Origin of the sequence: Neomegalonema perideroedes DSM 15528, assembly GCF_000374145.1 — a bacterium.
Classification (GTDB): domain Bacteria; phylum Pseudomonadota; class Alphaproteobacteria; order Rhodobacterales; family Rhodobacteraceae; genus Neomegalonema; species Neomegalonema perideroedes.
This window is the reverse complement of record NZ_KB893654.1, coordinates 167,320-222,327: the sequence shown is the minus strand read 5'-3', so window position 1 is coordinate 222,327 and position 55,008 is coordinate 167,320. Positions and strand designations below refer to the sequence as shown.

Sequence of the window (55,008 nt, the reverse complement as noted above, 5' to 3'; positions counted from 1 at the left end):
GGTGTCGGGCGACTTCATCGTGGGCTTCCCCGGCGAGACCGAGGCCGATTTTCAGGACACCCTCGCCCTCGTCGCGCGGGTGGGCTACGCGCAGGCCTATAGCTTCGCCTATTCGCCGCGTCCGGGCACCCCCGCCGCCGATCTGCCGCAGGTCTCCGAGGCGGAGAAATCCGACCGCCTTCAGCGGCTTCAGGCTCTGCTCGTGAAGCAGCAGCAGGATTTCGCGCAATCCCGCCTCGGCATGGAGGTCGAGGTGCTGCTGGAGCGCGTCGGACGCAAGCCCGGCCAGATGGTCGGGCGCAGCCCTTGGCTGCAAGGCGTGCATCTCGACGCCCCGGCGGCGCTCATGGGCCGGATCGTGCGGGCGAAGATCACCGAGGTCCGCGCCAACAGCCTCGCCGCCGAGATGATCGACGCCGAGGCTTCGGCGGCGTGAGCTTCGGCGGCCTCAAAGCTCTGGGGCTGGCGGCGGCGCTCCTCTGGGCGAGCCTCGCCGCCGCGCAGGAGGCGATGCAGGAGGCGATTCCGGCCGCGTCTTTCGCGCCGCTGCATCTGCGGGCCGTCCCGATTCCCTTCGACCTCCGAAAGCCTCGCGCGGAATCTCCGCCGCGCCTGAAGCCCATGGCGGCCTATGCGCTGCATTCGGATCATCCGCGATTCGGCGGGCTCTCCAGTCTGGCTTTCGGGCCGGGGGGCGCGCTTTACGCCGTGACCGACGTCGGCGGCTGGGTGAAGCTCACGCTGGAGCAGGATGCCTCAGGCCGCCTGACCGGCGTGACCGGCGTGATCGGCGATCTCTCCGACGGCCTCGGCGCCTTTCCCAAAGAGGACGCCGACGCCGAATCCCTCGCCTTCTCGCCGGACGGGCGCAGCGCCTATGTCGGCTTCGAGCGGCGTCACCGCATCTGGCGCTATGATCTGACACCAAAGGGCGAATGGCCCGCCCGCGCCGCCCGCGCCTATGCGCCGCCCGAGCTTCAGGCTCTGACGCGCAATCGCGGGATCGAATCGCTCGGCGTGCTGCCGGACGGCGCGCTTCTGGCTCTGGCGGAGAACTCCCGTCCCGGCGACGCCGCGATTCCCGCCTGGATTCTCCGGGATGAGGAGGCGCTTGAACTCTCCTGGCGCCCGCGTCTGCGCGAGGGCTTCCTGCCGACGGATCTCGACGTGGGGCCGGACGGCTGGATCTATCTGCTGGAGCGCCGCGTGAGTTTGACCCATGGCTGGGCGGCGCGGGTGCGGCGTCTGCCGGTCGCGGCGGTGGAGCCCAAAGTCCAGATGGGGGCCATGGTCATCGCGGATTTCAGCAATCGCCGCCAGAGCCTCGATAATATGGAGGGGCTGGCGGTCCGCTACGAGGGCGAAGGCGCGGCCCGGCGCTTGCGGCTTTATATGATCTCCGACGATAATTTCCTCGTTTTCCAGCGGAGCTTGCTGCTGCAATTCGAACTTGAGGAGGGGGCGCCATGAGCAGACCGGGACATGGTCCGGATCTTGTGATTCTCACCGGAGCGGGGCTTTCGGCGGAATCGGGGCTGGGGACTTTCCGCGAAAAGGACGGGCTCTGGACCCGCTACGACCTGAACGACGTGGCCACGCCGGAAGGCTTCGAACGCGACCCGAAGCTGGTCCGCGATTTCTACAACGCCCGCCGGGCCAATCTGCGCGAGGCCGAGCCCAACGACGCTCATCGAGCTTTGGCGCGTCTGCAAAGGACTTGTCCGGATCAGGTCATGATCGTGACGCAGAACGTGGACGACCTTCTGGAGCGCGCGGGCGCCGAGGCGCTCCATATGCACGGCGAACTCTTCAAAACGCGCTGCGCCTTCTGCGAAGCGGTCTGGACGGACCAAGGCGATCTCGGCGCGGAGCAGGCTTGCCCCTCCTGCGGGCGATCCGGAGGCGCGCGGCCCGACGTGGTCTGGTTCGGCGAGATGCCCATGTTCCTGCCGCAGATCGAGGCCGCTTTGGAGCATTGCCGCTTCTTCGCCTCCATCGGCACGAGCGGGGCGGTTTATCCGGCGGGGGGCTTCGCGGCTCAGGCGCGGCGGGCGGGAGCGCGGATCGTGGAGCTGAATCTTGAGGAGACGGAGATCTCCCATATCTTCCATGAGGCCCTCCGCGGCCCGGCCTCCGAGATCCTGCCGCCTTGGGTGGAGGAGATGGAGGGCCGGCTCGCCCGCAGTCCTTGGGGGTGTTGAGGGGATTGGCGCTTTCTCAATCTCGTCCGACATAAAATGAAATCGGGGAGCGGCCCGGCCTCTCCCCCTCCGCAGTTTGGGCGCCCGAAGGCGGACGCCCTGAACATCCGAAAGGCTGGCGTCCTTATGGCCAAGAATAAACGAATCTCGCGTCTGAAGCCGGTCGAGGCGGATCTGCGCGACGCGACCCTCGCGCCCAGCACGCCCCAAACCGAAGCCTCCGCCTATCGCCTCGCCTTCGCGGATCAGGAGTTCATGAAGCATGAGGCGCTTCGCCCCGTGCGGCTTCAGCTGGAGCTGCTCAAGCCTGAGATGATCCTGAGCGAAGCGGGCGTCGCCTCGACGGTGGTGCTCTTCGGCGGCGCGCGCATCCCCGAGCCCGGCAAAGAGGCTTGGGCGGGCAAGACGCCGGAGATCAAGGCGCGTCTGGCGGCGAACTCCCGTTATTACGAAGAGGCGCGGGAATTCGCGCGCATCGCCTCGCTGGAATCGCTCAAGAGCGACGGCAAGGAGTTCGTCGTCTGCACCGGCGGCGGACCCGGCGTGATGGAGGCGGGCAACCGCGGCGCCGCCGACGTCGGCGCGGCCTCCATCGGCCTGAACATCGTGCTGCCTCACGAGCAGGCGCCCAATCCCTACGTCAGCCCGCAATTCTGCTTCAACTTCCACTATTTCGCGATCCGCAAGATGCATTTCCTCATGCGGGCCAAGGCGGTGGCGGCCTTCCCCGGCGGCTTCGGCACCATGGACGAGCTCTTCGAGGCCCTCACCCTGATCCAGACCGGACGCGCCGCGCCCATGCCGGTTCTGCTCTTCGGGGAAAGCTTCTGGCGGCGCATGGTGAATTTCGAGGCTCTGGCCGAGGAAGGCGTCATCTCGCCGGAGGATCTCAAGCTCTTCTCCTTCGTGGACGACGCCGCGACCGGCTGGCGGATCGTCAAGGACTGGTACAAGCTGTGAGCGGAGCGCCCGCCGCGCGCCGGAGCCGCCGCGCCCTGATCTGGGCCGCAGGCGCGGCTTTGCTGCTCGGGGCGGCCGTCTTCGCCTTCTGGACGACGCGGGCCTGCGGCTGCGCGCCGGAGCCGCGTCATCCGCCCTCTTCCGCGCCGGAGGCGGCGGCCCCGAGGCCCTGAAGCCTTCCAAAGGGCCGGAATTCGGGCTAACTCCCTTGGCTCCGATCAGAGACAAGGGAGAGCGTCATGTCTGCGGACGAAGCGCTGGACGAGGCCGTGATTCTGACTCAGGCGCTTTTGCGGATCCCCTCCGTGACGCCCGACGCGGGAGAGGCCGTCGCGCATCTTCAGGGCTGGCTGGAGGCGAAAGGCTTCCGCTGCGCCCGCCCCGACCGCAACGGCGTGCCGAATCTCTTCGCCAGATACGGCGAGGGCCGCCCGGCCTTCGCCTTCAACGGACATCTCGACGTGGTGCCTCCCGGCGGCGGCTGGACCCGCGACCCCTGGGGCGCCGAGCTTGAAGGCGGGCGGCTCTATGGGCGCGGCGCCGCGGATATGAAATCGGGCGTGGCGGCCTTCGCCGTGGCGGCGGCGCGCTTTCTCGCCGCGACGCCGGATTTCGGCGGCTCCATCCTGCTGACGATCACCGGAGACGAGGAAGGCCCCAGCGTCGACGGCACCCCCGCGATCCTCGACTGGATGGCCGCGCAAGGCGAACGCCCGGATCATTGCCTCGTCGGCGAGCCGACCTGTCCGGCGCGCATGGGCGAGATGATGAAGATCGGACGGCGCGGCTCGGTCACCTTCGCGCTGACGGCGCGGGGCGCTCAGGGCCATGCGGCCTATCCGCATCGGGCGAGGAATCCGATTCCGCCGCTGATGAAGCTGCTCGACCGCCTCGCCTCCGAGCCTCTGGACGCGGGAACCGCCCATTTCGAGCCCTCGACCCTCTCCATCGTCACCGTGGACGTGGGCAATCCCGCCGACAACGTGATTCCCGCCGAGGCGCGGGCCAAACTCAACATCCGCTTCAACGACGCCCATACGGCCGATTCGCTGCACAAGCGAATCGAGGCGGCGGCGGCGGAGATCTTCCCCCCGACCGGCGTGGATCTGGAGCTGACGCGCCGGGTCTCGGGCGTGAGCTTCGTGACGGAGCCCGGCCCCTTCACGGCGCTGATCCGCGATTCGGTGGAGGCCGCGACGGGCCTGCGTCCGGAGCTGTCGACCTCCGGCGGCACCTCGGACGCGCGCTATATGCAGGCGGTCTGCCCGACGGCGGAGTTCGGCCTCGTCGGCGCGACGCTCCATAAGGCCGACGAATGGGTGGAGGCCGCCCATGTCGTTCAGCTCGCCGAGATCTATCAGGCGATTCTCGAGCGCTATTTCCAGAGCTTCCGCGCCGCCTCCTGATTCGCGCATGAAAACGCCCGGCCCCTCTGGGGACCGGGCGTTTCGCTCAACCGCCGAAAGACGATGCGACGCGCCGGGGCGACGCGCCGGTTAACGCCCCGGGTTAACGCGCCGGGAGCCGCCAGCCCGCCGGAGGCGTGATCGCGCATTCCATGCCCTGCGTCATGAAGGCGTGGCAGAGCTCATGCGCCGAGGCCATGCGCAGGCTCAGGATCTGGGCGCGATAGAGGAAGCCGCCTTCCGGACGCGCGTCGGCGACGATGCGCGGCGCGGCCTGAGTCTCGGGGCGCAGCACGCCCATCACCGCCGCCAGATGGATGCGGTTCTGAGCTTCGTCTCCGGTGGGGAAGCCGCCGAGCTGCACCGCCCATTCCTCGTTTTGAGCGGCGATCCGGGCGGCGGGGGCTCCGGCGGGCGGCTGGAAGGCCGCCATGCGGACCGCCGTCGGGCGCTGCGCGATCGTGGGCTTGGGACGCGGCGGAGGCGCCATGACGAGGCCGGTCGGGCGCGGCTGAGGCGCGGGCGCCGCCGCCACCGCCGGAGCCGCCGCGCGGCTCTTGAGCAGGGCGAAGCCCTGATCCATGAGGGTCATCACGCGCTGATCGCGGGAGCGGGCGCTGGTTCCGCCGAAGACCGCCACCAGCACGCGGCGTCCGTCGCGCTCGGCGGTGGAGACCAGATTATAGCCCGAAGCGACGGTGTAGCCGGTCTTGAGGCCGTCCGTCCCCGGATAGCCGGTCAGCAGCTTGTTGGTGGCGGGCATGCGCCGCCCGCCCCAGACCACGGCCTCGCGGCTGAAGATCGGGTAATATTGCGGGAAATCCAGATAGATGCGCCGCCCGAGGATCGCCATGTCGCGCGCCGAGGAGAGCTGTCCCGCCGCCGTCAGGCCATGCGGATTGCGAAAGGCGCTGTTGGTCATGCCGAGGGCTTTGGCCTTGGCGGTCATGCGCTGGGCGAAGGTCTCCTCGTCGCCCGCGACGGCCTCCGCCAGCACGACGACGGCGTCGTTGGCCGAGCGCACCGCGGCGGCGTGGATCGCCTGACGCAGCGTGATGGTCTCGCCGCGCTTGAGCCCGAGCTTGGTCGCCGGCTGAGCCGCCGCCCGCGCCGAAACCACGAAGCTCTGATCGATGCGGAGCTGCTTGTTTTCGATGGCCTCGAACACCAGATAAAGCGTCATCATCTTGGTGAGCGAAGCGGGATAAAGCCGCTTGTCGGGATTCTCGGATGCGAGGATCTCGCCCGTGCGGACGTCCATCGTCACCGAGGCGTATTTGGGATTGGCCGCCGCCTGCGGGGCCGTCGCTGTCAGGACCAGCGCGGCGAGCCCTGCGGCCAGCGCGCCTTTCGTCAGCGCGCGCAAGACGCGCAGGGCGCGAGTCGGGGGGAGGGATCGCCTCATTCCATCTGCTCCATCGGTTCGGTCGCCGGCGGTGAATCTAGAAGAATCCGGAAGAATCTAGAAGCCCCTGCATAACACTCCCTTAACGACGTCCGTCAATGCGTCAGAGGATCATATCCGTTTGTCGGTCCGGAGAATTTGCAAAACGGCTCGGGTCTTTTTATCTTCTGAAAAGGTTCTATATCAGATTGGCGTAATGACCGTGATCCCGCATCTGTCAGCGTCTCTTCGCCTTGGGCCCGAACGCGATCCCGACGAACCGGATCGCGGCGCGGAGCTCAAGACCCGGCCCCGGGCCGTGGCGAAGCGGCCTCCCATGTATCGCATCGTCATGCTCAACGACGACTTCACCCCCATGGAGTTCGTCGTGCATGTGCTGAGGATGTTCTTCAGCATTCCGACAGCGCGAGCCTACGACATCATGATGACCGTCCACACCAAGGGGGCGGCGGTCGTCGGGGTCTACACCTATGAGATCGCCGAAACCAAGATCGCGCAGGTGATGGATTACGCGCGCGTCCATCAGCACCCTCTGCGGTGCCGCATGGAGAAAGAATAGGCGCTCCGCCAAAAGGGCAGGCTCCCGAAAACGGGACTTGCCAGAAGGCTCGGCGGGGCGTCATCATCCTAAGACGGCGACGGGCTTCGCCCCCCGGTCGCCGATTTCGCGGGAAGGAGGCGGCCATGCCCTTCACCAAGTCTCTTGAAGACGCCCTGCATCGCGCGCTCGCTCTCGCGAACGAGCGCCGACATGAATACGCCACGCTGGAGCATCTGCTCCTGTCGCTCATCGACGAACCCGACGCGGCCAAAGTGATGCGCGCCTGCGACGTGGATCTCGAAAGCCTGCGCGGCGCCCTCACCCATCACATCGACGAGCGCCTGACCGGCATCGTGATCGAGGGGGATCCCATCGAAGCCACGCCCACCTCGGGCTTTCAGCGCGTCTTCGCGGCCGCCTCTCATCAGGCCAACGCGACGCGGCGCGGCGAGGTCACGGGCGCCAACATCCTGCTCGCGCTGTTCAACGAACGCGACAGCTACGCCGTCTCCTATCTTCAGGAGCAGGGCGTGACGCTGCTCGACGTGAAGAGCTTCCTCGCGCATGGCGTGGCGAAAAACGCCTCGCTCTCCGAGAACCGCGGCCCCGCCGAAGGGACCGAGGAGGCTTCGACCCGCGCCGCCGCCGAAACCCGGCCTCAGCGCGGCGAAAGCGCCCTCGACAAATATTGCGTGAACCTCAACGAGAAATCCGCCGCCGGCGACGTGGATCCGCTCATCGGCCGCGACGCCGAGGTGGAGCGCTGCATTCAGGTGCTCTGCCGCCGCCGCAAGAACAATCCGCTTCTGGTGGGCGATCCCGGCGTGGGCAAGACCGCCATCGCCGAAGGTCTGGCGCGCAAGATCGTCGAGGACGAGGTTCCGGAGATTCTGTCCGAAGCCACCATCTTCTCGCTCGACATGGGCGCTCTGCTGGCCGGAACCCGCTACCGCGGCGATTTCGAGGAGCGGCTGAAGGCCGTCGTCAAAGAGCTTGAGGAGCATGACGACGCCATCCTCTTCATCGACGAGATCCATACGGTGATCGGCGCGGGCGCGACCTCGGGCGGGGCCATGGACGCCTCGAACCTGCTCAAGCCCGCCTTGCAGGGGGGCAAGCTCCGCTGCATGGGCTCGACCACCTATAAGGAATACCGCCAGCATTTCGAGAAGGACCGCGCGCTCTCGCGGCGCTTCCAGAAGATCGACGTGAGCGAGCCGAGCGTCGAGGACGCGGTGAAGATCCTGAAGGGCGTCAAAACCTATTTCGAGGAGCATCACAACGTCCGCTACACGCAGGAGGCCATCCGCACGGCGGTCGAGCTTTCGGCCCGCTACATCCATGACCGCAAGCTGCCCGACAAGGCCATCGACGTGATCGACGAAGTGGGCGCGGCGCAAGCCCTGCTGCCCGATTCGCGGCGCAAGAAGATCATCTCCCCCAAGGAGATCGAGCAGATCGTGGCCAAGATCGCCCGCATCCCGCCGCGCAGCGTCGCCAAAAACGACGCCGAGGCCCTGCGCGATCTGGAGGGCAAGCTCAAGGCTCAGGTCTTCGGACAGGACGCCGCTCTGGAGGCTCTGGCGAGCGCGGTGAAGCTGGCGCGCGCGGGTCTGCGCGAGCCGGAGAAGCCCATCGGCTGCTATCTCTTCACCGGCCCGACCGGCGTCGGCAAGACCGAGGCGGCCAAAAGGCTCGCCGAGATCATGGGCGTCGAGATGCTCCGCTTCGACATGTCGGAATATATGGAGAAGCATTCGGTCAGCCGCCTGATCGGCGCGCCTCCGGGCTATGTGGGCTTCGATCAGGGCGGTCTTCTGACGGATGGCGTCGATCAGCATCCCCATGCGGTGCTGCTGCTCGACGAGATCGAGAAGGCCCATCCGGACGTGTTCAACATCCTGCTTCAGGTGATGGACCACGGAAAGATGACCGACCATAACGGCAAGACGGTCGATTTCCGCAACGTCATCCTGATCATGACCTCCAACGCGGGCGCCTCCGACATGGCCCGCGCGGCCATCGGCTTCGGCCGCGAGGAGCGCGAAGGCGAGGACGAGGAGGCCGTGAACCGGCTCTTCACGCCCGAGTTCCGCAACCGCCTCGACGCGGTGGTGCGCTTCGGCGCCCTCCCCCGGCCGGTGGTGCTCGACATCGTGGGCAAATTCATCCGCCAGCTGGAATCCCAGCTCAAAGAGAAGAACGTCCGCATCGAGCTGACCGACGAGGCGGCCGAATGGCTGGCGGTCAAGGGCTACGACTCGCGCATGGGCGCGCGTCCTCTGGCGCGGGTGATTCAGGAGCACGTCAAAAAGCCGCTCGCGGAGGAGTTGCTCTTCGGCAAGCTGGCGAAAGGCGGCGTGGCGCGGGTTTCGGTGCGCGACGGCGAATTGCGGATCGAAAGCGTCGGCGACGAGGGCAAGCCTCTGGCTCTGACCGGACCGCGGCGCAACGCGCCCTTGCTGCCCGCCGACTGATCGCGGCTCCGCCGCCGAAAAACGACGAAAGGCGCCCCCCAAAGGGCGCCTTTTTTCATGAGCGATTTTAGGGGGGCGAGCCCAGCTTAACCGCCCGCGCCTTGGACAAGGGCGGATTTTCGCGCTTTGATGCGGCGCCTTCCGCTCAAGGAGCCCGCCCGCATGCTTCGCCGTCTCGCCTTCGCCGCCCTTCTCTGCGCGCCGCTTCCGGCTCAGGCGCTGGAGCTGAGTCTCCCCGTGGATTGCGCCTTAGGCCGCGATTGCTTCATTCAGCATCTGGTGGACCGCATCCCCGGGCCCGGCGTGCAGGATTTCGCCTGCGGCGCCGCGAGCTACGAGGGTCATGAAGGCGTGGACATCCGCGTCCCGGCCCTGACCGACCTCAAGCGCGGCGTGACGATCCGCGCCGCCGCCGAGGGGCGCGTGGTGCGGGCGATGGATTCTCAGCTCGACCATATGCTGGAGGACGGACAAGCGCTTTTCGCCGCCAATTGCGGCAACGGCGTCACGCTGGAGCATGGCGAGGGCTGGATCACGCAATATTGCCATATGGTGCTCGGCTCGGTTCAGGTCCGCGTGGGCGACGTCGTTCAGCGCGGCCAGCCGCTCGGGAATATGGGCGTCTCGGGCGCGACGAGCTTTCCCCATCTGCATTTCGCCGTGAAGAAAGGCGAGCTCGTCGCCGATCCCTTCAAAGGCGCCTGCGGAGGCTCGGGCCTCTGGCGTGGCGATTCGGGTCTGGCGGGCTGGACGCCGCGTCCCGAGATCCTGAACTGGGGTCTGGCGGGCGCTCCGCCCACGCTGCAGGCGGTCAAGACCGATCCCGCCGCCCTGCCTCCGCCGGCCGGCGGGCGGGATTTCATCTTCATCTGGGCGCAGGTTCTCGGCGCGCGCCCCGGCGACGAATTGCGGGCCAGTCTGCGCGACCCCTCCGGCAAGATCGCCGCCGACGAGCCTTATCGCGTGGATTCGGGTTCCGGAGTCTTCTTCCTGCGGCTCGGGGTGGAGCCCAAGGACGGCGGTTACGAGATCTGGCCGCCGGGCGGCTATGAAGGGAGCCTGCGCCTCCTCCGCGAGGGGCGCGAGCTCCTGCGCGATTCCCGCCGGATCGATCTGCGCTGAAAGCGGCTTCGGCGCGCGCAAAAGCCTTATGACGCTGATCGGCGGCGCTCTTTCATGGACGCGGCCTCCTCTATAAAGGAGGATGGAGGGGCGGGCGCTTCGCCTGCGGATCTCGCGCGAGCACTTGGGAGGATCTGATGAAACATCTGCTCTGGGCGCTTTGGGGCCTTTCGCTTCTGGCCGCGCCCGCGCGCGCGCAGGAGGCCGCGCCGGAGGACTTCCCCTCCGCCGACGCCGCTTATGTGGGGCAAGTCAACGCGCTGCTCGACCGGGCGCAGGAAAGGCTGGAGCAATCGGGCTTCCTGCTGCAGCACCGACAGGTCTCGGCGGTGGATTCCGACAGCAATTGGGATTCAGAAGCCTATCTGGAGGCGGGCGGACGCTACGCCGTGGTCGCGGTCTGCGACGTGGATTGCTCCGACGTCGATCTTCAAGTCACGGATTCCGCGGGCTCCGAAGCCGCCTCCGACTATAGCGTCAGCGATACGGCCTTCGCCCGTTTCGAAGCCTCGGAGACCGGATCCTTCGGCATTCAGGTGCGGATGTACGGATGCCAGGCCCCGGCCTGCTACGCCGCCGTGGCGCTGTTCAGGAAATCCGAGGCGCCGCCCGCGCCCGTCACCATCGAATAAGCGCCGGTTCGAGCGAGAGCGCCCTCCGGCGCTCTCCGCCCGCCTAGAGCGGCTCGCCGCGCAGCAGACGCGGCAAGTCGCCCATCTCGCCCGCCGCCTGAGCCATGAAGCGCCGCTTCAGAGGCGCGAGCTTCTCCACCGCCGAGATCCCAAAGCCCCGCACGGCCCGCAGAATCGCGGAATCATTCGAGAAGAGCCGGTTCATGGCGTCCATGCCGAGCCCCATGGCGGCGTTGTCGAAGCGGCGGCGGCGCTGATAGCGCTCCAGCACGTCGAGCGCGCCGATGTCCTCGCCCCGGCGCAGAGCCTCGGTCAGAACCTCCGCGAGCGCCGCCACGTCGCGGAAGCCGAGATTCAGCCCCTGCCCCGCGATGGGATGCACCGCATGGGCGGAATCCCCCAGCAAAGCCAGACGCGGCTTCACATAATCATAGGCCAGCGAGAAGCTTAAGGGATAGCTCCAGCGCGGCCCCTCCAGCTCCAGCCCGCCGAGCATGCCGCCCATGCGCCGCCGGACCTCGCGCAAAAAGGCCTCTTCGCCCGCCGCCATCACGGCTCGGGCGGGCTCCGGCTTCTCCGTCCAGACCAGCGAGGAGCGATTCCCCGTCAGAGGCAGAACCGCGAAAGGCCCCGAGGGCAGGAAATATTCATGAGCCACGCCCTCATGCGGCTTTTCGTGGCGGATGGTCGCCACCAGCCCCGTCTGGTCGTAGCGCCAGCGGGCGTGGCGGAAGCCCGCCGCCTCCGCCGTGGAGGAGCCCCGCCCCTCGCAGATCACCGCCAGAGCTCCGCGCCAGCTCCGGCCGTCGGCCGAGAGGGCTTCGGCTTCGGCGGGCGAGGCCGTCAGATCCTGAATCCGCGTCTCGTCGACCAGCGTGATCAGAGGCTCCTCTTCGAGGCGGCGGCGGATCTCGCGGCGCAGATGGCGGTTCTCGGTCAGCCAGCCGAAAGGCCCGCGCCCGGTCTCGCGATGGTCGAAATGGAGGAAATGCGCGAAGGAGCCCTCCGAGACGCGGCCTTCGGTCACGAGGATGTCGTCGATCGGCTGGACCTCTCCGGCCATGGCCTCCCAGACGCCGAGAACCTCCAGAAGGCGCTTGGAGCCCGCCGCCACGGCGGAGGCGCGTCCGTCGAACTCCTCCTCGAAATGCCTTGCGCGGGGCGCGGCGTCGATCACCACCGAGGGGATCCCCCCCGAGGCCAGAACCAGAGCCAGAGAGCCCCCCGTCAAGCCGCCGCCGAGGATCAGGACGCCTTCCGTCCGCATCTGCTCTTGAGCTTTTCGCTGAATCTCGGACATGGGATCTCCTTGCTCCGCGCCTCGCGCCCAATCTAGCCCTCCGCGCGGCGAAGGGCCAGAGTTCTCGCCCTTTGCGCCCTCCGGACTCGGCGTCGCAGGGCGGATAAGGGTTTAAAAATCCTGCGCTGTCGGGTTATCTTGAAGCGGCGCGCCATCTCTCGGCCGCGCCCGCCCGAGGCCTCCGCATGACCCTCTCCGCCGCCGTCGCGCCTGCTGAGGCGCTCAATCGCTTCGCGACCCTGCCGCCCTACCCCTTCGCCCGGTTGCGGAGCCTGCTCGGCGGCGTGGAGCCCGGAGGGCCGGAGCTGGTCATGACCATCGGCGAGCCGCGCCATGCGCCGCCCGCCTTCGTCCCGGAGATCATCGCCCGCGAATCGGCGGGATTCGGGCGCTATCCGCCGACCGAGGGCCCCTTGAGCTATCGTCAGGCCGCCGCCGATTGGCTGATCCGCCGCTTCGATCTGCCGCCCGGCTTCGTCGATCCGCAAAAGCAGGTTCTGGCGCTGAGCGGCACCCGCGAGGGGCTGTTCATGGCGGCTCTGGCGCTGGTTCCCGGGCGCAAGAACGGGAAGACTCCGGCGGTGCTGCTGCCCAATCCCTTTTATCAATGCTACGCGGCGGCGGCGGCCGCTTCGGGCGCCGAGCCCATCTTCGTCCCGGCGACCGCCGAAACGGGGCATCTGCCCGATTACGCGAGCCTCCCCGCCGAGATCTGGGATCGGACGGCCTTCATTTATCTCTGCTCCCCGGCCAATCCTCAGGGCGCGACGGCCTCGCGGGCCTATCTGACCGATCTTCTGGCCCGCGCCGCGCGGACGGGGGCGATTCTGGCCGCCGACGAATGTTATTCCGAGATCTACGACCGCGCGCCGCCCACGGGCGCTTTGGAGGTCGCGGCGGCGGGCGGCGGATCCGAGAATCTTTTGGTTTTCCATTCGCTGTCCAAGCGCTCCAATCTGCCGGGGCTGCGGATGGGATTCGTCGCGGGGGGCGCGAAGCTGATCGCCGAGATGGCGCGGCTGAGGTCTTACGGCGGCGCGACCGTCCCGACGCCTTTGGCTCTGGCGGGGGCCGCCGCATGGCGCGACGAGGCCCATGTCGAGGCGAATCGGGCGCTGTATCGGGAGAAATTCGACCTCGCGGATCAAATTCTCGCCAATCTTCCCGGTTATGCGCGTCCCGAGGGCGGATTTTTCCTCTGGCTGCGCGTGAAGGAGGGCGAGGATTCGGCCTTGCGGCTCTGGCGCGAGCATGGCCTGCGGGTTTTGCCCGGCGCCTATCTGGCGCGGGATTCCGACGGGGCGCTGGGCGGGCCGAAAGGCAATCCGGGGGCGCCTTATCTGCGGGTCGCGCTGGTGGAGGATCTCGATTCCACGCGGCGCGGGCTGGAGATCCTGCGCGAGGAGATGCGCGCCCATCCGGGCGCATGAGCGAAGGCGGGCGCCCCGACCGGGCGCCCCCGACCGGGCGTAAAGCCGAAACGACGACCATAATCAAAAAACGACCAAGGATTGAGACGAGCCATGACCTCCGCGACGGATCTTCCCCCCCACAGCCTCCGGCCCTCCGGACCGCCGCGCGCTCTGGGCGCGGCGGTCGGGCGCTGGAGTCTGCGGCTTCTGGCGCTGCCTTTGCTGGCGGCGGCGCTCTGGCTGGCGCTGGCGCTCTGGAGCCATAATCCGAGCGATCCGAGCTGGCGGCGGGCCGTCAGCTGGGAGCCGCGCAACTGGCTGGGCGCGAGCGGCGCCAATATCTCGGACATGCTGCGCTTTTATCTCGGCACGGCGGCTTGGGCGCCGCCCGCCGCCCTGACGATCTGGGCGGTCAATCTCTGGCGGGGCCGGCTGCGCTGGATGTCGCCGCCGCGGATTCTGGCGGCGAGTCTGGCGGTCCTGCCGCTGACGGGCTTCCTCAGCGCCTATCCCAAGGCGACGACGCCCGGCTTCGGCGGGCGCCTCGGCGACATCGTGGTGACGCCCTTCGCGCAGCTTCTGGCCTCTTTGGGCTGGGGTTCGCCCTATATGCTGCCGGGGATGCTGATGGGGCTTCTGGCCTGCTTCGCCTTCCTCTACGGCTTCGGCGTGACGCGGGCCGACTGGCGGGCCTCATGGCGCGACCTCGCCCGCGGCAAGCTGCGCGCGACGCCGCCCGAGGCCGCGCCTGCGCGTTTCGCGCCCGCTTCTCCCGCGCCTCAGGGCCCGGCGAAATCTCCCGTCAAACCCGCCGCCAAATCCGCGGAGCCGCCGAAGGCCGAGGCCGCTCCCGCCCGCCCCTCCAAAGCCCGCGAGGCCGCCGCGCCCGCGCTGGGCGCGGTGGGGACGGGCGTCGGCGCCCTTGGGGCGCTGCTCGGCGCGGCGGCCTCCAAGGTGGAGGAGGCCGTGTCCGCGCGCCGGGGCGCTCCGGAAGGCGTGCTGGGCGCCACCACCACGCCGCCGCCCAAGGTCAAGCGCAGCCTGACGCGCAAGACCCCCTCCCCCGCCTCCGGACTCTCCGGCGGCTACGCGCCGCCGCCCCTGAACCTGCTGACCGCGCCTTCCGACCGCCCGACGCAGACTTCTCCCCTCGCCTTGCGGGATCAGGCCGACCGTCTGACGCAGGTTCTGGAGGAATACGGCGTCAAGGGCCGCATCGTGGAGTCGCGGCCCGGCCCGGTGGTCACGCTGCATGAGCTGGAGCCCGCCCCCGGCCTGAAGGCCGCCCGCGTGGTGGCTCTGGCCGACGACATCGCCCGCTCCATGACCGCCGCTTCGGCGCGGGTGGCGGTGGTTCAGGGCCGCAACGCCATCGGCGTGGAGCTGCCCAACCAGACCCGCGAAAAGGTGCTGCTGCGCGAGATGTTCGAAAGCTCCGCTTTCGTCCATGCGGATTACGCGCTCGCTCTGGCGCTCGGCAAGACCATCGGCGGCGAGCCCATGGCGGCCGATCTCGCGAAGATGCCTCACTTGCTGATCGCGGGCACCACCGGCTCGGGCAAGTCGGTGGCGATCAACACCATGATCCTCTCGCTGCTCTATCGGCTTTCGCCCCGCGACTGCCGCTTCATCATGATCGATCCGAAGGTGCTTGAGCTTTCGGTCTATGACGGAATCCCCCATCTCCTCGCCCCGGTGGTGACCGATCCGCGCAAGGCGGTCTCGGCGCTGAAATGGGTCGTGCGCGAGATGGAGCGGCGGTATCGGCTGCTCTCCAGCCTCGGGGTGCGCAATCTCGGGGGCTATAACGCGCGGGTCGCCGCCGCCGAGGCCACCGGCTCGCCTCTGCGCGCGCCGGAGATCCCCCCCGGCGAGACCGAAGCCCCCTTGCTGGAGCGTCTGCCGCTGATCGTGGTGGTGGTGGACGAAATGGCGGATCTCATGCTCGTGGCGGGCAAAGAGGTCGAGCATTGCGTGCAGCGCCTCGCGCAGATGGCGCGCGCCTCGGGGATTCATCTGGTCATGGCGACCCAGCGCCCCTCGGTGGACGTCATCACCGGCACCATCAAGGCCAATTTCCCCACCCGCATCAGCTTTCAGGTCACCTCGAAGATCGACAGCCGCACCATCCTCGGCGAGCAGGGCGCCGAGCAGCTGCTTGGTCAGGGCGACATGCTGTATATGAGCGGCGGCGGACGCGTGCAGCGCCTGCACGGCCCCTTCGTCAAGGACGAGGAGGTCACGGCGGCGGTCCAATATCTGCGCGATCTCGGCCCGCCCGAATACATCGACCTCGCCGCCCCCGGCGAGGAGGAGGAAGGCGACGCGCTCTTCGGCGGCGAGGCGGGCGACGGCGAGGACGAGCTTTATCGTCAGGCGGTGGCCATCGTGGCGCGCGACCGCAAGGTCTCGACCAGCTACATCCAGCGCAAGCTGGCCATCGGCTATAACCGCGCCGCCCGCATCGTCGACATGATGGAGGACAACGGCGTGGTGGGTCCGCCCAACAACGTCGGCAAACGCGAGGTGCTGATCGCGGAGGAGTGATCCTTCTCCGTCCGCTTTCCTCCGCGCCTCTTCCTTCGCGGCGCATGAGCGGCCATATTGCCGCCTCAGAAGCCTGCGAATCCTTTCCGCGGCGCCTCCGCGCCCCCCTTAAAGACAGAGATTGGCTTGATGACACGTCGCGATCTTTTGATGATGGGAGCCGCCGCCGTCGCGCTGGGCGCCCTGCCCTCCTCCTCCGCCCTCGCGCAGAACCGCGATCCCGAGACGCTGGCGCAGCTGAGCGCCTATCTCAACAGCGTCACGACCATGCAGGGCCGCTTCACGCAGCAATCCTCCGACGGACGCGTGGCGCAGGGGAATTTCTATCTGCGTCGTCCGGGGCGTCTGCGCTTCGAATATGACGAGCCCTATCCGACGCTGGTGGTGGCCGACGGCGTCTGGGCCGCGGTGATCAACCGCCGCGCCAAGACCCTCGACCGCCTGCCGCTGAACTCGACGCCTCTGGCGCTGCTGCTGCGCGAGAACGTCAATCTGACCTCCGAGGGCGCGGTGCGCGACGTGCAGCGCGGCCCCGGCATCCTGCGCGTGACCGCCGTGGATCCTCAGCGCCCCGGCGACGGCTCGGTGACCATGATCTTCTCGACCAATCCCATCGAGCTTCAGCAATGGATCGTGGTCGATCCTCAGGGCAAGACCAGCACCATCAGCATGAACAACGTGCAGCGCGGCATGGCCATCGAGCCGGCGAAATTCGTGATCGAGGATCCGAATTTCCGCTGAGCGGCCCGCGCTGAGGACAAGCGATTTCCGACGCGAATCGTCGCCTGACTTCAAGGCCCCGGAGAGGTTTCTCCGGGGCCTTCTTCATGGGCCGAAGCAGGCTTCGGGGCGCGGCGCTTCGTCTCAGTCCGGCCCCTCCCCGGACATCCCGATTCTTTCCCTCGGACTTTCTGATTGATTCCCTCGGGTTTATAGCGTAGCAAGGGAGTCGGAATTCAAGATCTCCGGTCGCCCTTCCTCCGAGGATCCGTTCGATGCCGAAACTGACGCGTTTCTCCCTGCGCAAGACGTCCGCCGCCTTTCCCGGCGCGGTTTGGGCGTCACGGTCCGGCGGATTCTTCTGCGAAGACGCGGCGAGGCCGACATGATCGTCTGTTCCTGCGCCGTGATCGACGACCGCGCGATCAAATCCGCGGTCGAGACGGCGGTCGCCGACGGCGGGTCTCTGACCTGCGCGGGCGTTTACAAACATCTCGGCAAAAGGCCGAGGTGCGGGAATTGTCGTCCCCTGATGATGAAAATCATTGACGAACTCCATGCGCGCGGGGCGGAATGCCCCTATGGCGGCGCTCCCTGCGCCGCCGCCGGGATTCGTCAGGGAGAATGTCATCATGAAGGGCGACGCCAAGGTCATCGAGCACCTGAACAAGGGGCTCCGCAGCGAATTGACGGCCGTGAGCCAATATTGGCTTCACTACCGGCTGCTTGAAGACTGGGGCTACGGCAAGCTGGCCGATAAGGCGCGGGCGGAATCCATCGAGGAGATGCGCCACGCGGATCGGTTCATCGCGCGCATCCTGTTCCTCGAAGGCCATCCGAACCTCCAGACTCTGGATCCTCTGCGCATCGGCCAGACCGTCCTTGAGACGCTGGAATGCGACCTCGCCGCCGAGCAGGAGGCCCGCGCGCTCTATAAGCAGGGCCGCGATCTCGCGCATTCCGTCGGCGATTACGGGTCGATGAAGCTCTTCGAGGAGCTGATGATCGACGAGGAAGGCCATATCGACTTCCTCGAAACCCAGATCCAGCTGCATAACGCGATCGGCGCGCAGGCCTATGGCCAGCTCAACGCCAAATCCGCCGACGCCGCCGAAAGCGGCGAGGGCTGACGCCGCTGCGGCCCCGCCTTCGGGCGGGGCCGAAAACCTCAGAGGATCTTGGAGAGGAGGCCCCGCCTGAGCCTTGCGCGCAGGCGAGACGGCCGCGCGCCTCAGAAATTCCAGCTTCCGCCGAAACCTCCGCCGCCCGTGTCGAAGCGGATCGAGGGCACGGCGCCGCCGACCATGTCGTCCAGCGCGCCGCTGACGTGCAGCACATAGGCCAGAGCCGCCATGATCGCCGCCCCCGCCAAAAAGGCGAAGACGATCTTCCAGGCGCTGTAGGGGCGATCTCCGCGCACCGCGCCGGTGCGGCCGTTGACCACGAATTGATAGCTCTTGCCGCGATAGCGATAGGCCGCGATCCAGATCGGCAGGAGGATATGTTTGAAGGTGATCGCCCCGAGCTGGGTGTCCACCGAATTGATCTGCTGATGATCGCCGCCGATGTCGAAGCGGATGTCGCGGCGGATCTGCAGATCCATCACCGCGCGGGCCTCGGAGAAGCCTTCCTCCAGATCCACCGTATAGGCCTCGGAGCGGAAGCCCGCGAGGTAATCGGCCTTATAGGGCACCAGCGCATGCAGATCCCAAGGCGCGAGCTGATCGGCGTGGGTCTTGGGCAGGCCCGTCGAGGCCAGCACCAGAATATCGTCGAAGAAGCGCCGCACCCGCCCGCGCACGTTGCTCCAGCGGATGCGCGGCACTTGGCGCGTCATACGGCGGGGGCCGTCGTTGGTCTGCACGGTGTAGGTCTCGGTGACGTAATAGGTGTCGCCGCGACGGCCCGTATATTCGCTTTGGGTGTCGGCGTCGAAGGTCCAGTAAGGGGTGTAGATGCCGGTCAGGCGCTTATCGGCGCGGGCGAACTGGCGCAGGCCCGAAGGCGCGAACCAGCGCGAGCCCAGCCAAGCGTCGAGCGCCTTGCGCCCCTCGCGCTCGCTGAGGACGAAGGGCAGAAGCCCCTTGGGCTTGAAATGGCGGTTGGCCCCCGGATCTCCCACCAGAGGCGAGGCGCAATAGGGACAGACCGAAGCCCGCTCCTGCTCGTCGCGTTCGACGGCGGCGCCGCAATTCCCGCAGACCACGACCTGCGTGGTCTCGATCTCGGTCGAGGAGATCTGATCCTTCAGCGCCCGGCGGAAATCCACTTCGTGGATGGCCTCGCCGGAACGCGAATCGATGAAGTTCACATGGCCGCAATGGGGACAGACCATGCGGTCCGTCCCCGGCTGAAAGACGAGATGCGCGCCGCATTGCGCGCAGGGAAAGCTTTCCGAGGCGCCCGAAGGAGGATTGAAGTCGTCCTCCGGCGCCGCGCCCCAGATCCCTGCGCCTTTGCGGCCATCGCGGTCGGTCAAGTCGGTCAGCCCTTCGGCAGGGGCGGCGGGGCCGAATCGGCCGCCGAGCCGCCGAGATTCAGCGCCTCATGGGCGGGGCGCCATTCGCTCATGCCGGGACTCCAGATCAGCGCGTCGGAGGGCACGCCCCCCGCCGCGATGGCGTCGCGGACCTGCTGCTCGTCGTAAGGCCCGGCGGGCGAGCCGTTCAGAGCCACATGCCAGAGCTTGCCCGCGGGCTTGCTCGCGCCGGGCAGAGGCGGCGGGGCGGCCCCGCCTGAAGCTGCTCCGGCGGCGGGGGCGGGCGTATTGAGGATTCCCCCTGCGCCCTGCCCCAAGGCTCCGCCGAGGACGAGGCCCATGCCCGCCCCCGCCGCGCCCGGATTGGCCGCCGCCACGCCCAGAGACTTCGCCGCCTCGTAATGCTTATAGCGGTCGAGATCGCCGATGACGCCCATCTCGGTGCGCTTGTCGAGGGCCTTCTCGACCTCGGGCGGGAAGGAGACGTTTTCGATGAGGAGCTGCGTCAGTTCGAGGCCGTAATCCTCCTGCATCTGCGGATCGATGCGCTGACGGAGGAATTCGCCGATGTCGTCGTAATTGCGGGCCAGATCCAGCGCCGGGACGTTGGCCTCGGCGAGGGCGTTGGCGAAGCGCGAGACGATCAGATCGCGCAGGTTGTCGGCGATCTCGCCGACTTCGAAATGCGCCTCGGTGCCGACGATCTCGGTCATGAATTTGGCCGGATCCGAGACCCGCACCGCATAGGTGCCGAAAGCCCGCAGCCGCACCGGGCCGAATTCGGAATCGCGCAGCATGATGGGGTTTTTCGTGCCCCATTTCAGATTCACAAAGCGCTTGAGGCTGACGAAATAGACCTCGGCCTTGAAGGGGCTCTGGAATCCGTGGTCCCAATGCTGGAGCGTCGAGAGCAAAGGCAGATTGTTCGTTTCGAGCATATACATGCCCGGCTCGAAGACGTCGGCGATGCGGCCCTCGTTGACGAAGACCGCCGCCTGGCTCTCGCGGACGGTCAGCTTGGCGCCGTATTTGATCTCATTGCCATGGCGCTCGAAGCGCCAGACCATGGTGCGGCCGTCATCCGCGGTCCACTCGATCACATCGACGAATTCGCCCATCAGGCGATCCCAGAGACTCATGGCCGACCTCCTCCCGCAGCGCGCCGCGCCGCTTCCTTCGCAATCTCCCGCAGGATCGGGGCGGCCTCTTGGGCGCCCATGCCCGGCGTCAGACGCGGATCATATAATAAACGCAGAAGAGCTTCATCCTGCGCGGTCCAAAGGGCGTGGCGGTCGTCGTCGTCGAAGACGGAGGGACCGCGCGTCGCCGCATCGTTGAAGAGGCCCATGGCCTGCCCCAGCTCCTCGGCGAGGCAGGACCGCCGCCGCTCCGGATCGGCCTCCGCCTTGAGCAGAACCTCCGCCCGGATCAGCGCCCCGGTCTCGTCCGTCTCGCCCAGAGCCAGACAAAAAACGCCTTCCTCCTCCGCCCAGAGCCGCCGCAGCGCCCGGAAATCCTGCGCCGAAGCCGCATCCCGCCGCCGCCTCTCAGGATCAAGAAAGCGGATCCGCAAAGCGGCCTCCCCCTCCCCTTCGGAGAAGCTCAGACCCGTCAGGCCGGAGAGCCGCGCCAGAAGACGCCGCGCCTCGGCCCGATCCTCCGGCGCGCCGCCCTCGAAGGCGTAGCCCAGAGCCGCGCCCGAAGGCGGCGCCCAGCGCGTCAGCCGCGCGGGCGAGCCGCCCGGCTCGGCGATCCCGCCCTCCAGAGCCTCGGCCCGGAAGGCGAGCGCCGTGAAATCCGCCGCCAGAGCTTCGGCGTCGAGGGGACCGGCCTGAGGGCCGCGCGGAGATCCAAGCATCGGGGGAGCGCATCCCGCGAGAGCCAGCCCCGCCGCCAGAGCCATGACGCCGAACCGCCTCAGGAGCGGCGGCGCCCCGTCGAGGTGCCGAGGTTGTCGCCCACGCCGTCCTTGCGGGCGGAGGCGGCGGAGAGCGTGCGCTTAAGCTCGTTCTCCATATTGAGCAATTCGCGCTCGGCTTCGGCGCGGCGCTTCTTGCCCTCGTCGGCGATGGTGAGGCTCTCCTCGATGGTCGCGATGAGGCGCTGATTGGCCTCCTTCACGGTCTCGATGTCGAAAACGCCGCGCTCCATCTGCTCGCGGATCTCGCGATTGGCCTGCTGGAGGTTCTCGGCGTTCTTCTTGAGGAGGTCGTTGGTGAGGTCGGTGGCGGCCTTGACGGTGCCCGCCGCCTCGCGCGAGCGATGGATGGTCACGGCCTGCGCGAGCTGGGTCTGCCAGAGCGGGACGGTGTTCACGAGGGTTGAATTGATCTTATTGACGAGGCTCTTGTCGTTCTCCTGCACGAGGCGGATCGAGGGCAGAGACTGCATCGTCACCTGACGGGTGAGCTTCAGATCATGAACGCGGCGCTCCAGCTCGTCGCGGGCGGCGCGCAGATCGCGCAGCTCCTGAGCCTTCACGAGGCCCTCGCCCTCGGGGGCGGCCTGAACTTCGCGCTCTTTGGCGGGAATGTCGTTGGCGTCGAGATCGGCGATCTTGGCCTCGCCCGCCGCGATGTAGAGCGCCAGCTCGTCGTAGAAGGCCAGCGAGGATTCATAAAGCTTGTCGAGGAATTTGATGTCCTTGAGCAGGATGGTCTCATGGCCGAGCAATTCGTCGGAGATCTTGTCGATCTGGCCGCGCACCTGCTCGTATTTGGCCACGAAGTCATGCACGCTGCTGGCCTTGCCGAAAAGCCAGTTCCAGATGCGCGCGAAGAAGCCCTGCGGCGTGCTGACGCCCAGTTCGTTGACGTCGAAGCCCCGGATGGCGCCGACCATGTTGCGCAGCGCGCCGCCCGCCGGGCCGACGTCCTTATTGCGCACGCCCTCCAGCATCTGATCGGAGATCTGGGTGAGATCCTCCTGCGCCTTAGAGCCGAATTTAATGATCGACTGCGTGTTATGCAGGTCGATCTCCTGCATGCGGCGGCGGATCTCCTGCGCCTGACGCGGGTCGGCCTGCGGCAGGGTGATCAATTCGGCCTTGGGCGCGGGGAGCGCCAATTGCAGGGTCTCGGCGGCTTCCGCGACGGCGACGCGGGCCTTTTCCGTCACATCCTCGTTCGGCATGATCTTCCTCTTGTCGGGGGCCGACGCGCCGTCGGCGAAAACTTGAAGGCGTAAAGGCGAAGAAGCAGGCGTCAGACGCCCGCCTCATGCTTCAGACGATCGGCCAGCACCTCGATCTCCACGTCGAGATCCGTCCGGTCGTCATGCAGCAGCTTGTCGTAATGCTCGGCGGCGACCTGACGCATGTCGCGCAGGAGCTTGCGGAATTTCCATTCCATCTCGGGATCGACGTTGGCTTGGGCGCGCTCGTATTTCCGCGCGGCCTCCAGCACGCCGTCGAGATAGACCTTGAGGAATTTGCGCGACCGGCGCAGATCGCCCGGATCCTCTTCGATGCGCTTGAGGATGAGCTGCGTCTGATCTCCGATTTCGCGCAGAGGAGTCGCCAGCGAGCGGTCCTTGAGATTCCGCGCCACCCCCTCCAGAGCCGCGACCTTGCCGCGGGCTTCGGTCAGGGCGGCGTCGAGATCGGAGATGGAGACGTCGGAGATCGTGGCGTCGCCCTTGGCGCGCATGGGATCGGCGCCGAAGACGAAGGCCGAAAGCGCCCCCGCCACAAGGCCGACCGCCGCGCCCGAGAAGAAGCCGAAGGCCACGACTCCCGCCAGCCCCACGCCGAGCCCCACCGCCAGCGCGCCCAGAAGCTTGCGCGGCAGAGAGGGCGCCGCCGCGAGGCTGCGCGCGTCATAGGCCTCCTGAGCCTTCTGACCTTCGACGATCAGATGGGAGCCGAGCGCCAGCAAGGCCCAGGCGCCGAGGAAAGCCAGCATCTGGCCCGGATTCCCCGTCGCCAGAGAGCCGAAGGCCGCGAAGAGAAAGGGCAGGCCGAACCATGGAATGCGGCGCGCGCGCGCGGAATCGCGGCGACGCAGCCGCTCGGCGGCGTCATAGGGCTTGGCTGAGGAGGTCAAGCGCGATCTCCAGTCGTCGCGCGGCGCGGAGGCCGGGGCCGGACGTTCGGAAGAAGCGGAGGAGCGGCGGACGGGCTGCTCGAAAGGCGAGGCGGAGGATTTCGGCGCCGCGCGCTCTTCGCCGTAGACGGGCAGGCTCTCGGTGGGCGGCAGACGATCCGCCCTGTCTCCGAGGCTCGTCGGCGCGCGGGACTCCGGACGCGAGGGCCGCGAAGGGCGTTTGGGGCTGTAAGGCCCGCCCCAAGGCTTGCCGCCGCCGCTCATCGCGCGGGCTCCGCGACCGGGGCGGGGGTCGTCTCCTCGTCCTCGGCGTTGGCGGCGACGGCGCCCAATCCGACGAACAGGATGACGATCGCCAGCCCCCAATAGGCGACGCCGCGCAAAGTCGATGGATTCATCGCCGCATGTTTCTCCCAACCGGACCGCGCCTGCTCCGGCCTGCGGAGCGCCGCGGCGACGCCGCGGCCCCTGCGAGGGGGCGCCGGATCCCTATGTGGCGATGATATGCGAAATCGGCAAGCGCGCCAACCGGGACGGGATGTTTTTTACGCCGCTTGCGCCGCGCCGTCCTCCGCGCGGAAGGCTTGGGCGGCCAGATCCGCCGTCCTCCGCCGTCCTCCGGGGCCGATCCCGAGCGGGCCCCCGCCTTAGTCCTTATCGAGAATAAAGCCTTGGGTCAGAATCTCGGCGAGGCTGCGGGCGGCGGGCGGCGGCGCGGCGCTGAGGCGGGCGGGCGTCTTGGGCGTCTCCTCGCTCCAGCCGGCGGCGTCGAAGCCGGCGGGCGCCGAGGCGGCGATGAACAATCCCTGCGCCACGAGGCTCGGCTCCTCTTTCCGGGCCGCGGGCTGGGCCGCGATCTGGACGACGGGCGGCGCGGCGGAGCGCGCGACGAGAACGGGGGCGGCGACAGCAAGAGGCGCGGCGGGCTTGGCCGTCTCCGTCGCGGCGAGGCCCCGCGCGCCCGGATCGTCGAACAGGGGCGCGGCCTCGGCCAGCAGCACGGCGGGCGCGGCCGTCCGGGGCTTGGCGCGCGGCGCGGGCGACTCCAGAGGATGATCGGGGCGCCCGGCCTGAGCCAGCTCGACCTTCTCCGCGGCCGCTGCGGCTTTCGGAGCAGGGGCCGGGGCCGGGGCGGCGGCCAAGGCGAGGCCCTTGTCCTCCTGAGCCTCTTCGGCTTCGCCCTCGGCGAGGGTTTCGGCGATCAGCGCCTCGGCGGCGGCGAAGAGAGCCTCCGGCCCGAGGGCGTCGCCGTAGGTCACGACGAAATCGGCGCCGTCGCCGCTGGCGGCCGCCACCGGCGCGGAGGGCGCGGCGTCGGCGGGCTCAAGCTCGGCGATGGGCCTATAGCCGATCTCCAGACGGCCCGTCTGGCCGCCCTCCTCCAGCCCTTGGGCGATTCCGTCCATGAGGTCGCGCCCCGCCGAGGTCAGCGCGAGGCGCCCTTGCAGGGAATCGAGGACGTAATGCTCGCCCGCCGACAAGGCGGCGGCGGTCTCGCCCTCGACCATGATCACCGCGCGCACCGAATCGCGGGCCACGTCGGTGTCGGGGAGATAGATCATCGTCTGATTGGCCAGCTCGTAATGGGCGCTGCGGGTCGGGACGGCGGCGGGCCGGGCCAAAGCCACGGCGGCGGCGCTGCCCGCGCCCCAAAGCGGACGCGGCTGGAGGCCCTCGGCGGGATCGCCCAGCGCGAAGGCCAGCTCCGCCTGAGCCGTGCGGCCCCGGGCGCGGGTCAGCTCGATCTTCGGCGCATAGCGGCCGGGCGGCAGGATTTGCGTGAATTCGGCGGAGCCGGAGGAATCGGCGGTGAGAATCATGCCGTCGAGACGCAGGATCTCGCCCGCCTTGAGCCCCGCCAGCTTGACGCGCAGCCCGTAAGCCTGCCCCTGCGCCATCTCGGGACGCTCGGAGAGGGCGGTCGCCTGCGCCTGAGGCTTCAGCGTCCGGGCCTGCTGCGGCATGACGTAGCGCGCGAGCAGCAGGGGCGCCGGATCGGAGGCCGCCACGCGGCCCATGCGGTCGGTGGCCTCGAAGACGTAGAATAATTCCTCGCCGGGCCGCAGCCTCGCCACGCCCGGCGCCACGGAGCCGTCCCAGACCTGGGCCTCGGCGTAGCTCGCGCCCCGCCCCGAGAAGCTCTGAACCGGACGGCGGCGCTCCAGATCGCCGGAGCGATAGACCGCAAGACGCCAGCTGCGCACATAGGCCGCATGATTGGAGGAGAGCCGGAAGCGCACGGGCTCGGCGAATCCCTCGCGGGTCCAGAGCGCATAGGCCGGAGCCCCCGCGAAGACCTCGGGACGGGGCGGCGCGACGCGCTCCAGCGCGAGGGAGACGCCGCCGTCGATCTTCAGGCTCATCACTTCCGCGGGAGCAGTCGAGGCGGGAGGAGAAGCCGCCTGCGCGTATCCGGCGAGATCGGAAGGCCCGAAGCCCGGAGCCGTCGCCGCCAAAGCGAGGACCGCCGCCGCCAGAGCGCTTTTCATCGACCCCAGACCCTGTTTCCGCATCGCGTCCATCCCGCTTCGTCGGCCCCCCAAATCGGCCGCGCTCCGAAGTTCAGCGCCGGAATATGCCTTACGCCCCTTCCCAAGCCGTAAAAAGGCGTAGTCGGAGAACGTCGGATTGGGCTCCGCTTCGGGAGTCCCGGCGCGCCCTCCGCCGAGCAAGAACCATGCGAGAGCCCCCGACGGCGCCGCAAAGCCGCGCGCAAGGCCGGGAGAAAGGGGGTCGAGGGGCGCCCGGTCAAGGCGGCTTCGCCGCATTTCATCCCGAAATCGCCGCAATCCGCCCATGCGCCCGCCGTTATTTCCGTCTTGATACAGAGGGGCTGCGCGCCTGAGGGCGCGCGGACGCGCGGTCCCTCGATCCCGCCCCAGCCCAACCCGGGGGGCCGCGCGCAGGGCGCGAAGCCGTCTGAGGGCGGCGTTCTGGGGGGCGCGTCTTGAGGGCCGCGCGGGGCGCGGCCGTCCTTGCTCCGGGATTCGAGGCCCGAGGCTCAGCCGCGCCAGCTGCGCAGGGGGCCGCTGTCCACATGCACGAATCGGGAATTGGCGTAGGCGCCCACGCCTCCGGCCCGCTGCTCGGAGGCCGCGCGGCGAATCTGCTCGACGCTGCGGGTTTTGAGCCGCAGATCCATCGCCATGCCCCGCAGATGATAGGAGCGCGAGGCCACCGCCGAATCCCGCTCGCGCAGCATGGCGTTGGTGGCGGGGGTGCGATAGGCCGAGATGACGTTGAAGGGCTCGTCCGTATCCAGATCACGTTGCATTTGAGATACGATGTCCAGCGTTCGGCGGTCGATGGCGATGATCTCGTTGTTTCGCCAGTCCCGAAGCAGATAATTGAGGCGCGTCAGGGATTCGCGCACATAGGCGCCGTTGGCGAAATAAACGCCGGAGAAGGTTTCGCCCGTATGGGCGTTGGTCAGGTTCAGGCGCCGCACGACGGGTTTGCGCGCAGGAAGCGGCGAGGCGTAGGGCGCCGCCGCGGCGGGCGCGGCGACGGCGGAGAAGGCGCAGGCGCTCAGGGCCTGAAGGACTCGACGACGCGAGGGCGCCATCTGATCGGTGTCGGCCATAATTCATCCTTAGAAGGCGTAGGGCACGGGGTTCGAACTCTCTTGTGATCGCGCAGGATCGGAAGCTCCCGTATAGTCTAGCGGCCACAGTGTATAAAGAACCCTAAGAGGGCGTTAAAGCCGCCTTTACCATCGCCGCCTCAGTGTGGCGGGACCACGGACGCGCCAAGGGGCGCCAGAACACGAGCTGAGAGCGTTTTCCAGCGAAGCCGATCAGGCTTCGCGTCGCGAAAACGCGACCACGGAAAAGCTTAGAGCGTTGGACGGCCCGATCTGGCCGGAGAACGCTCTGGGGACGAGCTTAAGGACACGAGGGAGCCCTTTCCATGCGCGTTGCGGCCATCTCCTTTCTGGCGGCTCTGGCGGCCGTCTCCGGGTCGGCCTCGGCCGAGGCGCCTGCGGCCCGGAGCCCTGCGCCCGCGGCCCCGACTCAGGTCGCGACCGCCGCCCCGGGCCCTTCCTCCTCAAGCCCGGCCGCTCCGGTTCCCGCCGCCAGCGCGGCGCTCAGCGGCCCTGAAAAGCCTTTGGCCTCCTCGCCCAAGCCGGCGCCCAAGCCCGCCCCCATCTCCCAGAACGTGCTCGATCGGCGCGCGGCTCAGGCCTTCGCGGCCAAACGCGGCCAGCCCATCTGGACCCCCGCCCGCGCGGCGCTCCTCGCCGAGACTCTGGAGCGCGCCGCCGAGCACGCCCTGCCCGCCCGCAAATACGGCGGCCCGGCCCTGCGCGCCCGTCTCGAAGGCTCGACGATCCTTTCCCCCGCCGAGGCCTCGGCGCTGGATCAGGATCTGGCGGCCGCCTTCCTCGCCTACGCCCGCGACGTCTCGGTCGGGCTGGTGGAGCCGCGTTCGGTGGATTCCGACATTCATCTGGATGTGACGCGCGCCGCCCCCGCCGATCTGCTGGAGGCCGCCGCCGCCGCGCCCGACCTCGGCGCCTATCTCGAGTCGCTCGCGCCCCGCTCGCCGGAATACGCGCGGCTCAAGGGCGTGCTGAGCGATTATCTCCGCATCTCGGCTCAGGGCGGATGGGGCGGGCCTCTGCCCGAATTCGGGATTCTGCGCCCCGGCGACGCCTCGCCCGCCGTGACGCTGCTGCGGCGGCGTTTGGTCGCGCTCGGCGATCTGCCGCCCGAGGTCGAGAGCGTGAGCCTCAGCCCGCCCTTCGGCGGCCCCGCCCCGCTCGTGCAGACCACGCTCTATGATCAGCGGATGATGCAGGGCGTCTCCGCCTTTCAGGCCCGCCACGGGCTTCAGCCCGACGGCGTGGCCGGTCCGCGCACCCTGCGGGCGCTGAACGCCCCCATCGAGCGGCGCATCGCCCAGATCATGCTGAACATGGAGCGTCTGCGCTGGCGCAACGGCCGGACCGCCGAGCCGCGCCGCGTGGACGTGAACCTCGCCGGCTTCGAGATGATCCTCTACGAGGCCGGACAGCCGATCCTCTGGAGCCGCGTGGCCGTCGGCCAGACCGAAGACGGCAGCATGACGCCCGAATTCGACGACCGGATCGACCATATGGTCTTTCATCCGAGCTGGAACGTGCCGATGAGCATCGCCCGCAACGAGATGCTCCCCAAGGCCCAGAGCAACCCGAACTACTTCGTCGAGAGCAACATGGAGCTGACGCGCGGCGGCGAAGTCGTCGATTCGACCAAGGTGGACTGGTCGAAGATCACGCCGCGCAACTTCCCCTTCCTCGTGCGCCAGAAGCCCGGCCCGGACAACGCGCTCGGACGGGTGAAGTTCATGTTCCCCAACCAGTTCAACATCTATCTCCACGACACGCCTTCGCGGCATCTCTTCGGCGCCGAGGCCCGCGCCTTCAGCCACGGCTGCGTGCGCGTCGACCGCCCGCTGGAGCTGGCTCAGGCGCTGCTCGCGCCTCAGGCCGAGGATCCTCAGGCCGAGGTCGCGCGGCAATTGGCCAACAACGTGGAGCATCTCGTGCGTCTGCGCCGCCCGGTTCAGGTGCGCCTGACCTATCACACGGCCTGGGTCGACGCTCAGGGGCGGCTTCAGTTCCGCGAGGATGTTTATAACCGCGACGAGAAGCTGGCGGCGGCCCTCCAGAACGCGGCCATAGACGCGCCCCTTCCCGTCTCGGCGCCGGTCGCGCCCGCTTCGGCGCCTCTCGCGCCCGCCGCGGCTCTCCATCCGACGCTTTGACAAGACGGGAGCCGCCGCGCTAAGCGGAGGATCGGGCGGGGAAGCGCGGCTTCTCCGCCTTGAGGCTTTCGCAGGAAGGCCCGCATTCTGAAGGAGAGCCAGATGGACGTCGTCCTCGCCGAGCTTGCGGCCGCCCTTGAGGCGCGCCTCGAAGGAGACGGCGCCCTGCGCGTGGCCCGCGCCGTCCATCCCTCCGACGCCGCCGCGCCGACGGATCTGGTCCTCGCCATGGCCGAGGATCTGGAGAAGCTGGTGAAGCCGCCCGCCCGCGTCGCCGTGCTGCGCGAGGGCGCCGACTGGAAGGCGCTGGGTCTGGAGGCCGCGATTCTCGTGCGCCGCCCCAAATCCGCCATGGCCCCCCTCACCGCCCGCTTCGCCCCCGAGATCCACGCCCCGCCGGGCGTCCACGCCACGGCCTTCGTCGATCCTTCGGCCGAGATCGGCGAGGGCTCCAGCATCGGGCCTTTCGTCTGGATCGGCCCCGGCGCGAAGATCGGCCCCCGGGCGCGGATCCTCGCGCAGGCCAGCGTCGCCGAGGACGCGGAGATCGGCCCCGACGCCCTGATCGCCTCCGGCGCGCGGGTCGGGGCGCGGGTGCGGATCGGGGCGCGGGCGATTCTGCATCCCAACGCGGTCCTCGGTTCGGACGGCTTCTCCTTCGCCACCCCCGAGCGCGGATCCGTGGAGAGCGCCAAAGCCACCGGCGCCGTGGCCGAAGGCGCGAGGAACACCCATCTGATGCGGGTCTTTTCTCTGGGCGGGCTGCGGATCGGCGACGACGTGGAGATCGGCGCGGGCGCGACCATCGACCGGGGCACCCTCCGCGACACCGAGATCGGCGACGGAACGAAAATCGACAACCTCGTGCAGATCGGGCACAATGTGCGCATGGGGCGCAATTGCCTCATCTGCGCGCATGTGGGAATCGCAGGCAGCACCGAAATCGGCGACCGGGTGGTTCTGGCGGGCAAGGTCGGCGTGGCCGACCATATCCGCATCGGCTCGGACGCGGTGGTGACCGCCTCTTCGGGCGTCGGAACCGACGTGGCGCCGGGCGCTGTCATGATGGGGTTTCCGGCTCTGCCGCATGCTGAGGCCATCCGCGTCTTCATGGCGCAGCGGCGTCTGCCGCGCTTCATGGAGAAGATGCGGAGCCAAAACGCCGCGCGGCCCAAATCGGAGCCCGAAGCGCCGTGAAGGCTTCGTTCGAGAAGTGAAGGGGATTTCATGACCGAGACCGCCGACCCCGTCTTTACGGAAGTCCGCCGGATCATCGCCCAACAGGCCATGATGGAGCCGGAGAGGATCACGCTCGACTCCACGCCCGACGGGCTCGGCCTCGATTCGCTGGCGCTGGTCGAGATCGTCTTCGCCATCGAGGAGTCCTTCGACATCTCCGTCCCCTACAACGCCAATGATCCGAACGCCTCGGATTTCGACATCTCCACCGTGGGCGCGGCGGCGCAGGCGGTGCGCCGGCTGCTCGCCGAAAAGGGGTCCTGACGCGTGCGCCGCGTCGTGGTGACGGGCTTCGGCGTCGTCTCCAGCTTGGGGGTCGGCCGAGAGGCGTTTCTGGAAGGGCTGCGCGAAGGGCGCTCCGGGATCGGGCCGATCCAGCTCATCCCCACTGAGGGGCTGGCGACCAATTTCGCCGCCGAGGCCCGCGATTTCCGCGGCGAAGAGCATTTTTCGCGCTCGGACATCGCGCTCTTCGACCGCGTGACTCAAATGGCGCTCTACGCCGCCGCCGAGGCCATGGCGCAAAGCGGCCTCGAACTCGGCGAGGCCCAGCAATTGCGCGCCGCCACGGTGATCGGCACCAGCATGGGCGGCCAGCACACTCAGGACGATAATTACCGCCTCGTCTACGGCGAGGGCAAAACGCGGGTGCATCCCTTCATCGTGCCGCGCCTGATGGCCAACGCCCCCGCCAGCCAGATCAGCATCAAATACGGGCTGAAGGGTCCGGCCTGGTCGGTCTCGACGGCCTGCGCCTCCTCCAACCACGCCATAGGGCAGGCCTTTCACCTGATCCGCTCGGGCGGGGCCGACATGGCGGCCACCGGCGGCGCGGAATCGGGCCTGACCTACGGCGTGCTGAAGGCTTGGGAGGGCCTGCGCGTCATGGCCCGCGACGCCTGCCGCCCCTTCTCGCGCAACCGCAGCGGCATGGTGCAGGGCGAAGGCGCGGCGGTGCTGATCCTCGAAGAGCTGGAGGCCGCCAAGGCCCGCGGCGCCGAAATCCTCGCGGAGATCCTCGGCTTCGGCATGACCTCCGACGCCAGCGACATCGTGCAGCCCTCGCTCGACGGCGCCGCGCGGGCGATTCGCGCCGCTCTGGCGGACGCGCGGCTCTCGCCCGAGGCCATTCAGCACGTCAACGCCCACGGCACCGCCACCCAAGCCAACGACCGCACGGAATGCGCGGCCTTGCGGGCGGCGCTCGGCCCGGCGGCGGAGGCGCTGAGCGTCACCTCGACGAAATCCATGCACGGCCATTGCATCGGCGGCGCGGGGGCTCTGGAGGCGGCGGCGACCATCATGGCCTTGCGCGACGGAATCATCGCGCCGACCATCAATTACGAAGAGCCGGATCCGGATTGCGACCTCGACATCGTGACCAACGTCGCGCGCGAAGCGAAGATCTCGGCGGCCTTATCCAATTCTTTCGCTTTCGGCGGGCTGAATGCGGTTTTGGCCTTACGCCGCTGGGAGGGCGTCTGAATGTCCGAAGAGACCGAGGTTGAAGCCGAGATAGACGCAAGGGGCCTGAAATGCCCCTTGCCGGTGCTGAAGGCGCATAAGCGGCTTCAGGAGATGGCGCCGGGCGCGCGCCTGCGGCTGATCGCCGACGATCCCGCCGCCTTGGTGGACGCCCCGCATTATTGCGTCGAGCAGGGCCATAAGCTGCTCGACACGAGCCGGAATTTCGAGGGCGCCCTGATCTTCCTCATCGCGCGCGGCGAGGACTGAGCCCTCAGGCCGCCCCGGCCTCCGTCCCGCCGCCCTTCATCTCGTCGAGGCTCATGCCCGCGACATAGGCCAGATAGGGCGGCGCCAGAGGCAGCACGCAGGGCGACAGGAAGCTCAGCAGCCCGCCGAAGAAGGCCGCCGGATAGCCCACGTCGATTCCGCCGCTCCGCAGCCCCTCGGCGCCGGGCGCGAAGGTCTCGATATTGGCGAGGAAGGGCAGATTCTCCAGCATCCAGAGCGAAAGCTGCGTGAATCCGCCGGTCAGAAACAGCAGCCCCACGACCGCCAGAATCCCCCCCATGACCTTCTCGATCACCCCGAGGCTTTTGCGGAAACGCTTCACGAAGCTCAGGAAGGGCGTGATGAACAAAGCCGCCAGCAGGAAGGGAATCCCGAGCCCCGCCGAATAGGCCGCCAGCAGCCCCACCCCGCGCCCGAGGCTCTCGGCCTGCGCCGCCTGAAACAACACCGCCGCCAGCACCGGCCCGACGCAGGGCGTCCAGCCGAAGGCGAAGGCCAGACCCATGGCGTAGGCGCCGAGGCGCGTGCCGCCGCCGCCCACGCCCTGCACCCGCGCCTCGCGATAGAGGAAGGGAATCCGCAAAATCCCGAGGAAATGCAGGCCGAAGACGAGGATCACCGCCCCGCCCGCCATGGCGAGCGTCTCCTTATGCCGCCCGAGCGCCTGCCCGAAGGCCGAGGCCGTCGCGCCGAGCGCGATGAAGACCGTCGCCAGCCCCGCCACGAAGAACAGAGCCGTCACGAAGGCGCGGCGACGAGGATCGGCCCCGGACTCGAGGTTGGCGGTCATAGGAGGGACTCCGCAGAGAGGGTTCAGGCGAGTTCGATTCGCGCCGAGGCGGTCCAGCGACGTTCGTCGCCGTCCTCGATCCATTCGGCTTCGAGCGTCGTCGGCTCCTGAATGGTCAGGTCGAATTCGAGATAAAGCGGCGAGGCGTTCATCGGCGAAAGCTCCGCCGCGAAGACCTCCTCGCCATTGGCCGTGAAGCGGGCGCCGTAGATGATCCGACGCGGGATGTCCCGCCCCTCCAGATCCTTGCGCCGCCCCGATTCCATCGGATGCATCAGCAGGCTGCGGATGGTCACGCGCTCGCCGGGGGCGGCGGTTTTGGGCGCCCGCAGACGCGGCTTGATCTCATAATCTTCTTCGCTCATGAGCGCCTCCTCATCCCGCGCAGCCGCCGATGGCGACTTTGACCGGGAAATCCGCCGCCAGCAGGCTTCCGTCCGAAAGCTCGGCCACGGCCAAAACCGTCTGGGATTCCGCCAGCCGCGCCCGCGCCGAGATCCGCATGGGCGCGCCCGTCGCCGGGCCGAAGCGGTAGACCGCGATCTCAGGCGTGAAGTTCGCCTCGGCGTAAAGCCCGAGCCGCTTCACGAAGACGCCTTCAGGCAAATCCGACATGGCCAGATCCACGGGCGCGTTGGCGCCGTTCTCGACCACCTCGGGCAGGGTCAGGCTCAGACGCGGATCGAAGGCCGCCTCCGACCAGCCCCGCGCCGCCAGAGCCTCGGCCGTGGCCGGGCCGATTCTCGGCGTCTCCTCGGCCTGAGCGCCGCCGCCTCCGAAAGCCGCGAGGGCGCCCAGAGCCAAGGCTCCGCCCAAAGCCTCCCGGCGCGTCGCCCGCCCGCCTCCTAGGCGATCCGTCGGGGGGGATGAAGTCCGCAACATGAAAATCCTCGTCTCCGAACCCTCTTCAGGGCCTGCGCGCCCGATCCTGCCCCCGATCATAACGAGGATCCCTGAACAGGCGAGGGGCTCTCGCGCGCTTGTGAGCCCCTTATGCGTTTTCGCGCTTAATCCCGGCGCTCAGCGCGGCGCGGCGGACTCCGCTCCGGAGGAATCGGAGGGCGGCGAATCCGAAGCCTCCTCGCTGGCCGCCCGGACCTCGGCGGCGGCCCGCAGGCCCGCGCAAGGGTCGGGACGCTCGGGATCGGGCTCGGTGATGACGATGAAGTCGTAAGGCGCGAGGCCGTAATCCGCGAGGGTCAGCGCCTCGGGCCGATGGCCGAAGAGCCCCACCGCCGCCACGCTCGCCTCGGGATGGGCGCGCCGCATCAGCGCCGGAGCCGCCCAGTCGGCGCGCGCATGGGCCGCCCCCGCGATGAGGACGCCGCGCCCTTCTTCGCCGGCGCCTCTGGCCCAGGCCTCCGCGAAGCTGGCGTCCCAGAGCCTTTGCACGGCGCTCATCCCTCCGACGCGCGAGGCGGGCAGATGGCCGCAATGGGATTCGTTGAGGATCTTGGTCAGCTCGGCCTGATCCTCGGGCGCCAGCGGCTCGTCGAGGCCGTAGCGCGCGACCAGAGCCTCAGGCGCCGCCGAAAGCCCCTCCGCCGAAACCCGGCGCAGAAGATCGCGCGGCAGGCCGCCGCCGGTCACGTCGGCCCAAGGGGCGGCTTCGAGAATCTGCGCGTAGAAATCCCAGTCGCCCCATCCGCGCTCCTCCCAGTCCAGCGCCCCGGCCAGACGCTCGCGCGAGGCGCCGAAGGCCCGCAGATCGTTCAGGGCCTCCTCGCCGTCTTCGGGGAACATCTCGAAGGCCAGAACCTCCGGCTTGATGGAGGCGGTCAGCGCCGCCTGAATCCGGTGATGGTCGGGATTGTCGTGGGTTTCGCCGATGGCCACGAATCGCGTCTCGGCCAGACGCGCCGCCAAATCCGGCAGGCCGCCGATCCATCGCCCTTCGCCCGTATAGACTCGCCCCGGCTCCGGCGGCTCTCCGGCGCGTTGCGCCGCGGCCTCCGGAGCCCCCAAGGCCGCGAAAGCCGTCAAAGCCGCTCCGAAGGTCGTCGTGAGAAACCCAGCCGCGAGCCTCGCCCGCTTGGTCTTCAGCATATGCATGACCGCCCTCTTTCCGCGTCGGTCCCCTTGGCTCCCCCTATAGCCGCCTCGGACGCATGGGCGAAAGGGGATGCGGCGAATCGCCTGCGCGTCCTGCGGGCCTCACCCGGAGGAATTCGGGGAAAGCGCGGAGGAAGATCAGGGGAAAGCCTTGCGCCTTCGCCCGAATCGCGACATTCCGACGCGGAGGCTTTCGCGCTTGGGAGATTCTCAATGCATCATAAAAGAGGCCGTCGCCGCAACCTGCGGGCGGGCTGCAAGCTCTGCAAATTCTGGAAGGTCAACGGCTTTCGCACCGAACGGCGGGAGGGCGAGAAATTCGCCGACCACCGCCGTCGGGAGATCGCCCGCCGCGAAGCCCGCGGCGCGGCCGAATTTTCAGATTCCTGAACCCTGAGAGCGTTTTCCAGCGGAGCCGGTCAGGCTCCGCGCCGCGAAAACGCGCCGATCTCAAAAGCTCTCAGGCGGGCGGCGATCCGCCCGCCCCTTTCGAGGCTCAGCCCCCGAAGATCCCCGGCGGCAGGCCCTGCGTGATCTTGGCCATCTCCTCCTGCATTTTGACGGCGGCCTTTTCGCGGGCGTCGGCCACGGCGGCGACGATCAGGTCGCTGACCATCTCGGCGTCGTTCGGGTTCAGCAGGCTCGGATCGATGGTCAGCTTGCGCAGATCGCCCTTGGCGCTCATCACCGCCTGAACCAGCCCGGCGCCGGAGCGGCCTTCGACCTCCACATGGTCGAGCTCCTCCTGCATCTGGGCCATTTTCTCCTGCATCTCCTTGGCCTGCTTCATCATCTTGCCGATGTCGCCAAGACCCTTCATCGCTCCGAACATCAATCTTCTCCTTAAGGGGCTTCGTCGTCGAAGGCGCCGTAGGCGTCGAGATCCTCCGGCGTCTCCCCATCGTCGAGCGGCGGAGATTCGGCGGGAAGGAGCTCGGCGGCGGAGGCCGCGACGGAAGGCGGCGCCGATTTCAACAACTCCGCGCCCGGAAAGGCCGCCAGAAGCGCCGCCACGGCGGGATCGGCCTTCAGCCGCGCGCTCAGCGCCTCGGCGGCTGCGGCGCGGGTCTCGGCGAAGCTGGCGGGCGCGGCGGAGGCGGGCGGCGCGGCTTCGTCGGGCTCGATCAGCCAGGGACGGCCCGTCCAGGCGGCCAGCTTCTGCGAAAGGCGCAAGGCGGCCTCGCCGCCATAGGATTCGGAGGGCGCGAAGAGGATGCGTCCGGGCTCGAAGCGCGTCGGGCGCAGGCCCCGCTCGACCTCCAGCGCGAGGACCAGCTCCTTCCTCGCCCGCAAGAGCGCGGAGAGCGCCTGAAGATCCTGCGGCGCGGCGTCATGCTGCGGCGCGACGGCCTCCAAGGGCGCGGGCGCGCTCTGAGGAGCCGCCGCCAAAGCCAGAGCCGCCCGCGCGCCCCCTCCCCCGCCGCCCGAAGGGGGAGGCGCCGAAGGACCGGAGGCGGGCGCGGCGGGCCCTTCGGCCTCCAGACGTTTGAGAATCTCCTCAGGGCTCGGCAGATCGGAGACCCAGCAGATGCGGATCACGGCCATTTCGGCGGCCATCAGCGCGGAGGGCGCCTGATCCGCCTCCTCCAGCGCCTTGAGCAGCATCTGCCAGAGCCGCGTGAGCGTGCGCATGGCGAGCCCCTCGGCCATGGCGCGGCTGCGGGCCTGAGCCTCCGAGGAGAGCGCCGGGTCGATATGCTCCGGCGAGACCTTCAGCGCCGAAAGCCCGTGGACGGCCTCGGCCAATTCGCGGAGGATCCCCGCCGGATCGGCCCCGGCGGCGTATTGGTCGCGCAATTCCGTCAGAGCCTCGGCGGGGGCGCCCTTGAGGATATGGTCGAGCAGATCGTAGATCCGCGCCCGATCCGCGAGGCCCAGCATCCTCCGGATCTCTTCGGCGGAGGCGGTCGCGCCCGCCGCCGTGGCGATGGCCTGATCCAGAATCGACAGCCCGTCGCGCACCGAGCCCTCCGAAGCCCGCGCGATCAGCGCCAGAGCCTCCGGCTCCAGCTTCGCGCCTTCGCGCCCGGCCAATTCGCCCAGATAGGCCGCCATGCGCTCGACGGGCACGCGCCTCAGATCGAACCTCTGGCAGCGCGAGAGGATCGTGGCGGGCATCTTGCGGATTTCGGTGGTGGCGAAGAGGAACTTCACATGCGGCGGCGGCTCTTCGAGGGTCTTCAGCAAGGCGTTGAAGGCCGAGGTCGAGAGCATATGCGCCTCGTCCACGATATAGACCTTGAAGCGCGCCGAAGCGGGCCGATAGCGCGTGTTCTCGATGACCTCGCGCATGGAGTCGACGCCGGTGTTGGAGGCGGCGTCCATCTCGATGACGTCGACGTGGCGGCCCTCGGCGATGGCGCGGCAGGGCTCGCAGACTCCGCAAGGCGAGATGGTGGGCCCGCCGGTCCCGTCCGGCCCGACGCAGTTCAGCCCGCGCGCGATGATCCGCGCCGTGGTGGTCTTGCCCACGCCGCGCACGCCGGTCAGCACATAGGCTTGCGCGATGCGTCCGGCCGCGAAGGCGTTGGCCAATACGCGGACCATGGCCTCTTGGCCGATCAGAGCGTCGAAGGTTTGGGGACGATGCTTGCGGGCGAGCACGAGATAGCCCGCGCCTTCCGCTCCGTCCGCGGCGCCGCCGGACATGCAGCCTCCTGAACATAAGGAACGGATCTCGGGAGAGGCCGCACGACCCGAAAGCGGTCTCGTTACGGCTGCTTCCTTCCGGACCTGACCGAGTTGGCGAGGCTTTCGCCCGCACGACCTCCCGCCGCTTCTATATCGGCCTCACGCGGCTTTGCGCAAGGGGAGAAGGCGGGGGCCTCGCATGGAGGCGCCGGGAGGGATAGACTGCGCGGCCTTTCGACCCCGCTCTTTAAGGAAGCCCCATGCGCGCCCTGTCTCTGCTTTCCCTGCTTCTGATTCCGGCGGCGCCCGCCTTCGCGCAAAGCGCCGCCCCGAGCGCCGCCCCGAGCGCCGCCCATCCCGCCGACCGTTACGAGGCCTGCGCGGCGCGGGCGGCCGCCGACCCCGCCGGGGCTCTGGCCGAGGCCCAAGGCTGGCGCGGCGCAGGCGGCGGAGCTGCTGCGCGCCATTGCGAGGCCATGGCTCTGGCCGGGCTGGGGCGCGGGCTCGAGGCCGCCGTGGCGCTGGAGTCTCTGGCCATGGAGACGCCTCTGGCGGCCCAGCGCGGCGAGATCTTCCTTCAGGCGGCGGATCTGCGGCTGGAGGGCGGCGACGCCTCGGGCGCCCAAACCGATTACGGCCACGCCCTGAGCGCGGCGCCGAGCGCGGCGGCCTATGAAGGCCGGGCGCGGGCGCGGGCGGCTCTGAACGAGGCTGCGGGCGCGGCGGCGGATCTGGCGGAGGCGATCCGGCTTTCGCCGCAGGATTCGGAGTTGCGCAGCCTCCATGCGGCGGCTCTGCGCCGGACGGGCGACGCGGCGGGGGCCCTGCGCAGCGCCGAGGCGGCGGTCCAGCTCGCGCCCTCCTCGAGTCTGGCGCTCTACGAGCGCGGCGCGGCGCGGCGGGCTCTGGGCGATTCGGCGGGGGCTCAGGCCGATTGGCGCGAGGCTCTGGCGCGCGATCCGAACGGCGCGGGCGCGGCTCTGGCGCGGGCGGCGCTGCGCTAGAGCGCGCGCTTCACGGGCCGCCGCTCCTTCTCCGGGGCGGAGCGGCGCGCCCGCCCCAAATCGAAGCGCCTTCCTCCAGAACGCCTCCCCTTCTCCATCCCGAATCAAGACTTCGAATCACGTCAAAAAGGAGCATGGCTGTATACCTCCCAATCTAAGGATCCGTATTTATACGTTTTTCCGAGGAAGGAAGTTTTTAGCGCGGCTCAGGCTCAAACCGGGGATTTTATAACCTAAAGGCTATATTGTATTTATTTGATACGTTTATGCTTGCCGACTGTAAATCAATCGCAATACTGTGATCCATATCGAAACGAAAGACGGAACGCCCCAGCGGGTGGGCGCCGTCTTCAACTGCAAAGGATTCGATCATGGGCTTGAACATCGGCGGCCTCGGCAAAGGCGGTTCTTTCGGCGGCTTCGGCGGCGGCAGCATCTTCGGCAAGGGCGGCTCGCATGGCGGCGGCAAGACCGGCGGCTCCAGCAACCACGGCGGCAGCTGGGGCAATTGGGGCTCTCAGGGCGGCTCGCACGGCGGCGGCAAGACCGGCGGCTCGCATCAGGCCGGCGGCGGCAATTGGGGCAACTGGGGCAACTGGGGTTCTCAGGGCGGCAAGGGCGGCTCGCACGGCGGCGGCAAGACCGGCGGCTCCAGCAACCACGGCGGCGGCAATTGGGGCAACTGGGGCTCTCAGGGCGGCAAGGGCGGCTCGCATGGCGGCGGCAAGACCGGCGGCTCCAACAACCACGGCGGCGGCAATTGGGGCAACTGGGGCAACTGGGGTTCTCAGGGCGGCAAGGGCGGCTCTAAGGGCGGCTCCAAAGGCGGCGGCTCGCATCACGCCGGCGGCGGCAGCTGGGGCAACTGGGGCTCTCAGGGCGGCAAAGGCGGCTCGCATGGCGGCGGCAAGACCGGCGGCTCCAACAACAACCACGGCGGCGGCAGCTGGGGGAGCAATTGGGGCTCTCAGAGCGGCCACGGCGGCAGCCATGGCGGCAAGAAGAGCAAGCACGCCTGAGGCTTGCGCCGCGGCTTAGAGCGCCTTCCCGACCAAACTGCGTCGTGAAACGCTCTCGGCTTTCGCTTGGCGGCGCGTTCACGAGGCGAAGCCCCTCCGGCTTCGCCGGAAAACGCTCCAGTCCGGCTTCGCCGGAAAACGCTTCAGCCCTCGTCCGTCCTCCCTTGCGGAGAACGGGCGAGAGCCGCGACGGCTTCTCCTCGCTTTCGACGGCGCCCTCTCCGGGATTTCGGGGAGGGCGTTTCCATGAGGGAGGAGCCCCTTCTCAGCAGGGCGCGGCCCGCAGCGCCTCAGAAGCCGAGGCGCGCGCGCAGAGCCGACCCGTTGCGGCGCTGATGATGCTCGGCGGGATTCACCTGATAGACCCCGAGATTCCGGCGGAAGGCGTATCCGGCCTCATGGCCGCGCCGCCAGCAGAGCACGGCGGGGGTCTCCAGAGTCTTGGCGCCGTTCTCGTAGACGGTCAGCAGCGCCACGCGGGGCGGAGAGGCCACGGAGACCCGCAAACCGCCGGAGGAGATGTCGAGCACCGAGACGTAATGACCATCCAGAACCGCGCGGACGCCCGCGGCGAGACGACGATCGGAGGTGCGGCTCTCATGGGCGACGGCGGCCGCGGCGCGTTTTTTAAACATATGCTTCACTCCTGAGCCTAAGTCCGGGGAGAACCTTCGTCTGAAGGTCTCGCCGGGAGGGATGCAAAGCTCATGCAAGCGCAATCCATGGTCTAACTCCTTGTTTTTTCGTGGCGGATCGCGGGAGAACTCCCGTCTCCGGCTCAAAAAAAGACGAAGGCCGCCCCGAAACGGGACGGCCTTGCGCAGATCGGCGCGCGGCGGGGCTTCAGGCCCCTCGCGAAGGACGGCGGCTCAGCGGCCGGGGGCGGCGGCGCGGATCTCCTCGCCGACCTGCTCCTCATATTGGGCGAAGTTCTCGATGAACATGCGCACCAGCTTATCGGCCTGAGCGTCATAGGCGGAGGCGTCGGCCCAAGTGCCGCGCGGGTCGAGCAGGGAGGAATCCACGCCTGGAACTTCGAGCGGAACCTCGAAGCCGAATTTCGGATCCTTGCGGAACTTCGCCTTGTTCAGCGAGCCGTCCAGCGCGGCGGTGAGCAGCGCGCGCGTCGCCTTGATCGGCATGCGCTTGCCGACGCCGTAGGCGCCGCCGGTCCAGCCGGTGTTGACCAGCCAGCAGCTCGCGCCGTGCCGCGCGATCTTCTCGCGGAGCAGGTCGCCGTAGACCCGCGGATGACGCGGCATGAAGGGCGCGCCGAAGCAGGTGGAGAAGGTCGGCTCGGGCTCGGTGACGCCCTTTTCGGTGCCCGCGACCTTGGCGGTGAAGCCCGAAAGGAAGTGATACATCGCCTGAGCCGGAGTCAGCCGCGCGATAGGCGGCAGCACGCCGAAGGCGTCGCAGGTGAGCATGACCACATTGCGCGGGAAGCCGCCGAGGCCGGTCTCCGAGGCGTTGGCGATCACGTCCAGCGGATAGGCGACGCGGGTGTTTTCGGTCAGCGAGCCGTCGTCGAAGTCGATCAGGCGGGTGCGCTCGTCGTAAACGACGTTCTCCAGCACCACGCCGAATTTCGAGGTGGCGGCGTAGATCTCAGGCTCGGCCTCGGCGGAGAGGCGGATGGTCTTCGCGTAGCAGCCGCCTTCGAAGTTGAAGACGCCGTTCTCGGACCATCCATGCTCGTCGTCGCCGATGAGGATGCGCGAGGGATCGGCCGAAAGCGTGGTCTTGCCGGTGCCGGAAAGCCCGAAGAAGACCGCCGCGTCCGCCGCGTCGCCGCGGGCGTGGTTGGCCGAGCAATGCATGGGCATGACGCCCTTGGCCGGAAGCAGGTAGTTCAGGATCGTGAAGACCGACTTCTTATTCTCGCCGGCGTAGGAGGTGCCGCCGATCAGCACCAGCTTCTGCTCGAAGGAGATGGCGATGACCGTCTCGCTGCGGCAGCCGTGGCGGGCCGGATCGGCCTTGAAGCTCGGAAGATTGACGATGGTGAACTCAGGCGAGAAGCTCGCCAGCTCGGCGGCTTCGGGACGGCGCAGAAGCTGGCGGATGAAAAGCGCGTGCCAAGCCAGTTCGGTGACCATGCGGACGTTCAGCCGATAAGCCGGATCGGCGCCGCCGTAGAGATCCTGCGCGTAGAGGTCGAGGCTTTTGGCGTGGGCGAACATGTCGGCCTTGAGCGTCTCGAAGGCCGCGGGCGCGAGGGGGCGGTTGTTCTCCCACCAGATCGAATTCTCGACCGAGGGCTCGCGGACGACGAACTTATCCTTGGGCGAGCGGCCCGTATGCTTGCCCGTCTTGACGGCCAGAGCGCCGCCGAGCAGCAATTCGCCCTCGCCGCTCCGCACGGCGCGCTGCGCCAGAACCGGGGGCAGGTCGTTCCAGGAGACAGAACGCGCCTCCAGACCCAGTTTCTCGAGGCCCAGCGCCTCATTCCGCAAGCCTGAATTCGTCACGACGCGTCTCCTGATCAGCCGTCCGCAAAAGCCCGAAAGCGCCGCCTCGCAGGCGACGCGTCCTCTAAAACCCTACGGAATCCTTATAGCAATTTTCATGTCTCTTGAAAAGAAGCCCCGCAAGGATCTTACCGCGCCATTCCGACACAGAGGCGTCATGCGGCCTTGCGCTCCGGCTTGGATTTCCGGGCGGCTCGGGCCAGACTACGCCGCGCCGAAGAGCGTCGCGAGGGCCGATCAGAGCAAGTTTCGCGCCGGATTCGAGGCCGAAAACGACAGAAAGCTAAAAGGGAGGCCGTCATGGCGGAAGGCGAAGGCAGGACATGGCTCGCCGCGCAAAGCGCGACGCGGGCGACGGAGATCGCCGCGCGGCTGGAGGGCGCCAGCTCGGCGGAGCTGCGGGCGGAGCTGGATCGGCTGATTCTCTGGAATCGCCGAATCCATGACGAGGACTGCGTGAACCTCGATCCCGCCGCCAACGTCATGCATCCGCGGGCCGAGGCGGCTCTTGCGCAGGGGCTCGGCTCGCGGCCTTCGCTCGGCCATGCGGGGGCGAAATACGAGACCGGGCTGGAGGCGATCGAAGAGATCGAGGAGATCGCCCGCAACCTCGCCATGGAGATCTTCGGAGCCCGCTTCGCCGAGATCCGCGCGCCTTCGGGCGCCCTCGCCAATCTCATGAGCTTCATGGCCTGCGCCAAGGCGGGCGACCGCGTGATCACGCCTCCGGCGGCCATCGGCGGCCATGTGACCCATCAGACGCCCGGCGCGGCGGGGCTTTACGGGCTGGAGGTCCATAACTCCGCGCCCGACCGCTCCGGCGCCTATACGGTCGATCTGGAGCTGTTGCGCGAACAGGCCCTGAGGCTCCGGCCCAAGCTGATCAGCATCGGCGGCAGCCTGAACTTCACGCCCCATCCGGTGGCCGAAATCCGGAGCATCGCCGATGAGGTCGGGGCGAAGCTCCTCTTCGACGCGGCCCATCTCTCCGGCCCCATCGCGGGCGGGGTCTGGCCCAATCCGCTGAAGGAGGGCGCGCATCTCCTCACCATGAGCTGCTATAAAAGCCTCGGCGGGCCGCCTTCGGGGCTGATCCTGACCAATGAGCCGGATCTCGCGCAGAGGCTCGACGCCATCGCCTTTCCCGGCCTCACCGCCAATTCCGATCCCGGCAAGGCCGCCGCCCTCGCCTACGCCCTGCTCGACTGGCGCGCGCCCAACGGCCCCGCCTACGCCCGCGCCATGGTCGAAACGGCGCAGGCTCTGGAGGCGGCGCTCCGGGCCGAGGGCTTGCCGGTTTACGGCGAAACCCGCTCGCATCAATTGGCTCTGGAGGCGAAGGACTGGGGCGGCGGCGGCGCCATGGCTCAGCGCCTGAGGAAGGCTAATCTGCTGGCCTGCGCCATCGGCCTGCCGATCCCGGAGGGCGACGGGCTGAGGCTCGGAACTTCGGAGATGGTCCGGCGCGGCCTGACGCCTCAGGAGGCGCCCGAACTCGCGCGGCTGATCGGCCGGGCGCTTTACGAGGCGCCGGAGAGCGTCGCGGCGGAGGTCTCGGCCTTCCGCCGCCGCTTCACGGGCTTCCGCTTCGTCAGTTAGGCGGCCATGATGGGCGCGGAGGCGGGAAATCCCTCCCGCATCCGCCTCGGCAGCCGGGCGAAGAGCGTCAGGCCCCGCGCGACGAAGCAGACGTGCAGCGCCGCCCAAAGCCCATGATTCCCGAACAGCGGAATCAGCATCCACAAAGCCGCGACGAAGATCGCCACCGAGAGGATCATGCGGTTCCGCATGTCGCGCGACCATGAGGCGCCGATGAAGACGGCGTCCATCTGAAAGGCGAGGAAGCCCGAGAATCCCGCGAAGGCCGCCCAGAGCAGATGCTCATGGGCCAGAGCCCGCACCTCCGGCAGATTGGTCATGCCGGAGACCAGCCGGTCGCCGAAGAGCAGGATGCAGCCCGCCGAGACCAGCCCCATCGCCGCCGACCAGAGCGTCGTCAGACGCACCGCCCGCAGGAAAGTCCGGCGCAGGCCCGCGCCATAGGCGCGTCCGCCCATCTGCTCGGCGGCCATGGCGAAGCCGTCCATGAAGAAGGTCAGCAGCACGAAGAGATTCATCAGCAGCGCGTTGGCCGCCAGAACCTCCGGGCCGAATTGCGCCCCCTGCCGCGCGAAGAGCAGATAAACGCAGAGCAAAGCGAAGGAGCGCGCCATGATGTCGCCGTTCATGGCCATCATGCGCCGGAAAGCCGCCGGATCGCGCAGAAGCGCCCGGCTCGGCCGGGCCTTGGCCCGCGCGAAACGCCGCTTCACGAGCGCCAGCCCCACGATGGCCGCCAGAGCCTCGCCGCCGATGGTCGCCCAAGCCACCCCCGCCACGCCCCAGCCCATCCAGAGCCCCAGACTCAGCGAGAGGACCAGATTCGCCCCGTTCAGCGCGAGTTGAATCCCGAGGCCCGTCCGGCCTTCGCCGCGCCCCAGCACATAGCCGAGGATCGCGTAATTCAGCAGAATCAGCGGCGCGCCGAGCATGCGGATGCGGACGTAGACCTCCATGGCGGCGCTCACCGCCGGATCGGCCTGCATGAAGGCCCGCCCCGCCCAGGCGACCAGAGGCGCCGCCAGAGCCAGAATCGCGCCCGCCGCCAGAGCCACCGCCGCCGCGCGCAGAAAGGCGGCCTGCTCCTCGGCCTCGTCGCCATGGCCGAGGGCCTGCGCCACCAGTCCGGTGGTGCCCGAGCGCAGGAAGTTGAAGCAGCTGAAAACGAAGTCGATGACCACCGCCCCGACGGCCAATCCGCCGATGAGGGCGGCCTCGCCCATGCGCCCGACCACCGCCGTGTTGACCACGCCGAGAAAGGGCGTCGTCAGATAAGCGAGGGACATGGGAACGGCGATGGCCAGAACGGCCCGGTTCGTGACCGGAAAATCACGGGAGGAATCGTAAGATTCGGCGCTGAAGTCGCGCATGACGGCACCAAAAAGGCGATCAGGGGAAAATGAGGCTCAGGGGCGCGGCTTCGGGCCGCGCGCCTGCGTTCCCCCTACGCCCTTCCCGGCGCGAAAGCGAGAGGCCGGCGAGGGCCGGCCCCGGAACAGGCGCCGAGCGTGGGAGAAAAGCGACGGCGCGGCTGCCGAGGCGCCTCAATCGCGGGGGTTTCGCGAAGGCGGAGCCCCCATCTTCGTCTTCGCCGGAAAGCGCCGGGCGATGAAGCTCTTCACGGCGACCATGGTCAGGCCGAAGGCCGCGCCCATGATCAGATTCCAGCCCCACCCGCGATTCACGGCCCCATCGTCGAAGAGGTCGCTGAAGAGCGCATAGGGCGCGCCGAAAGCCGCCGCCGCCCCGAAGACGTCGGCCAGCCGCCGCCCTAAAGGCCGCGCTTTCGCCTCGCTCACCCCCGGCTCTTCGCTTACAGCGCGAAGCTGACGCCGCAGCCGCAGGCCGACTTCACCTGAGGGTTGCGCACCACGAAGCGCGCGCCGATCAGCACGTCCTCGTAATCCACCACCGAGCCTTCGAGGAAGGGAACCGAGACGGAATCCACATAAAGCCGCGCCCCGTCGGTGGTCACCACGAGGTCGTCCTCTTGCGGCGGAGCCTCCTCCAGCGCAAATTCATATTGAAAGCCCGAGCAGCCCCCGCCCTGCACCGAAAGCCGCAAGGCTTTTTCGGGGCCGCCTTCCTCTTTCAGGATCTGCTTGAGCCGCCGGGCGGCGGCGGGCGCGAAGGCGATTTCGGAGGTCATGACGCGTCTCCTCGGATTTCGGACCCGCCGGAGGGGTGAGGCGCGGCCTTCGCCTTCCGTCAGGGACTCGTCCTGCAATATCGCTCTTCGACCGGCTTAATTTCAAGAGGGCCCCCCGCGATGACCTCCTCTTCCTCCGCCTTGCAGCCTTTTCAGGCTCCGCGCGCGCCCTTCGCCGCCTTCGCCGATCCGGCTTTGGGGCGGCTCCATCCCGAGCCGGAAAGCGCCCATCGCGCCCCTTTCGCCCGAGACCGGGACCGGATTCTGCATTCCGAGGCCTTCCGGCGGCTGAAGCATAAGACTCAGGTCTTCGTGGATCCCCATGGCGACCACATCCGCACCCGCCTGACCCATACCTTAGAGGTGGCTCAGGCGGCGCGGGCTCTGGCGCGGCGTCTGGGGCTGGACGAAGACCTCGCGGAAGCGACGGCCCTCGCGCATGATCTCGGACACGCGCCCTTCGGCCATGCGGGCGAGGAGGCTCTGAACGAGGTCATGGCCCCTTGGGGCGGCTTCGACCATAATGCTCAGGCGATCCGCATTCTGACCGCCCTTGAGCGCCGCTACGCCGATTTCGACGGGCTGAACCTCCATCTGACCACGCTGGAGGCCGTCGCCAAACATAACGGGCCTCTGCTCAAGCCGGGCGAGAGCCTCGACGCCCTGCCCTGGGCCTTGCGCGAAGCCTCCAAGCGGATCGACTTCGACCCCTGGCGGCAAAGCTCCGCCGAGGCCCAATGCGCCGCCATCGCCGATGATCTCGCCTATAACACCCATGACCTCGAAGACGGGCTGCGGGCGGAGTTCTTCACCCTCGACGACCTCAAGCCCCTGCCCCTGATCGGCGAATGCCTCGCCGAGATCGACCGCCTGCGCCCCGGCCTCGATCCCGAACGCCGCCGCCATGAGGCCCTGCGGCGGATGTTCGGGCGGCTGATGGAGGACGCGCTCAGGGAATCCCTGCGCCGCATCGCCGAGGCCGCGCCGCGGACTCCTGAGGACGTCCGCGCGGCGCCCTTCCCGCTGGTGGATTTCAGCCCCCATATCCGCAGGGAGCTGAAGGCGATCCAACAATTCCTTTTCAAGCGAGTCTATCGTCACTACAAGGTCAGGCGCATGGCGGCCAAAGGCCAGCGCGCGCTGCGCGAGGCGTTCGACTCGTTTCTGGCGGATCCGCTGCTCCTTCCCGAGGACTGGCGCGGCCCCGAGACCGAAACGACCGACTCCGAAGCGGCGCGGGCGCGGCGCGCGGCCGACTACCTCGCCGGCATGACCGACCGCTTCGCTCTGGAGGAGCATCGTCGGCTCACCGACCCAAGCTTTCGCGCCTGACAGGCGTCCTTATCTTTGGCATTCGCAGCATCATCATGACCGTTTTCGCCGATTTCCGCTCCGTCGTTCTGGACGCCCTCGCGCAGTTGCAGGCGGAGGGCCGAGTCCCCTCCGGCCTCGACACGGCCGCCGTCGCCATGGAGACGCCGCGAGATCCGGCCCATGGCGATCTCGCCACCAACGCCGCGCTCGTGCTGGCCAAGCCCGCGAAGATGGCCCCGCGCGACCTCGCGGAGGCTCTGGCGGAGAAGCTGCGGGCGCATCCTCAGGTGCGCTCGGCGGAGCCCGCCGGACCCGGCTTCCTCAATCTGCGGGTGGATGAAGCCGTCTGGCGCGCCGAATTGCGCGAGGCCGTGGATCTCGGCGCGGCTTGGGGCCGCTCGGAGATCGGCGCGGGGAAAAGCGTCGACGTCGAATTCGTTTCGGCCAATCCGACCGGGCCTCTGCATGTGGGCCATATGCGCGGCGCGGTCTTCGGGGACGCCCTCTCCAGCCTCTTGCAGGCGGCGGGCTGGTCGGTCACGCGCGAATATTACATCAACGACGCGGGCGGGCAGGTCGACACCCTCGCGCGCTCGGCCTATCTGCGCTACCTCGAAGCCCATGACCGCTCCATTGAGATTCCCGAGGGCTATTATCCGGGCGAATATCTGCGCGACGTGGGGGCGGCTCTGCGGGCCGAATTCGGCGACCGCTTCGTGGACCAGCCCGAAGAGGTCTGGCTGGAGCCGATCCGCGAATTCGCCGTGGCCCGCATGATGGACGAGATCCGCGAGGATCTCGCGGCGCTCAACATCCATATGGATCTTTACTCCTCCGAGAAGGCCATCGCGCAATCGGGGGCCGTGGAGAAGGCCATCGGGCGGCTTGAGGACATGGGCCTGATCTATCGCGGCGTGCTGGAGCCCCCGAAAGGCAAGCTGCCCGAGGATTGGGAGCCCCGCGAGCAGACGCTCTTCCGCTCCACCGCCTATGGCGACGACGTGGACCGCCCCATCCGCAAATCCGGCGGCTCTTGGACCTATTTCGCCCCGGACATCGCCTATCATTACGACAAGACCCAGCGCGGCTATGATCTGCTCATCGACGTTCTGGGCGCCGATCACGGCGGCTACGTCAAGCGGCTGAAGGCGGCGGTGGCGGCGCTCACGGAAGGCCGCACGCCGTTGGACGTCCGGCTTTGCCAGATGGTCAACCTCTTCAAGAACGGCCAGCCCTATAAGATGTCGAAGCGTTCGGGGAACTTCGTCACCCTGCGCGACGTCATCGACGAGGTCGGGCCGGACGTGGCGCGCTTCGTCATGCTCATGCGCAAGAACGACGCCCAGCTGGATTTCGACTTCGACAAGGCGCTGGAGCAATCCAAGGACAATCCCGTCTGGTACGTGCAATACGCCCACGCCCGCACGGCCTCTTTGGCGCGTCAGGCGCAGGAGGCGGGCCTCCTCTTCGACGACGCGGCCCTCGCCACGGCGGACGCCGATCTGCTGGACCATCCTTCCGAGATGGCGCTCATCCGCAAAATCGCCGAATTTCCGCGCCATGTGGAGGGCGGCGCCCAAGCTCAGGAGCCGCATCGCATCGCGTTCTACCTCTATGATCTGGCGGGCGTCTTCCATGCGCTCTGGAGCCGGGGCAAGGAGGAGGAGGAGCTTCGTTTCGTGCAGGCCTCGGATCCCGAAGGCACCAAGGCGCGCCTCGCGCTCGTGCGGGCGACTCAACTGACGCTTGCGAATGGGATGCGAATCTTGGGCGTGACGCCGATGGACGAAATGCGCTAACCTTACTGAAACACATCTTCGGCGCAGACCGTCAAGGCTGAGGAGGGGGCGCGCAGCGCTTCGAGCAGGATCATGACCACGCAGAACACGACCACTCCCGAAGCTTCCGCCCCTCAGAGCGGCGGCGGTCGGGGGGGCCTTCTGGCCCTTCTCAGCGTCGCCCTCGTCGGAGGCGTGATGTATTCGGCCTATCAATTCGGCAAGCGCCCCGGCGAGGCCGCCGGCGCCGAGACCCGCGCCATCGTCGCCGCCAACGGCGAGCCGATCACGGTGGTTTCGGCCCCGGCCGAGCCGCTGCGCAGCCCCCCGGAGGAGCCGGGCGGACTCGTGGCGCCCGATCAGGCCCGCGCCGCCTATGAGAGCCTCGGGCCGCGCCCCATCGAGCCGGCCAGCGCCCGCGTCACGGAATTCCAGTCGGCCGAGGAGACCGAGCGCCCCGCCGGGCCCATGGCCGCTCGCGCGGTGGAATCGGCGGATTCCATCGCCCTGCGCGCCCGCAACACCGAGATCCACAGCATCGGTCTGGCGGCGGTGCCGCCGCGCGCCGACATGACCCGTCCGGGCGAGACCTTCGCGCTGAACGCGCCCGAGCGCGATCTGGCGGCGCCGGGTCTGGCGGCGGCGCTCTCCTCCTCCAGCGGCGGCGCGGGCGCGCCCGCCGCCTCGGCTTCGGGGCCTCTCGGCCCGCGCGCCTCTCAGGCCGCCGCCGCAGGCGGAGCCACCCCGCCCTCGGGCCTTGGGCCCGTGGCCTCCACCGCGCTCGGCGCCCCCGTCGGAGCCGCGCCCGGCGCCGCCCCGCGCGGCCCGACGGTTCAGGCCGCCCAAGCCCAGACTCAGCCGCAGGCCGGAATTCCGAACGCGGGCGCGCCCTTCGCCGCCCCGGGCGGCGTCGCGCCCATCGGCCCCTCGGTCGCGACTCCCGCGGGCGTCCTCGCCTCCGCCGCGGAGGCCGCTCCGACGGCTGAAGGCGCGGCCCTCGCCGAGGCGCCGCAGGCTTCTCCGCCGCCGCGTCCGCGCCCCACGCCCGCCGCTTCGTCCAGCGTGGTCTCGCAGGTGCGGGCCGTCGCCGGAATCGACGTGAGCGCGGCCCCGGCCGCTCAGGCTCAGCCCGTCGCGCCCACCGGCTTCGCGCCGCAGTCTCAGGTTCAGGCTCAGCCGCGCGTCTTCGCGCCCGGCCAAGCCACCATGACCCTCGGTCAGGATTTCGCGGCCACGGCGGCGGGCGTCGACCCGCGCGCGGCGGCGGCTCAGGCCGAAGCCCAGCGCCTCGCTTTGATCGAGGCGCAGCGCGCTCAGGCCGAGGCCATCCGCCTCGCCCAGACGCCCGCCCAACCGCCCGCTCAGCCGCAATACGCCGCCGCCCAACCCCAATACCTCCAGCCGCAGCCGCAATTCCAGCCGCAGCCCGCCGCCGCGGCGCGCGGGGCGCAGATCCAGCTCGGCGCCCTGCCCTCGCCGGATCAGGTGCAGCAGCGCTGGGCCTCGCTTCAGCGGAGCAATCCCGATCTGCTCGGCTCGCTGCGTCTGGACATCCAGCCGGTGACCACCGGCGCCGGACAACAGCTCTTCCGCCTGCGCGCGGGTCCGCTGGCCGATCAGAATTCGGCGCGGAACCTCTGCGCGGCGCTTCAGGCGCGCGGCGTCGACTGCTACGCCCCGCCCTCGTAAATGGCGGCTTCTCCGGTCATCTTCGGATGCCTCGGGCCCGCGCTCTCGGATGAAGAGCGCGGGTTCTTTCGCGAGGTCTCGCCTTGGGGCTTCATCCTCTTCCGGCGCAACGTCGAGAGCCCGGAGCAATTACGCCGTCTGACCGCCGATCTGCGCGAGTCGGTCGGCCGCGAGGCGCCGATCCTCATCGATCAGGAAGGCGGCCGCGTGGCGCGTCTGCGGGCGCCGCATTGGCGGACGTGGCCCGCGCCGCTCCTCGGCATGGAGGCCCGGCTTGAGGAGGCCGAGAAGCTGGCCGCCCTCACGGCGCGCTTCCGGCTCATCGCCGCCGAATTGCGCGGCGTGGGCGTGGACGTCTGCTGCGCGCCCCTGCTCGACGTGCCCGTCCCCGGCGGCCACGACATCATCGGCGACCGCGCCATCGGCCTCGACGCCGAGACCGTGGCGCGGCGCGGCTTCGCCCTGCGCGAGGGGCTGACCTCGGGCGGCGCGCTGCCGGTGATCAAGCATATCCCCGGCCATGGCCGGGCCATGGTGGACAGCCACCTGCACCTCCCTTGCGTGACGGCCTCGCGCGAAGAGCTGGAGCGGGTGGATTTCGCCCCCTTCCGCCAGCACGCCGACGCCCCCTTGGGCATGACCGGACACATCGTCTTCGAGGCCATAGACCCCGAGGCCCCGGCCACGCTCTCGCGCAAGGTGGTTCAGGAGGCGATCCGCGGCGCCATCGGCTTCGACGGGCTGCTCATGACCGACGATCTTTCCATGAAGGCCCTCTCCGGCGATTTCGAGAGCCGCGCCCGTCAGGCTCTGGCGGCGGGCTGCGACATGATCCTCCATTGCAACGGCGAGATGGAGGAGATGGCGCCGGTGGCCCGCGCCCTCTCGCCGCTGACGGGCGAGGCGCTCCGCCGCGCCGAGGCCGCCGACGCCGCCCGCCTCGCCATCCGCGAGGCCGCTTGCGACGAAGAGGCCGATCTGGCGCTTTGGCGCGCCTTCGAGGCGCGGGCGAAGCTCCATTCCGCATAAAAAATCCGGGCGGGCGCCGGAGCGGGAAAACATAGCCCATCCAAAAGATTAGGTTTCCTCCTGATGCGGATCTCCGCCGCATCGGGGCCGCATCGCGGCGGAAACCCTCCGCCGTCCCTCTTGGAGGCGGCCGCCCAGCCCCCTACATCGTAAAGCGTCGATTTTTCATCGGCCTCCGGGAGCGGCTGCGATCCGCCCCCTGAGGCCGCCGATTCTCTCCGACGCCCGCCCTCCGGCGGGCGACGAGACGAAGGAGACGCAAGATGGAATGGGATGTTCTCGCCGGCCGCTGGAAGCAGCTGAAGGGCGCCGCCAAAGAAAAATGGGGCGAACTCACCGACGACGATCTTCTGGAGATCGAAGGCGCGCGCGACAAGCTCGCGGGCAAGCTCCAGCAGCGTTACGGCTACGCCAAGGCCGAAGCCGAGAAACAGGCGGACGACTGGTCCGCGCGGCTCGCCGACGACGGCGGCGTGACCTCCGACGAAGCGCGCGACGCCGCGGCGGCGCGTCAGGCGGCGCGAGCCTCCGGAGATTCCGGCGTGCTGAGCGAAGTCGTGGAGGGCTGGCGCGACATGGCCGGATCGCTCAAGGAGAAATGGGGCGCGCTCACCGACGCGGATCTGGACGAGGCCGAGGGGCGCGCCGACCGCCTCGCGGCCAAGCTTCAGGAGAAATACGGCTACGCCAAGGAGGAGGCCGAGCGTCAGGTCGAGGCTTGGACCGATCAGGCCCGCCGCGCTCTGAAATCCCGCCGCGACGCGGGCTGACGACGCCTTCCCTTTCTGAGGTTCCTCTCCAAAAACTCGCCCCCCATTCGCAAGAATGAGGGGCTTTTTCAGGTCCGAACCACGGAGGCCGTCACTTCTGCGGAATGATCCGCAGCGAGAGATCGCGCAATTGCTGCGGCGTGGCCTCGGCGGGAGCGCCCATCATGAGGTCTTCGGCGCGCTGGTTCATCGGGAAGAGCACCACCTCGCGGATGTTCTCGGCGTCGGCGAGCAGCATGACCATGCGGTCCACGCCCGGCGCGATGCCGCCATGGGGCGGAGCGCCGCAACGGAAGGCGTTGAGCATGCCGCCGAAGCGCGCCTCCACCGTCGCGGCGTCGTAGCCGACGATCTCGAAGGCCCGCAGCATCACCTCAGGCAGATGGTTCCGGATGGCGCCCGAAGAGAGCTCCACGCCGTTGCACACGATGTCATATTGATAGGCGAGGATGTCGAGCGGCTCCTGCGTGTTCAGAGCCTCAAGCCCGCCCTGCGGCATGGAGAAGGGGTTATGCGAGAAATCGACCCGCTTCTCTTCCTCGTTCCACTCATACATCGGGAAATCGACGATCCAGCAGAAATCGAAGCGGTCCTTGGCGGTGAGGCCGAGTTCGCTTCCGACGACGTTGCGCGCCTTGCCCGCGAAGGCGGTGAAGGCTTCGGGCTTTCCGGCGGCGAAGAAGACCGCGTCTCCGGCCTTCAGCCCAAGCTGCTGGCGGATGGCTTCGGTGCGCTCCGGCCCGATGTTCTTGGCGATGGGTCCGGCGGCGTCGAGCGCGCCGTTCTCCTCGCGCCAGAAGATATAGCCGAGGCCCGGCTGGCCTTCCTTCTGCGCCCATGAGTTCATGCGGTCGCAGAATCCGCGCGAGCCGCCGCCCGGCGCCGGAATGGCCCGCACTTCGACTTTCGGGTCTTTCTCGATCATCCCCGCGAAGACCTTGAAGCCCGAGCCCGCGAAATGCTCGGTCACGGTCTGCATGACGATGGGATTGCGCAGATCCGGCTTATCCGAGCCGTATTTCAGCAGCGCCTCGCGATAGGGGATGCGCGGGAATTCCGGCGTGACCGGACGGCCCTTGCCGAATTCCTCGAAGATTCCGCGCATCAGAGGCTCGACGGCCTGAAACACGTCCTCCTGCGTGACGAAGCTCATCTCCATGTCGAGCTGATAGAACTCGCCCGGCGAGCGGTCGGCGCGGGGGTCTTCGTCGCGGAAGCAGGGGGCGATCTGGAAATAGCGGTCGAAGCCCGCGACCATCAGCAATTGTTTGAACTGCTGCGGCGCCTGAGGCAGGGCGTAGAACTTGCCGGGATGGAGCCGCGAAGGCACGAGGAAGTCGCGCGCGCCCTCGGGGCTGGAGGCGGTGAGGATCGGCGTCTGATATTCGGTGAAGCCGAGATCCCACATGATTTCGCGCAGACGGCGGATGACGCTGCTGCGCAGCTTCATCGCGGCGTGAGGCGCCTCGCGGCGCAGATCGACGAAGCGATATTTCAGGCGGGTCTCTTCGGGATAATCCTGATCGCCGAAGACCGGCAAAGGCAGATTCTCGGCGCGGCTGAGCGGCTCGATGGCGCGGGCGAAGACCTCGACCTCTCCGGTGGGGAGAGCCTTGTTGACCGTCTCGGCGGGGCGGGCCTTGACCTCGCCGTCGATGCGGACCACCCATTCCGAGCGCAGAGCCTCGGCCTCCTTGAAGGCGGGCGAATCGGGATCGACCACGATCTGCGTGATTCCGTAATGATCGCGCAGATCGATGAAGAGCAGGCCGCCATGATCGCGCACGCGATGCACCCAGCCCGAAAGCCGGACGCTTTGTCCGATGTTGGCGGCGGTCAGCTCGCCGCAAGTCTGGCTGCGATAGAGATGCATCGGGAATTCTCCGGGAGGTCGCGGAATCGGGCGCAAAAGCGCATGCGGGGCCTGTCCTGTCAAGTCCGGCTCCGGCGGGAGGCGGGGCTCTAAATCGCCCGCGTCGCCAGAGCCACCGTCAATTGCGCGCTCAGCTGCGCCCCGAGCCCGAGTTGGCGGACCCGCTTCAGCCGCTCGGCCAGCAGGATCGCCGCGAGCTTGCGCAAGGCGCCGTCGAAATCCTCATTGAGCACCAGATAGGAATATTCGCTCCAATGGCTCATTTCGGCTTCGGCCTTGGCCATGCGGCTGCGGACGACTTCGGCGGAATCCTGCCCGCGCGAGACCAGACGGCGCTCCAGCTCCTCCAGCGAGGGCGGCAGAATGAAGACGTCGACCACCGACTCCGGCGCGGCCTCGCGCAATTGCCGCGCGCCCTGCCAATCGATGTCGAAGAGCACGTCGAGGCCCTGATCCATCCAGGTCTCCACCGGCGCGCGGGGCGTGCCGTAGAGATTGCCGAAGACCTCCGCCCATTCGAGCATCTCGCCCGTCTCGACCTTTTTAAGGAATTCGGCGCGGGTCATGAAGAAATAATCGCGGCCCTCGGCCTCGCCGGGACGGATGGGGCGCGTGGTCGCCGAAACCGAGAGCTTCAGCTCCGCATCCGAAGCCAGCAAGGCCCGCGCGAGGCTGCTCTTTCCGGCGCCCGAAGGCGAGGAGAGCACCAGCAGCGCCCCGCGTCGGGAGAAGCGGGCTTCGGGGCGGGCGCTTTGAAGCAGACGTTCGGCGTCGCCTTGAGTCATGAGCGGCGGTCTTTCCGTGAAGGGAGGATCATTCGAGGTTCTGGGCCTGCTCGCGCAGCTGATCTATG

At 68.5% G+C, this 55,008-nt stretch carries 52 protein-coding genes, 1 other RNA gene and 1 pseudogene (2 of these 54 cut by a window edge); 29 read left to right on the top strand and 25 right to left on the bottom strand.

Features of this window, described 5'->3' with window-relative positions:
- The 6 genes from miaB to dapE all read left to right on the top strand — a co-directional run.
- Window positions 1-436, top strand: the 3' portion of a protein-coding gene (gene miaB, locus B161_RS0108135; protein WP_018632873.1) for a tRNA (N6-isopentenyl adenosine(37)-C2)-methylthiotransferase MiaB. It extends 938 nt beyond the left edge of the window; the window shows 436 of its 1,374 coding nt (coding positions 939-1,374); its start codon lies off the left edge, out of view; the stop codon is at window positions 434-436.
- Entirely contained in the window at window positions 433-1,470 is a 1,038-nt protein-coding gene (locus B161_RS0108130; protein WP_018632872.1) for an esterase-like activity of phytase family protein, read from the top strand. The genes miaB and B161_RS0108130 overlap by 4 nt, the downstream gene beginning before the upstream one ends.
- Entirely contained in the window at window positions 1,467-2,201 is a 735-nt protein-coding gene (locus tag B161_RS0108125; RefSeq protein ID WP_018632871.1) for an NAD-dependent deacylase, read from the top strand. Before B161_RS0108130 ends, B161_RS0108125 begins: the two co-directional genes overlap by 4 nt.
- 126 nt (window positions 2,202-2,327) lie before the next feature.
- Window positions 2,328-3,161 (top strand): LOG family protein, encoded by an 834-nt coding sequence (locus B161_RS0108120; protein ID WP_018632870.1) that lies wholly within the window; start codon window positions 2,328-2,330, stop codon window positions 3,159-3,161.
- On the top strand, window positions 3,158-3,334 hold the full coding sequence (locus B161_RS19580; RefSeq protein ID WP_018632869.1) for a hypothetical protein: 177 nt from the start codon (window positions 3,158-3,160) through the stop codon (window positions 3,332-3,334). Before B161_RS0108120 ends, B161_RS19580 begins: the two co-directional genes overlap by 4 nt.
- A 66-nt stretch (window positions 3,335-3,400) precedes the next feature.
- The gene (dapE, locus tag B161_RS0108110; RefSeq protein WP_018632868.1) at window positions 3,401-4,567 is read left to right on the top strand and encodes a succinyl-diaminopimelate desuccinylase; all 1,167 of its coding nucleotides are present in this window, start codon (window positions 3,401-3,403) and stop codon (window positions 4,565-4,567) included.
- Window positions 4,568-4,670: 103 nt separating this feature from the next.
- Here the strand turns inward: dapE and B161_RS17390 are convergent, their stop codons facing one another.
- Window positions 4,671-5,972: a D-alanyl-D-alanine carboxypeptidase family protein gene (locus tag B161_RS17390; RefSeq protein ID WP_018632867.1), complete on the bottom strand. Its 1,302-nt coding sequence runs from the start codon at window positions 5,970-5,972 to the stop codon at window positions 4,671-4,673.
- Window positions 5,973-6,168: 196 nt separating this feature from the next.
- On the opposite strand from B161_RS17390, the gene clpS reads away from it, so the two are divergent.
- The 4 genes from clpS (at window position 6,169) to B161_RS18795 (ending at window position 10,744) form a co-directional block, all read left to right on the top strand.
- Window positions 6,169-6,531: an ATP-dependent Clp protease adapter ClpS gene (gene clpS, locus B161_RS0108100; RefSeq protein WP_018632866.1), complete on the top strand. Its 363-nt coding sequence runs from the start codon at window positions 6,169-6,171 to the stop codon at window positions 6,529-6,531.
- 125 nt (window positions 6,532-6,656) lie between these two features.
- Complete coding sequence (clpA, locus tag B161_RS0108095; protein WP_018632865.1) at window positions 6,657-8,990, top strand: ATP-dependent Clp protease ATP-binding subunit ClpA; 2,334 nt, start codon at window positions 6,657-6,659, stop codon at window positions 8,988-8,990.
- A 162-nt stretch (window positions 8,991-9,152) separates the two neighbouring features.
- Window positions 9,153-10,112 (top strand): M23 family metallopeptidase, encoded by a 960-nt coding sequence (locus tag B161_RS0108090; protein ID WP_026310287.1) that lies wholly within the window; start codon window positions 9,153-9,155, stop codon window positions 10,110-10,112.
- A 137-nt stretch (window positions 10,113-10,249) separates the two neighbouring features.
- Window positions 10,250-10,744: a hypothetical protein gene (locus B161_RS18795; protein ID WP_018632863.1), complete on the top strand. Its 495-nt coding sequence runs from the start codon at window positions 10,250-10,252 to the stop codon at window positions 10,742-10,744.
- 43 nt (window positions 10,745-10,787) lie between these two features.
- Here B161_RS18795 and B161_RS0108080 read toward each other — a convergent pair whose 3' ends face one another.
- The gene (locus B161_RS0108080; RefSeq protein ID WP_018632862.1) at window positions 10,788-12,044 is read right to left on the bottom strand and encodes an FAD-dependent monooxygenase; all 1,257 of its coding nucleotides are present in this window, start codon (window positions 12,042-12,044) and stop codon (window positions 10,788-10,790) included.
- Window positions 12,045-12,229: 185 nt separating this feature from the next.
- On the opposite strand from B161_RS0108080, the gene B161_RS0108075 reads away from it, so the two are divergent.
- From B161_RS0108075 to bfr, 5 genes are all read left to right on the top strand, one after another.
- Window positions 12,230-13,474 (top strand): aminotransferase class I/II-fold pyridoxal phosphate-dependent enzyme, encoded by a 1,245-nt coding sequence (locus B161_RS0108075; protein ID WP_018632861.1) that lies wholly within the window; start codon window positions 12,230-12,232, stop codon window positions 13,472-13,474.
- Between the two features lie 93 nt (window positions 13,475-13,567).
- On the top strand, window positions 13,568-16,003 hold the full coding sequence (locus B161_RS17380) for an FtsK/SpoIIIE family DNA translocase (RefSeq protein ID WP_018632860.1): 2,436 nt from the start codon (window positions 13,568-13,570) through the stop codon (window positions 16,001-16,003).
- A gap of 129 nt (window positions 16,004-16,132) precedes the next feature.
- Complete coding sequence (locus B161_RS0108065; RefSeq protein ID WP_018632859.1) at window positions 16,133-16,744, top strand: LolA family protein; 612 nt, start codon at window positions 16,133-16,135, stop codon at window positions 16,742-16,744.
- A gap of 364 nt (window positions 16,745-17,108) precedes the next feature.
- Window positions 17,109-17,453 carry a (2Fe-2S)-binding protein gene (locus tag B161_RS20270; RefSeq protein WP_083922929.1) on the top strand — a complete coding sequence of 115 codons (345 nt, stop codon included), beginning with the start codon at window positions 17,109-17,111 and terminating at the stop codon, window positions 17,451-17,453.
- Window positions 17,356-17,853: a bacterioferritin gene (gene bfr / locus B161_RS0108060; protein WP_026310284.1), complete on the top strand. Its 498-nt coding sequence runs from the start codon at window positions 17,356-17,358 to the stop codon at window positions 17,851-17,853. Before B161_RS20270 ends, bfr begins: the two co-directional genes overlap by 98 nt.
- A gap of 101 nt (window positions 17,854-17,954) precedes the next feature.
- On the opposite strand, the gene B161_RS0108055 is transcribed toward bfr, so the two are convergent.
- The 8 genes from B161_RS0108055 to B161_RS0108020 all read right to left on the bottom strand — a co-directional run bounded on the left by B161_RS0108055 (window position 17,955) and on the right by B161_RS0108020 (window position 26,828).
- Window positions 17,955-19,202, bottom strand: a complete 1,248-nt coding sequence (locus B161_RS0108055; protein ID WP_018632857.1) for a hypothetical protein — start codon at window positions 19,200-19,202, stop codon at window positions 17,955-17,957.
- 5 nt (window positions 19,203-19,207) lie between these two features.
- Window positions 19,208-20,341: an SPFH domain-containing protein gene (locus B161_RS0108050; protein ID WP_018632856.1), complete on the bottom strand. Its 1,134-nt coding sequence runs from the start codon at window positions 20,339-20,341 to the stop codon at window positions 19,208-19,210.
- Entirely contained in the window at window positions 20,338-21,060 is a 723-nt protein-coding gene (locus B161_RS18790) for a DUF2927 domain-containing protein (RefSeq protein WP_157755583.1), read from the bottom strand. The genes B161_RS0108050 and B161_RS18790 overlap by 4 nt, the downstream gene beginning before the upstream one ends.
- A gap of 59 nt (window positions 21,061-21,119) precedes the next feature.
- Window positions 21,120-22,334, bottom strand: coding sequence for a toxic anion resistance protein (locus B161_RS0108040; RefSeq protein ID WP_018632854.1), 1,215 nt, complete (start codon window positions 22,332-22,334; stop codon window positions 21,120-21,122).
- A 71-nt stretch (window positions 22,335-22,405) separates the two neighbouring features.
- A complete protein-coding gene (locus tag B161_RS18785) occupies window positions 22,406-23,509 on the bottom strand; it encodes a 5-bromo-4-chloroindolyl phosphate hydrolysis family protein (protein WP_018632853.1) in 1,104 nt (367 codons plus the stop codon).
- Complete coding sequence (locus tag B161_RS19575) at window positions 23,506-23,643, bottom strand: hypothetical protein (RefSeq protein WP_018632852.1); 138 nt, start codon at window positions 23,641-23,643, stop codon at window positions 23,506-23,508. The genes B161_RS18785 and B161_RS19575 overlap by 4 nt, the downstream gene beginning before the upstream one ends.
- A 249-nt stretch (window positions 23,644-23,892) precedes the next feature.
- A complete protein-coding gene (locus B161_RS17365) occupies window positions 23,893-25,758 on the bottom strand; it encodes a hypothetical protein (protein WP_157755582.1) in 1,866 nt (621 codons plus the stop codon).
- A 488-nt stretch (window positions 25,759-26,246) separates the two neighbouring features.
- On the bottom strand, window positions 26,247-26,828 hold the full coding sequence (locus B161_RS0108020; protein WP_018632851.1) for a DUF882 domain-containing protein: 582 nt from the start codon (window positions 26,826-26,828) through the stop codon (window positions 26,247-26,249).
- A gap of 326 nt (window positions 26,829-27,154) precedes the next feature.
- On the opposite strand from B161_RS0108020, the gene B161_RS17360 reads away from it, so the two are divergent.
- The 5 genes from B161_RS17360 (at window position 27,155) to B161_RS0107995 (ending at window position 31,966) form a co-directional block, all read left to right on the top strand.
- Window positions 27,155-28,993 (top strand): L,D-transpeptidase family protein, encoded by a 1,839-nt coding sequence (locus tag B161_RS17360; protein ID WP_018632850.1) that lies wholly within the window; start codon window positions 27,155-27,157, stop codon window positions 28,991-28,993.
- Window positions 28,994-29,095: 102 nt separating this feature from the next.
- The gene (lpxD, locus tag B161_RS0108010) at window positions 29,096-30,190 is read left to right on the top strand and encodes a UDP-3-O-(3-hydroxymyristoyl)glucosamine N-acyltransferase (protein WP_018632849.1); all 1,095 of its coding nucleotides are present in this window, start codon (window positions 29,096-29,098) and stop codon (window positions 30,188-30,190) included.
- A 30-nt stretch (window positions 30,191-30,220) separates the two neighbouring features.
- Window positions 30,221-30,496, top strand: coding sequence for an acyl carrier protein (locus B161_RS0108005; RefSeq protein ID WP_018632848.1), 276 nt, complete (start codon window positions 30,221-30,223; stop codon window positions 30,494-30,496).
- A 3-nt stretch (window positions 30,497-30,499) separates the two neighbouring features.
- The gene (locus B161_RS0108000) at window positions 30,500-31,717 is read left to right on the top strand and encodes a beta-ketoacyl-[acyl-carrier-protein] synthase family protein (RefSeq protein WP_018632847.1); all 1,218 of its coding nucleotides are present in this window, start codon (window positions 30,500-30,502) and stop codon (window positions 31,715-31,717) included.
- The gene (locus tag B161_RS0107995; RefSeq protein WP_018632846.1) at window positions 31,718-31,966 is read left to right on the top strand and encodes a sulfurtransferase TusA family protein; all 249 of its coding nucleotides are present in this window, start codon (window positions 31,718-31,720) and stop codon (window positions 31,964-31,966) included.
- 358 nt (window positions 31,967-32,324) lie between these two features.
- Here the strand turns inward: B161_RS0107995 and B161_RS20000 are convergent.
- From B161_RS20000 to B161_RS17345, 4 genes and pseudogenes are all read right to left on the bottom strand, one after another.
- Window positions 32,325-32,777, bottom strand: a pseudogene (locus B161_RS20000) (cytochrome c biogenesis CcdA family protein); the annotation flags it as partial.
- A gap of 23 nt (window positions 32,778-32,800) precedes the next feature.
- Entirely contained in the window at window positions 32,801-33,142 is a 342-nt protein-coding gene (locus B161_RS0107985) for a thiosulfate oxidation carrier complex protein SoxZ (protein ID WP_018632844.1), read from the bottom strand.
- A gap of 10 nt (window positions 33,143-33,152) precedes the next feature.
- The gene (locus B161_RS17350; protein WP_157755581.1) at window positions 33,153-33,659 is read right to left on the bottom strand and encodes a thiosulfate oxidation carrier protein SoxY; all 507 of its coding nucleotides are present in this window, start codon (window positions 33,657-33,659) and stop codon (window positions 33,153-33,155) included.
- A gap of 138 nt (window positions 33,660-33,797) precedes the next feature.
- Window positions 33,798-34,829 (bottom strand): ChaN family lipoprotein, encoded by a 1,032-nt coding sequence (locus B161_RS17345; RefSeq protein ID WP_018632842.1) that lies wholly within the window; start codon window positions 34,827-34,829, stop codon window positions 33,798-33,800.
- Window positions 34,830-35,042: 213 nt separating this feature from the next.
- On the opposite strand from B161_RS17345, the gene B161_RS19730 reads away from it, so the two are divergent.
- The gene (locus B161_RS19730) at window positions 35,043-35,219 is read left to right on the top strand and encodes a hypothetical protein (protein WP_018632841.1); all 177 of its coding nucleotides are present in this window, start codon (window positions 35,043-35,045) and stop codon (window positions 35,217-35,219) included.
- 106 nt (window positions 35,220-35,325) lie between these two features.
- Here the strand turns inward: B161_RS19730 and B161_RS0107965 are convergent, their stop codons facing one another.
- The 3 genes from B161_RS0107965 to ffs form a co-directional block, all read right to left on the bottom strand.
- On the bottom strand, window positions 35,326-35,661 hold the full coding sequence (locus B161_RS0107965) for a YbaB/EbfC family nucleoid-associated protein (RefSeq protein WP_018632840.1): 336 nt from the start codon (window positions 35,659-35,661) through the stop codon (window positions 35,326-35,328).
- Window positions 35,662-35,672: 11 nt separating this feature from the next.
- On the bottom strand, window positions 35,673-37,478 hold the full coding sequence (locus B161_RS0107960) for a DNA polymerase III subunit gamma/tau (protein ID WP_018632839.1): 1,806 nt from the start codon (window positions 37,476-37,478) through the stop codon (window positions 35,673-35,675).
- Between the two features lie 28 nt (window positions 37,479-37,506).
- Window positions 37,507-37,602, bottom strand: an RNA gene (gene ffs, locus B161_RS19175) — signal recognition particle sRNA small type.
- Window positions 37,603-37,720: 118 nt separating this feature from the next.
- On the opposite strand from ffs, the gene B161_RS0107955 reads away from it, so the two are divergent.
- Entirely contained in the window at window positions 37,721-38,464 is a 744-nt protein-coding gene (locus B161_RS0107955; protein WP_018632838.1) for a tetratricopeptide repeat protein, read from the top strand.
- Between the two features lie 371 nt (window positions 38,465-38,835).
- Window positions 38,836-39,483, top strand: a complete 648-nt coding sequence (locus B161_RS17340; protein ID WP_018632837.1) for a hypothetical protein — start codon at window positions 38,836-38,838, stop codon at window positions 39,481-39,483.
- Window positions 39,484-39,773: 290 nt separating this feature from the next.
- Here B161_RS17340 and B161_RS0107945 read toward each other — a convergent pair whose 3' ends face one another.
- Together B161_RS0107945 and B161_RS0107940 are read right to left on the bottom strand one after the other, a co-directional pair.
- On the bottom strand, window positions 39,774-40,118 hold the full coding sequence (locus tag B161_RS0107945) for a hypothetical protein (protein WP_018632836.1): 345 nt from the start codon (window positions 40,116-40,118) through the stop codon (window positions 39,774-39,776).
- A gap of 234 nt (window positions 40,119-40,352) precedes the next feature.
- A complete protein-coding gene (locus tag B161_RS0107940) occupies window positions 40,353-41,954 on the bottom strand; it encodes a phosphoenolpyruvate carboxykinase (protein WP_018632835.1) in 1,602 nt (533 codons plus the stop codon).
- 300 nt (window positions 41,955-42,254) lie between these two features.
- Here B161_RS0107940 and B161_RS0107935 point away from each other — a divergent pair, with 300 nt between their 5' ends.
- Entirely contained in the window at window positions 42,255-43,553 is a 1,299-nt protein-coding gene (locus B161_RS0107935; RefSeq protein ID WP_018632834.1) for a serine hydroxymethyltransferase, read from the top strand.
- Here B161_RS0107935 and B161_RS0107930 read toward each other — a convergent pair.
- The 3 genes from B161_RS0107930 to erpA form a co-directional block, all read right to left on the bottom strand.
- Complete coding sequence (locus tag B161_RS0107930) at window positions 43,550-44,923, bottom strand: MATE family efflux transporter (protein WP_018632833.1); 1,374 nt, start codon at window positions 44,921-44,923, stop codon at window positions 43,550-43,552. The genes B161_RS0107935 and B161_RS0107930 overlap by 4 nt on opposite strands.
- Before the next feature lie 174 nt (window positions 44,924-45,097).
- Window positions 45,098-45,352, bottom strand: coding sequence for a hypothetical protein (locus B161_RS0107925; protein ID WP_018632832.1), 255 nt, complete (start codon window positions 45,350-45,352; stop codon window positions 45,098-45,100).
- Window positions 45,353-45,366: 14 nt separating this feature from the next.
- Entirely contained in the window at window positions 45,367-45,702 is a 336-nt protein-coding gene (erpA, locus tag B161_RS0107920) for an iron-sulfur cluster insertion protein ErpA (protein ID WP_018632831.1), read from the bottom strand.
- A 120-nt stretch (window positions 45,703-45,822) separates the two neighbouring features.
- On the opposite strand from erpA, the gene B161_RS0107915 reads away from it, so the two are divergent.
- From B161_RS0107915 to B161_RS20370, 5 genes are all read left to right on the top strand, one after another.
- Complete coding sequence (locus tag B161_RS0107915; protein WP_018632830.1) at window positions 45,823-47,034, top strand: deoxyguanosinetriphosphate triphosphohydrolase; 1,212 nt, start codon at window positions 45,823-45,825, stop codon at window positions 47,032-47,034.
- A 35-nt stretch (window positions 47,035-47,069) separates the two neighbouring features.
- On the top strand, window positions 47,070-48,815 hold the full coding sequence (gene argS, locus B161_RS0107910; protein WP_018632829.1) for an arginine--tRNA ligase: 1,746 nt from the start codon (window positions 47,070-47,072) through the stop codon (window positions 48,813-48,815).
- Between the two features lie 72 nt (window positions 48,816-48,887).
- The gene (locus B161_RS0107900; RefSeq protein WP_026310281.1) at window positions 48,888-50,483 is read left to right on the top strand and encodes an SPOR domain-containing protein; all 1,596 of its coding nucleotides are present in this window, start codon (window positions 48,888-48,890) and stop codon (window positions 50,481-50,483) included.
- Complete coding sequence (gene nagZ, locus B161_RS0107895; RefSeq protein ID WP_018632828.1) at window positions 50,484-51,512, top strand: beta-N-acetylhexosaminidase; 1,029 nt, start codon at window positions 50,484-50,486, stop codon at window positions 51,510-51,512.
- A gap of 263 nt (window positions 51,513-51,775) precedes the next feature.
- Window positions 51,776-52,282, top strand: a complete 507-nt coding sequence (locus B161_RS20370) for a CsbD family protein (protein ID WP_018632827.1) — start codon at window positions 51,776-51,778, stop codon at window positions 52,280-52,282.
- A gap of 91 nt (window positions 52,283-52,373) precedes the next feature.
- Here B161_RS20370 and aspS read toward each other — a convergent pair whose 3' ends face one another.
- From aspS to B161_RS0107875, 3 genes are all read right to left on the bottom strand, one after another.
- A complete protein-coding gene (gene aspS, locus B161_RS0107885; RefSeq protein ID WP_018632826.1) occupies window positions 52,374-54,155 on the bottom strand; it encodes an aspartate--tRNA ligase in 1,782 nt (593 codons plus the stop codon).
- Window positions 54,156-54,244: 89 nt separating this feature from the next.
- A complete protein-coding gene (gene gmk / locus B161_RS0107880) occupies window positions 54,245-54,940 on the bottom strand; it encodes a guanylate kinase (protein ID WP_018632825.1) in 696 nt (231 codons plus the stop codon).
- A gap of 28 nt (window positions 54,941-54,968) precedes the next feature.
- Window positions 54,969-55,008, bottom strand: partial view of a YicC/YloC family endoribonuclease gene (locus tag B161_RS0107875; protein WP_018632824.1) — the end only. Its footprint extends 872 nt past the window's final position; the window shows 40 of its 912 coding nt (coding positions 873-912); its start codon lies beyond the right edge, outside the window; it ends in the stop codon at window positions 54,969-54,971.

What these genes read in the sequence shown, in the direction of transcription:
- argS (WP_018632829.1), top strand. Translation starts at nt 47,070, where the DNA reads ATGACCGTTTTCGCCGATTTCCGCTCCGTCGTTCTGGACGCCCTCGCG.
- B161_RS17345 (WP_018632842.1), bottom strand. Translation starts at nt 34,829, where the DNA reads ATGCATATGCTGAAGACCAAGCGGGCGAGGCTCGCGGCTGGGTTTCTC.
- B161_RS0107900 (WP_026310281.1), top strand. Translation starts at nt 48,888, where the DNA reads ATGACCACGCAGAACACGACCACTCCCGAAGCTTCCGCCCCTCAGAGC.
- B161_RS0107985 (WP_018632844.1), bottom strand. Translation starts at nt 33,142, where the DNA reads ATGAGCGAAGAAGATTATGAGATCAAGCCGCGTCTGCGGGCGCCCAAA.
- B161_RS17360 (WP_018632850.1), top strand. Translation starts at nt 27,155, where the DNA reads ATGCGCGTTGCGGCCATCTCCTTTCTGGCGGCTCTGGCGGCCGTCTCC.
- B161_RS17380 (WP_018632860.1), top strand. Translation starts at nt 13,568, where the DNA reads ATGACCTCCGCGACGGATCTTCCCCCCCACAGCCTCCGGCCCTCCGGA.
- dapE (WP_018632868.1), top strand. Translation starts at nt 3,401, where the DNA reads ATGTCTGCGGACGAAGCGCTGGACGAGGCCGTGATTCTGACTCAGGCG.
- B161_RS0108005 (WP_018632848.1), top strand. Translation starts at nt 30,221, where the DNA reads ATGACCGAGACCGCCGACCCCGTCTTTACGGAAGTCCGCCGGATCATC.
- B161_RS0108125 (WP_018632871.1), top strand. Translation starts at nt 1,467, where the DNA reads ATGAGCAGACCGGGACATGGTCCGGATCTTGTGATTCTCACCGGAGCG.
- B161_RS0108075 (WP_018632861.1), top strand. Translation starts at nt 12,230, where the DNA reads ATGACCCTCTCCGCCGCCGTCGCGCCTGCTGAGGCGCTCAATCGCTTC.
- B161_RS19575 (WP_018632852.1), bottom strand. Translation starts at nt 23,643, where the DNA reads ATGAATCCATCGACTTTGCGCGGCGTCGCCTATTGGGGGCTGGCGATC.
- B161_RS0107945 (WP_018632836.1), bottom strand. Translation starts at nt 40,118, where the DNA reads ATGTTTAAAAAACGCGCCGCGGCCGCCGTCGCCCATGAGAGCCGCACC.
- B161_RS17340 (WP_018632837.1), top strand. Translation starts at nt 38,836, where the DNA reads ATGGGCTTGAACATCGGCGGCCTCGGCAAAGGCGGTTCTTTCGGCGGC.
- B161_RS18785 (WP_018632853.1), bottom strand. Translation starts at nt 23,509, where the DNA reads ATGAGCGGCGGCGGCAAGCCTTGGGGCGGGCCTTACAGCCCCAAACGC.
- B161_RS17350 (WP_157755581.1), bottom strand. Translation starts at nt 33,659, where the DNA reads ATGTTGCGGACTTCATCCCCCCCGACGGATCGCCTAGGAGGCGGGCGG.
- B161_RS0107930 (WP_018632833.1), bottom strand. Translation starts at nt 44,923, where the DNA reads ATGCGCGACTTCAGCGCCGAATCTTACGATTCCTCCCGTGATTTTCCG.
- B161_RS17365 (WP_157755582.1), bottom strand. Translation starts at nt 25,758, where the DNA reads ATGCGGAAACAGGGTCTGGGGTCGATGAAAAGCGCTCTGGCGGCGGCG.
- B161_RS19730 (WP_018632841.1), top strand. Translation starts at nt 35,043, where the DNA reads ATGCATCATAAAAGAGGCCGTCGCCGCAACCTGCGGGCGGGCTGCAAG.
- B161_RS0108080 (WP_018632862.1), bottom strand. Translation starts at nt 12,044, where the DNA reads ATGTCCGAGATTCAGCGAAAAGCTCAAGAGCAGATGCGGACGGAAGGC.
- B161_RS0107995 (WP_018632846.1), top strand. Translation starts at nt 31,718, where the DNA reads ATGTCCGAAGAGACCGAGGTTGAAGCCGAGATAGACGCAAGGGGCCTG.
- erpA (WP_018632831.1), bottom strand. Translation starts at nt 45,702, where the DNA reads ATGACCTCCGAAATCGCCTTCGCGCCCGCCGCCGCCCGGCGGCTCAAG.
- B161_RS18795 (WP_018632863.1), top strand. Translation starts at nt 10,250, where the DNA reads ATGAAACATCTGCTCTGGGCGCTTTGGGGCCTTTCGCTTCTGGCCGCG.
- B161_RS0107965 (WP_018632840.1), bottom strand. Translation starts at nt 35,661, where the DNA reads ATGTTCGGAGCGATGAAGGGTCTTGGCGACATCGGCAAGATGATGAAG.
- B161_RS0107935 (WP_018632834.1), top strand. Translation starts at nt 42,255, where the DNA reads ATGGCGGAAGGCGAAGGCAGGACATGGCTCGCCGCGCAAAGCGCGACG.
- B161_RS0108090 (WP_026310287.1), top strand. Translation starts at nt 9,153, where the DNA reads ATGCTTCGCCGTCTCGCCTTCGCCGCCCTTCTCTGCGCGCCGCTTCCG.
- aspS (WP_018632826.1), bottom strand. Translation starts at nt 54,155, where the DNA reads ATGCATCTCTATCGCAGCCAGACTTGCGGCGAGCTGACCGCCGCCAAC.
- B161_RS0108120 (WP_018632870.1), top strand. Translation starts at nt 2,328, where the DNA reads ATGGCCAAGAATAAACGAATCTCGCGTCTGAAGCCGGTCGAGGCGGAT.
- B161_RS0108020 (WP_018632851.1), bottom strand. Translation starts at nt 26,828, where the DNA reads ATGGCCGACACCGATCAGATGGCGCCCTCGCGTCGTCGAGTCCTTCAG.
- B161_RS0107915 (WP_018632830.1), top strand. Translation starts at nt 45,823, where the DNA reads ATGACCTCCTCTTCCTCCGCCTTGCAGCCTTTTCAGGCTCCGCGCGCG.
- clpA (WP_018632865.1), top strand. Translation starts at nt 6,657, where the DNA reads ATGCCCTTCACCAAGTCTCTTGAAGACGCCCTGCATCGCGCGCTCGCT.
- nagZ (WP_018632828.1), top strand. Translation starts at nt 50,484, where the DNA reads ATGGCGGCTTCTCCGGTCATCTTCGGATGCCTCGGGCCCGCGCTCTCG.
- B161_RS0108065 (WP_018632859.1), top strand. Translation starts at nt 16,133, where the DNA reads ATGACACGTCGCGATCTTTTGATGATGGGAGCCGCCGCCGTCGCGCTG.
- bfr (WP_026310284.1), top strand. Translation starts at nt 17,356, where the DNA reads ATGAAGGGCGACGCCAAGGTCATCGAGCACCTGAACAAGGGGCTCCGC.
- gmk (WP_018632825.1), bottom strand. Translation starts at nt 54,940, where the DNA reads ATGACTCAAGGCGACGCCGAACGTCTGCTTCAAAGCGCCCGCCCCGAA.
- B161_RS20370 (WP_018632827.1), top strand. Translation starts at nt 51,776, where the DNA reads ATGGAATGGGATGTTCTCGCCGGCCGCTGGAAGCAGCTGAAGGGCGCC.
- B161_RS0107955 (WP_018632838.1), top strand. Translation starts at nt 37,721, where the DNA reads ATGCGCGCCCTGTCTCTGCTTTCCCTGCTTCTGATTCCGGCGGCGCCC.
- B161_RS0108040 (WP_018632854.1), bottom strand. Translation starts at nt 22,334, where the DNA reads ATGCCGAACGAGGATGTGACGGAAAAGGCCCGCGTCGCCGTCGCGGAA.
- B161_RS0107960 (WP_018632839.1), bottom strand. Translation starts at nt 37,478, where the DNA reads ATGTCCGGCGGCGCCGCGGACGGAGCGGAAGGCGCGGGCTATCTCGTG.
- B161_RS0108050 (WP_018632856.1), bottom strand. Translation starts at nt 20,341, where the DNA reads ATGAGTCTCTGGGATCGCCTGATGGGCGAATTCGTCGATGTGATCGAG.
- B161_RS20270 (WP_083922929.1), top strand. Translation starts at nt 17,109, where the DNA reads ATGATCGTCTGTTCCTGCGCCGTGATCGACGACCGCGCGATCAAATCC.
- B161_RS18790 (WP_157755583.1), bottom strand. Translation starts at nt 21,060, where the DNA reads ATGCTTGGATCTCCGCGCGGCCCTCAGGCCGGTCCCCTCGACGCCGAA.
- clpS (WP_018632866.1), top strand. Translation starts at nt 6,169, where the DNA reads ATGACCGTGATCCCGCATCTGTCAGCGTCTCTTCGCCTTGGGCCCGAA.
- lpxD (WP_018632849.1), top strand. Translation starts at nt 29,096, where the DNA reads ATGGACGTCGTCCTCGCCGAGCTTGCGGCCGCCCTTGAGGCGCGCCTC.
- B161_RS17390 (WP_018632867.1), bottom strand. Translation starts at nt 5,972, where the DNA reads ATGAGGCGATCCCTCCCCCCGACTCGCGCCCTGCGCGTCTTGCGCGCG.